The sequence below is a fragment of the Maritimibacter fusiformis genome (assembly GCF_008086115.1).
In the GTDB taxonomy this organism is placed as follows: domain Bacteria; phylum Pseudomonadota; class Alphaproteobacteria; order Rhodobacterales; family Rhodobacteraceae; genus Muriiphilus; species Muriiphilus fusiformis.
The window spans coordinates 1-56,822 of record NZ_VSIY01000015.1 but is presented as its reverse complement, the minus strand read 5'-3'; the positions used below and the strand labels follow the sequence as shown (position 1 = coordinate 56,822).

Annotated in this window: 49 protein-coding genes, 4 tRNA genes and 3 rRNA genes (1 of these 56 running past the window's edge); 39 read left to right on the top strand and 17 right to left on the bottom strand. The window is 65.2% G+C overall.

What is annotated here, in order from left to right:
- Positions 1-387: the 5' portion of a DUF1643 domain-containing protein gene (locus FVF75_RS15000; RefSeq protein WP_148379465.1), read on the bottom strand. Its footprint begins 120 nt before the window's first position; the window shows 387 of its 507 coding nt (coding positions 1-387); the start codon lies at positions 385-387; its stop codon lies off the left edge, out of view.
- Positions 388-481: 94 nt separating this feature from the next.
- Here FVF75_RS15000 and deoA point away from each other — a divergent pair, with 94 nt between their 5' ends.
- Complete coding sequence (deoA, locus tag FVF75_RS14995; RefSeq protein WP_148379463.1) at positions 482-1,786, top strand: thymidine phosphorylase; 1,305 nt, start codon at positions 482-484, stop codon at positions 1,784-1,786.
- Between the two features lie 11 nt (positions 1,787-1,797).
- On the opposite strand, the gene truB is transcribed toward deoA, so the two are convergent.
- Complete coding sequence (gene truB, locus FVF75_RS14990) at positions 1,798-2,703, bottom strand: tRNA pseudouridine(55) synthase TruB (RefSeq protein ID WP_148379461.1); 906 nt, start codon at positions 2,701-2,703, stop codon at positions 1,798-1,800.
- Positions 2,703-3,134: a 30S ribosome-binding factor RbfA gene (gene rbfA, locus FVF75_RS14985; protein ID WP_148379459.1), complete on the bottom strand. Its 432-nt coding sequence runs from the start codon at positions 3,132-3,134 to the stop codon at positions 2,703-2,705. The genes truB and rbfA overlap by 1 nt, the downstream gene beginning before the upstream one ends.
- 68 nt (positions 3,135-3,202) lie before the next feature.
- On the opposite strand from rbfA, the gene dapB reads away from it, so the two are divergent.
- On the top strand, positions 3,203-4,012 hold the full coding sequence (dapB, locus tag FVF75_RS14980) for a 4-hydroxy-tetrahydrodipicolinate reductase (RefSeq protein WP_148379457.1): 810 nt from the start codon (positions 3,203-3,205) through the stop codon (positions 4,010-4,012).
- Between the two features lie 128 nt (positions 4,013-4,140).
- On the opposite strand, the gene FVF75_RS14975 is transcribed toward dapB, so the two are convergent.
- Complete coding sequence (locus FVF75_RS14975) at positions 4,141-4,320, bottom strand: DUF1674 domain-containing protein (protein WP_148379455.1); 180 nt, start codon at positions 4,318-4,320, stop codon at positions 4,141-4,143.
- 67 nt (positions 4,321-4,387) lie between these two features.
- Between FVF75_RS14975 and FVF75_RS14970 the strand changes: the two genes are divergently transcribed.
- The 11 genes from FVF75_RS14970 (at position 4,388) to FVF75_RS14920 (ending at position 17,533) form a co-directional block, all read left to right on the top strand.
- Entirely contained in the window at positions 4,388-5,659 is a 1,272-nt protein-coding gene (locus tag FVF75_RS14970) for an RsmB/NOP family class I SAM-dependent RNA methyltransferase (RefSeq protein ID WP_148379453.1), read from the top strand.
- Between the two features lie 195 nt (positions 5,660-5,854).
- The gene (locus FVF75_RS14965) at positions 5,855-7,564 is read left to right on the top strand and encodes a heparinase II/III family protein (protein WP_148379452.1); all 1,710 of its coding nucleotides are present in this window, start codon (positions 5,855-5,857) and stop codon (positions 7,562-7,564) included.
- A 14-nt stretch (positions 7,565-7,578) separates the two neighbouring features.
- A complete protein-coding gene (gene purH / locus FVF75_RS14960) occupies positions 7,579-9,180 on the top strand; it encodes a bifunctional phosphoribosylaminoimidazolecarboxamide formyltransferase/IMP cyclohydrolase (protein WP_187393089.1) in 1,602 nt (533 codons plus the stop codon).
- Between the two features lie 3 nt (positions 9,181-9,183).
- Complete coding sequence (gene lspA, locus FVF75_RS14955; protein ID WP_148379450.1) at positions 9,184-9,666, top strand: signal peptidase II; 483 nt, start codon at positions 9,184-9,186, stop codon at positions 9,664-9,666.
- Positions 9,667-9,720: 54 nt separating this feature from the next.
- On the top strand, positions 9,721-10,257 hold the full coding sequence (locus FVF75_RS14950) for a DUF3035 domain-containing protein (RefSeq protein WP_148379449.1): 537 nt from the start codon (positions 9,721-9,723) through the stop codon (positions 10,255-10,257).
- 88 nt (positions 10,258-10,345) lie between these two features.
- Complete coding sequence (locus FVF75_RS14945) at positions 10,346-11,689, top strand: M16 family metallopeptidase (protein ID WP_148379447.1); 1,344 nt, start codon at positions 10,346-10,348, stop codon at positions 11,687-11,689.
- On the top strand, positions 11,686-12,993 hold the full coding sequence (locus tag FVF75_RS14940) for a M16 family metallopeptidase (protein WP_148379444.1): 1,308 nt from the start codon (positions 11,686-11,688) through the stop codon (positions 12,991-12,993). Before FVF75_RS14945 ends, FVF75_RS14940 begins: the two co-directional genes overlap by 4 nt.
- A gap of 140 nt (positions 12,994-13,133) precedes the next feature.
- A complete protein-coding gene (mutL, locus tag FVF75_RS14935) occupies positions 13,134-14,951 on the top strand; it encodes a DNA mismatch repair endonuclease MutL (RefSeq protein WP_148379442.1) in 1,818 nt (605 codons plus the stop codon).
- Positions 14,948-16,186, top strand: coding sequence for a DNA recombination protein RmuC (locus tag FVF75_RS14930; RefSeq protein WP_148379440.1), 1,239 nt, complete (start codon positions 14,948-14,950; stop codon positions 16,184-16,186). The genes mutL and FVF75_RS14930 overlap by 4 nt, the downstream gene beginning before the upstream one ends.
- Positions 16,187-16,250: 64 nt before the next feature.
- Positions 16,251-16,646 (top strand): DUF3775 domain-containing protein, encoded by a 396-nt coding sequence (locus FVF75_RS14925; RefSeq protein WP_148379438.1) that lies wholly within the window; start codon positions 16,251-16,253, stop codon positions 16,644-16,646.
- 242 nt (positions 16,647-16,888) lie between these two features.
- Positions 16,889-17,533, top strand: a complete 645-nt coding sequence (locus FVF75_RS14920) for a DUF4386 family protein (RefSeq protein ID WP_148379435.1) — start codon at positions 16,889-16,891, stop codon at positions 17,531-17,533.
- Positions 17,534-17,539: 6 nt separating this feature from the next.
- On the opposite strand, the gene FVF75_RS14915 is transcribed toward FVF75_RS14920, so the two are convergent.
- Genes FVF75_RS14915 through FVF75_RS14905 form a run of 3 tightly spaced genes read right to left on the bottom strand, consistent with a single transcriptional unit; the run spans position 17,540 to position 20,407 of the window.
- The gene (locus tag FVF75_RS14915; RefSeq protein WP_148379433.1) at positions 17,540-18,682 is read right to left on the bottom strand and encodes a saccharopine dehydrogenase C-terminal domain-containing protein; all 1,143 of its coding nucleotides are present in this window, start codon (positions 18,680-18,682) and stop codon (positions 17,540-17,542) included.
- A gap of 2 nt (positions 18,683-18,684) precedes the next feature.
- Positions 18,685-19,740, bottom strand: a complete 1,056-nt coding sequence (locus FVF75_RS14910; RefSeq protein WP_148379431.1) for a saccharopine dehydrogenase — start codon at positions 19,738-19,740, stop codon at positions 18,685-18,687.
- Between the two features lie 7 nt (positions 19,741-19,747).
- A complete protein-coding gene (locus FVF75_RS14905; RefSeq protein WP_148379429.1) occupies positions 19,748-20,407 on the bottom strand; it encodes a histidine phosphatase family protein in 660 nt (219 codons plus the stop codon).
- 128 nt (positions 20,408-20,535) lie between these two features.
- Between FVF75_RS14905 and FVF75_RS14900 the strand changes: the two genes are divergently transcribed.
- Positions 20,536-21,465, top strand: coding sequence for an HNH endonuclease (locus tag FVF75_RS14900; RefSeq protein ID WP_148379427.1), 930 nt, complete (start codon positions 20,536-20,538; stop codon positions 21,463-21,465).
- A gap of 39 nt (positions 21,466-21,504) precedes the next feature.
- Here the strand turns inward: FVF75_RS14900 and FVF75_RS14895 are convergent, their stop codons facing one another.
- Together FVF75_RS14895 and FVF75_RS14890 are read right to left on the bottom strand one after the other, a co-directional pair.
- The gene (locus FVF75_RS14895) at positions 21,505-22,206 is read right to left on the bottom strand and encodes a response regulator transcription factor (RefSeq protein WP_148379426.1); all 702 of its coding nucleotides are present in this window, start codon (positions 22,204-22,206) and stop codon (positions 21,505-21,507) included.
- Positions 22,203-24,137 carry a PAS-domain containing protein gene (locus FVF75_RS14890; RefSeq protein ID WP_246138105.1) on the bottom strand — a complete coding sequence of 645 codons (1,935 nt, stop codon included), beginning with the start codon at positions 24,135-24,137 and terminating at the stop codon, positions 22,203-22,205. The genes FVF75_RS14895 and FVF75_RS14890 overlap by 4 nt, the downstream gene beginning before the upstream one ends.
- Before the next feature lie 212 nt (positions 24,138-24,349).
- Between FVF75_RS14890 and FVF75_RS14885 the strand changes: the two genes are divergently transcribed.
- The 6 genes from FVF75_RS14885 (at position 24,350) to FVF75_RS14860 (ending at position 31,669) form a co-directional block, all read left to right on the top strand.
- Positions 24,350-26,326, top strand: a complete 1,977-nt coding sequence (locus FVF75_RS14885) for an AMP-binding protein (RefSeq protein WP_148379423.1) — start codon at positions 24,350-24,352, stop codon at positions 26,324-26,326.
- A complete protein-coding gene (locus tag FVF75_RS14880; protein WP_148379421.1) occupies positions 26,323-27,144 on the top strand; it encodes an ABC transporter ATP-binding protein in 822 nt (273 codons plus the stop codon). Before FVF75_RS14885 ends, FVF75_RS14880 begins: the two co-directional genes overlap by 4 nt.
- Before the next feature lie 53 nt (positions 27,145-27,197).
- Positions 27,198-28,193 (top strand): branched-chain amino acid ABC transporter permease, encoded by a 996-nt coding sequence (locus FVF75_RS14875; RefSeq protein ID WP_148379419.1) that lies wholly within the window; start codon positions 27,198-27,200, stop codon positions 28,191-28,193.
- Between the two features lie 70 nt (positions 28,194-28,263).
- Positions 28,264-29,361, top strand: coding sequence for a branched-chain amino acid ABC transporter permease (locus FVF75_RS14870; RefSeq protein ID WP_148379417.1), 1,098 nt, complete (start codon positions 28,264-28,266; stop codon positions 29,359-29,361).
- A gap of 67 nt (positions 29,362-29,428) precedes the next feature.
- Positions 29,429-30,715 carry an ABC transporter substrate-binding protein gene (locus FVF75_RS14865; protein WP_148379415.1) on the top strand — a complete coding sequence of 429 codons (1,287 nt, stop codon included), beginning with the start codon at positions 29,429-29,431 and terminating at the stop codon, positions 30,713-30,715.
- 126 nt (positions 30,716-30,841) lie between these two features.
- Positions 30,842-31,669: an ABC transporter ATP-binding protein gene (locus FVF75_RS14860; RefSeq protein WP_148379413.1), complete on the top strand. Its 828-nt coding sequence runs from the start codon at positions 30,842-30,844 to the stop codon at positions 31,667-31,669.
- A gap of 44 nt (positions 31,670-31,713) precedes the next feature.
- Here FVF75_RS14860 and FVF75_RS14855 read toward each other — a convergent pair whose 3' ends face one another.
- Entirely contained in the window at positions 31,714-32,520 is an 807-nt protein-coding gene (locus FVF75_RS14855; protein WP_148379411.1) for a hypothetical protein, read from the bottom strand.
- A gap of 139 nt (positions 32,521-32,659) precedes the next feature.
- On the opposite strand from FVF75_RS14855, the gene FVF75_RS14850 reads away from it, so the two are divergent.
- Complete coding sequence (locus FVF75_RS14850; RefSeq protein ID WP_148379409.1) at positions 32,660-33,880, top strand: phenylacetate--CoA ligase family protein; 1,221 nt, start codon at positions 32,660-32,662, stop codon at positions 33,878-33,880.
- Positions 33,881-33,900: 20 nt separating this feature from the next.
- Entirely contained in the window at positions 33,901-35,556 is a 1,656-nt protein-coding gene (locus tag FVF75_RS14845; protein WP_148379407.1) for a peptidoglycan-binding domain-containing protein, read from the top strand.
- A 78-nt stretch (positions 35,557-35,634) separates the two neighbouring features.
- Here FVF75_RS14845 and ykgO read toward each other — a convergent pair whose 3' ends face one another.
- Entirely contained in the window at positions 35,635-35,760 is a 126-nt protein-coding gene (gene ykgO, locus FVF75_RS14840; RefSeq protein WP_005850168.1) for a type B 50S ribosomal protein L36, read from the bottom strand.
- Positions 35,761-35,828: 68 nt separating this feature from the next.
- Positions 35,829-35,903: transfer RNA gene (locus FVF75_RS14835), tRNA-Val, on the bottom strand.
- A 157-nt stretch (positions 35,904-36,060) separates the two neighbouring features.
- On the opposite strand from FVF75_RS14835, the gene FVF75_RS14830 reads away from it, so the two are divergent.
- Positions 36,061-36,924, top strand: coding sequence for an N-formylglutamate amidohydrolase (locus FVF75_RS14830; protein WP_148379403.1), 864 nt, complete (start codon positions 36,061-36,063; stop codon positions 36,922-36,924).
- A 3-nt stretch (positions 36,925-36,927) separates the two neighbouring features.
- On the opposite strand, the gene FVF75_RS14825 is transcribed toward FVF75_RS14830, so the two are convergent.
- The gene (locus tag FVF75_RS14825) at positions 36,928-38,181 is read right to left on the bottom strand and encodes a DNA polymerase IV (RefSeq protein ID WP_148379401.1); all 1,254 of its coding nucleotides are present in this window, start codon (positions 38,179-38,181) and stop codon (positions 36,928-36,930) included.
- Between the two features lie 115 nt (positions 38,182-38,296).
- Here FVF75_RS14825 and FVF75_RS14820 point away from each other — a divergent pair, with 115 nt between their 5' ends.
- Together FVF75_RS14820 and FVF75_RS14815 are read left to right on the top strand one after the other, a co-directional pair.
- The gene (locus tag FVF75_RS14820) at positions 38,297-39,193 is read left to right on the top strand and encodes an SPFH domain-containing protein (protein ID WP_246138104.1); all 897 of its coding nucleotides are present in this window, start codon (positions 38,297-38,299) and stop codon (positions 39,191-39,193) included.
- Positions 39,190-39,459 carry an NfeD family protein gene (locus FVF75_RS14815; protein ID WP_148379397.1) on the top strand — a complete coding sequence of 90 codons (270 nt, stop codon included), beginning with the start codon at positions 39,190-39,192 and terminating at the stop codon, positions 39,457-39,459. Before FVF75_RS14820 ends, FVF75_RS14815 begins: the two co-directional genes overlap by 4 nt.
- Positions 39,460-39,505: 46 nt before the next feature.
- Here the strand turns inward: FVF75_RS14815 and pyrF are convergent, their stop codons facing one another.
- Both pyrF and FVF75_RS14805 read right to left on the bottom strand, forming a co-directional pair.
- Complete coding sequence (gene pyrF, locus FVF75_RS14810) at positions 39,506-40,195, bottom strand: orotidine-5'-phosphate decarboxylase (protein WP_148379395.1); 690 nt, start codon at positions 40,193-40,195, stop codon at positions 39,506-39,508.
- Positions 40,196-40,286: 91 nt separating this feature from the next.
- Positions 40,287-40,550: a hypothetical protein gene (locus FVF75_RS14805; protein WP_148379393.1), complete on the bottom strand. Its 264-nt coding sequence runs from the start codon at positions 40,548-40,550 to the stop codon at positions 40,287-40,289.
- A gap of 154 nt (positions 40,551-40,704) precedes the next feature.
- On the opposite strand from FVF75_RS14805, the gene clpB reads away from it, so the two are divergent.
- Positions 40,705-43,320 (top strand): ATP-dependent chaperone ClpB, encoded by a 2,616-nt coding sequence (gene clpB / locus FVF75_RS14800; RefSeq protein ID WP_148379391.1) that lies wholly within the window; start codon positions 40,705-40,707, stop codon positions 43,318-43,320.
- 77 nt (positions 43,321-43,397) lie between these two features.
- On the opposite strand, the gene FVF75_RS14795 is transcribed toward clpB, so the two are convergent.
- The gene (locus tag FVF75_RS14795; protein WP_148379389.1) at positions 43,398-43,652 is read right to left on the bottom strand and encodes an EF-hand domain-containing protein; all 255 of its coding nucleotides are present in this window, start codon (positions 43,650-43,652) and stop codon (positions 43,398-43,400) included.
- Between the two features lie 349 nt (positions 43,653-44,001).
- On the opposite strand from FVF75_RS14795, the gene FVF75_RS14790 reads away from it, so the two are divergent.
- The 12 genes from FVF75_RS14790 to FVF75_RS14735 all read left to right on the top strand — a co-directional run bounded on the left by FVF75_RS14790 (position 44,002) and on the right by FVF75_RS14735 (position 55,361).
- Positions 44,002-44,757 carry an FkbM family methyltransferase gene (locus FVF75_RS14790; protein ID WP_148379388.1) on the top strand — a complete coding sequence of 252 codons (756 nt, stop codon included), beginning with the start codon at positions 44,002-44,004 and terminating at the stop codon, positions 44,755-44,757.
- A 35-nt stretch (positions 44,758-44,792) separates the two neighbouring features.
- Positions 44,793-46,286, top strand: a complete 1,494-nt coding sequence (locus FVF75_RS14785) for an FMN-binding glutamate synthase family protein (RefSeq protein WP_148379386.1) — start codon at positions 44,793-44,795, stop codon at positions 46,284-46,286.
- A gap of 131 nt (positions 46,287-46,417) precedes the next feature.
- Positions 46,418-47,317: a protein-methionine-sulfoxide reductase catalytic subunit MsrP gene (msrP, locus tag FVF75_RS14780; RefSeq protein WP_148379384.1), complete on the top strand. Its 900-nt coding sequence runs from the start codon at positions 46,418-46,420 to the stop codon at positions 47,315-47,317.
- A gap of 7 nt (positions 47,318-47,324) precedes the next feature.
- Positions 47,325-47,543, top strand: coding sequence for a GDCCVxC domain-containing (seleno)protein (locus FVF75_RS14775; protein WP_148379382.1), 219 nt, complete (start codon positions 47,325-47,327; stop codon positions 47,541-47,543).
- Positions 47,540-48,166, top strand: coding sequence for a protein-methionine-sulfoxide reductase heme-binding subunit MsrQ (gene msrQ, locus FVF75_RS14770; RefSeq protein WP_148379380.1), 627 nt, complete (start codon positions 47,540-47,542; stop codon positions 48,164-48,166). The genes FVF75_RS14775 and msrQ overlap by 4 nt, the downstream gene beginning before the upstream one ends.
- Before the next feature lie 714 nt (positions 48,167-48,880).
- A 16S ribosomal RNA gene (locus tag FVF75_RS14765) occupies positions 48,881-50,349 on the top strand.
- A 140-nt stretch (positions 50,350-50,489) separates the two neighbouring features.
- Positions 50,490-50,566: transfer RNA gene (locus FVF75_RS14760), tRNA-Ile, on the top strand.
- A 131-nt stretch (positions 50,567-50,697) separates the two neighbouring features.
- Positions 50,698-50,773 (top strand) — tRNA-Ala (locus tag FVF75_RS14755).
- Between the two features lie 330 nt (positions 50,774-51,103).
- A 23S ribosomal RNA gene (locus FVF75_RS14750) occupies positions 51,104-53,938 on the top strand.
- Between the two features lie 81 nt (positions 53,939-54,019).
- Positions 54,020-54,134: ribosomal RNA gene (gene rrf, locus FVF75_RS14745) — 5S ribosomal RNA — on the top strand.
- The 16S, 23S and 5S rRNA genes sit together here with 2 tRNA genes alongside, the layout of an rRNA operon.
- Positions 54,135-54,304: 170 nt before the next feature.
- Positions 54,305-55,186, top strand: coding sequence for a glycosyltransferase (locus FVF75_RS14740; protein WP_148379378.1), 882 nt, complete (start codon positions 54,305-54,307; stop codon positions 55,184-55,186).
- A 98-nt stretch (positions 55,187-55,284) separates the two neighbouring features.
- A tRNA-Met gene (locus FVF75_RS14735) sits at positions 55,285-55,361 on the top strand.
- A 61-nt stretch (positions 55,362-55,422) separates the two neighbouring features.
- Here the strand turns inward: FVF75_RS14735 and FVF75_RS14730 are convergent.
- Positions 55,423-56,475 (bottom strand): McrC family protein, encoded by a 1,053-nt coding sequence (locus FVF75_RS14730; protein WP_222861234.1) that lies wholly within the window; start codon positions 56,473-56,475, stop codon positions 55,423-55,425.
- A gap of 2 nt (positions 56,476-56,477) precedes the next feature.
- Here FVF75_RS14730 and FVF75_RS14725 point away from each other — a divergent pair.
- A partial coding sequence (locus FVF75_RS14725) for an IS110 family transposase (RefSeq protein ID WP_148379376.1) occupies positions 56,478-56,822 on the top strand: 345 nt, incomplete at its 3' end.

The following is a 56,822-nucleotide window of genomic DNA, read 5'->3' as shown; positions in this document are numbered from 1 at the left end:
CGCTGGCCCGCGCCCCAGATGCGCCCCATGCGTGCCCCAGGCGCAGATGATCCGGTCGGCCCAGGGCGCACTTTCCAGGATCGCCGCGTCGTTTCCGGGCCCCACCGGGTCCGCCGCCGCCCGCATCCGGCGCGGATCGGTGTCGCGCCAGGCAAAGATGTTGGCCACCCGGAACGCCCCGAAGCCCAGCGCCCGCGCCCGCCGCTCGCAGCGTTCCACGGTCGGATCGTTCTGCACCTCGGTCGCGGTCGAGGGGTTCAGCATCACGAACAGCGCCCGCCGCCCGCCCGCATCCCAGGTCCGCGTCAGTAGGTAGCGGTAACGCTCGCAATCGGAATAGACCGCCACCGAGGGCGCGTCGTCCTTGATATGCTCACGGATGATCATGCGCGGGTTGTGGCCGCAACCGCCCGGATTGGCAAGTCGCGGCGCTTGCGGTTCTTGCCCGTTCGGTCAAACTGCTCCCAACCGAGGAGGGCCAATGCTGATTTCCGAAATCATCCGCGCCAAGCGCGACGGCGACACCCTGAACGCCGACCAGATCGCCGCCATGGTCGAAGGCATCTCCACGGGCGCTGCCAGCGAAGGCCAGGTGGCCGCCTTCGCCATGGCGGTGTTTTTCCGCGGCATGGACCACGCCGAAGCCGCCGCGCTGACCCTGGCGATGCGCGATTCGGGCGATGTCTTTGCCTGGGACCTGCCCGGCCCGGTGATCGACAAGCACTCGACCGGCGGCGTCGGCGACAACGTGTCCCTGATGCTCGCGCCCATCGTCGCGGCCTCTGGCGGCTATGTCCCGATGATCTCGGGCCGGGGGCTGGGCCACACCGGCGGCACGCTCGACAAGATGGACACGATCCCGGGCTATGTCAGCCAGCCCAGCAACACCCTGTTTCGCCGCGTCGTGGCCGAGACCGGCTGCGCCATCATCGGCCAGACCGCGGCCCTCGCCCCGGCGGACAAGCGGTTCTACGGCATCCGCGACGTGACCGCGACGGTCGAGAGCGTGCCGCTGATCACCGCCTCGATCCTGTCCAAGAAGCTTGCCGCCGGGCTGGGCGGGCTGGTGATGGACGTGAAATGCGGCAACGGCGCCTTCATGGACGACCTCGCCCGCGCGGTGGAACTGGCCGAGAGCCTGACCGGCGTGGCGCGCGAGGCCGGGCTGGCCTGCAACGCGCTGATCACCGACATGAACCAGCCGCTGGCCAGTGCGGCGGGCAATGCGGTCGAGGTCGCCAACGCGGTCGATTTCCTGACCGGCGCGCACCGCGATGCCCGGCTTGAGGCGGTCACCCTTGCGCTGGCGGGCGAGATGCTGGCGCTGGCCGGGCTGGCCCCTGACCGCGCCGCCGGGCTGAAACAGGCCACCAAGGCCCTGGAGTCCGGCGCCGCCGTCGAGGTCTTTGGCCGCATGGTCACGGCGCTGGGAGGCCCGGCCGATTTCGTCGAGGCACATGCAAGCCACCTGGCCCGCGCGCACCTGACCCGCCCGGTGCCCGCGCCCGAGGCCGGGCATGTCGCCGCCATCCAGACCCGCCAGATCGGCCTTGCCGTGGTCGAGCTTGGCGGCGGGCGGCGGGTCGCCAGCGATGCGGTCAATCCCGCGGTCGGGCTGACCGGGCTGGTCGATCTGGGGGTCGAGGTGGCAAAGGGCGATCCGCTCTGCCTGATCCACGCCGACAGCGACGAAGCGGCGGACGCGGCCCAGGCGCGGGTGCTTGCGGCCTATTCGATCGGCGCCGCGCAATCCGTGCCGGACCCGGTGATCCAGATCATCGCCTGAGCCGCGCCGACCTACTGGTTGAACACCCGGCTGGGATGCAATTCGCCGGCGCGGTAGATGCCCACCGCCACCGCCTTGCCCTCGTGCGACGCCCAGGCCTCGTCGCCATATTCCGCGTCCGAGGTGATCACCATGCCGGGGTTGCCATGGCGCAACTTGGCCGCGCCTTCGGCAGTGCAGCGAAGTTCCGGCAGATCGTCCAGCCCGTCCTCGAGCGGGCGCAAGAGATCGTCGATCTCAGGCGTGCGCGCCAACTCCTCGATCCGCTCCATGCTCACGCCATCCTCGGCGTCGAACGGTCCCGACCAGATCCGGCGCAACTCCGCGACATGGCCGAAACAGCCCAGCGCCTCGCCCAGGTCACGGGCAATCGCGCGCACGTAGCCGCCCTTGCCGCAGGTCATTTCCAGCACGACATGATCGGGATCGGGCCGCGCGACCATCACCAGCTCCTCGACCCACAGCGGGCGCGCGGCGATCTCGAAATCCTCGTCGTCGCGGGCCAGCTCGTAGGCGCGCTCGCCGTCGATCTTGACCGCCGAGAACTTCGGCGGCACCTGCATGATGTCGCCGGTGAAGGCGCCCAGCGCCGCCACGATCTCACCGTCCGTTGGCCGCGCGTCCGAGGTCGCGGTGATCTCGCCCTCGGTGTCGTCGGTGTTGGTCGCCTGCCCCAGCCGCACCGTGAAGCGATAGGCCTTGAGCGCATCGGTGATGTAGGGAACCGTCTTGGTCGCCTCGCCCAGCGCCACCGCCAGCACCCCGGTCGCCTCGGGGTCGAGCGTGCCGGCGTGCCCGGCCTTTTTCGCCTCGAACGCCCAGCGCACCTTGTTCACCACGGCGTTGGAGGTGATGCCCTTGGGCTTGTCCACCACCAGCCAGCCGTGAACGTCACGGCCCTTCTTGCGTCGCGCCATTACTCGTCCCCATCACCATCGGGGCCGCCTGCGCCGTCACCCTCGATGTCGCGCCGCACCCGTTCGTCGGCAAACAGCCGCCGGGTCTCGTCAAGCTGGTCGAAGGTCTGGTCGATGACAAAGCGCAGGTCGGGCGTGGTCTTGAGCTTGGTCACCTTGCCGACCGCGCGGCGCAACTCGCCCTTGTTGCGGGCCAGCGCCTTGATCGCCGCCTCGGGGTTCTTGCCGCCCAGCGGCAGAACGTGGACGGTGGCGATGCTCAGGTCCGCTGTGGTGCGCACCTCGCCCACGGTGATCGACATGCGGTTGAGGTCGGGGTCATGGATCTGCCCCCGCATCAGCACATCCGACAGGGTGCGCCGGATCAACTCGCCGACGCGAAGCTGGCGCTGCGACGGGCCTTCGGAGGTATGAGAACGGTTCTTTGCCATGGCGGCCATGTATGCCCGATTGCCCCAGCAGGCAACAGGGCTTAGGACGGAGAAAACAGGAGATGACGATGAGCGACACACCGGGGATCGTGGTGAATGGCGCATCGGGCCGGATGGGCCGGATGCTGGTCGGCCTGGTGGCCGAAAGCCCGGCGGCAAGACTGGTCGGCGCATTGGAGCATCCGGGGCACGACTGGATCGGGCAGGACATCGGCGAGGCCATGGGCAGGCCCGAGCTGGGCGTGCGCGTCAGCGACGATCCGCTCGAGGCGATGGCCAAGGCCCAGGCGGTGATCGACTTCACCACCCCCGCTGCCACCACGGCGCTGGCCGACCTCGCCGCCCAGGCCCGCGCGGTGCACGTGATCGGCACCACCGGGCTGACGGACGAGGACATCGCGCATATCGATACCGCCGCGCGCCATGCCATCATCGTGCGCGCCGGCAACATGAGCCTTGGCGTCAACCTCTTGGTGCAACTGACGAAAAAGGTCGCCGCCGCGCTGGACGACGCCTTCGACATCGAGATCGTCGAGGCCCACCACAAGCACAAGGTCGACGCCCCCTCTGGCACCGCCATGATGCTGGGCGAAGCCGCCGCCGAAGGCCGTGGCGTGGCGCTGGCCCGGGTCGCGGACCGGGGCCGCGACGGCATCACCGGCGAGCGCACCGATGGTCACATCGGCTTTTCCGCGATCCGGGGCGGCGACATCGTGGGCGAACATGACGTGATCTTCGCGGGCCAGGGCGAACGCATCGTCCTGCGCCACCTCGCCACCGACCGCGCGATCTTTGCCCGCGGCGCGCTCAAGGCCGCGCTCTGGGGGATCGGGCGCAAACCGGGGCATTACGACATGATGGACGTGCTCGGCCTCTGACCGACCGTCCCTTCATCTTGGTCCAAATACTCCGGGGGGAGTTCGGTTTGCCTGCAAACCGGACGATGGGGGCAGCGCCCCCAGCAATCAATCCTGCGCGCCGCAGGCGCACCGCTTGGCAACGCCGGTCAGAAATCGACCGCGATGCCCTTCTTTTCCCAATCACCAAAGCGCACGGGCTCCGGCCCGTCGCGTCCGCCCAGTTCGGTCGGCATCGCCTTATCCTTGGCCGCCTTGCGCCGCTCCTCGGCCTCGGCCAGCGCGCGCCTGGCTTCGGGGGGCAGGTCCGGGTTGATCTTGTCGCTCATGGCAGGTTTCCTTGTGCTCTGGCGATGATATAGGCCGCCGTGGCGGCAATGGCAAAGGACAGGGCGCATGGCGGGCGACGCAACGAGACCGCGCAAGGTGGCGGTCGACCTGATGGGCGACGTGATCGAGGATCGCCGGCTTTTGTCCGAAGCACTGCCGCGCCGGGTCGACCGCCTGGCGCCCGAGGACCGCGCGCGCGCCCAGAGGCTGGCGGTGATGGCGCTCAGGGTGGCGGACCGGGCCGACCGGATGCTCGGCCCGCACCTGACCCGGCGCCCGTCCCCCCGGGTGATGAACATCCTGCGCCTTGGCACCGCCGAGATCTGCGAGGCGGGCGAGGCCGCGCATGGCGTGGTCAATTCGGCGGTCGAGATCGCGCGCGCCGACAAGAAGACCGCCGGGCTGGCCGGGCTGGTCAACGCGGTTCTGCGCAAGGTGGCAGAGGACGCCGGCAAGTGGCCCGGCCTGCCGGTGCCGCGCCTGCCGAAATGGCTGCGCAAGCCGCTGGTGGACGATTACGGCAAGGCGGCGGTCGAGGCGATGGAGGCCGCGCATTACGCCGGTGCGCCGCTCGACCTGACCGCCAAGGGCGATCCGGCGGCGCTGGCCGCGGCGGTCGGGGGGGAACTGCTGCCGACCGGCTCGGTCCGGCTGGCGGCGGGCGCGCAGGTCACGGCGCTGCCGGGGTTTCAGGCCGGCGACTGGTGGGTGCAGGACGCCGCCGCGGCGCTGCCGGCGCAGGTTCTCGGGGCCGGGCCGGGCGAGGCGGTGCTCGATCTTTGCGCCGCGCCGGGCGGCAAGACCATGCAACTGGCCGCCGCCGGGGCGGATGTCACCGCCGTCGATATTTCCGAGGGCCGGATGGCGCGGCTGGCGGAAAACCTGGCCCGCGCCGGGCTGGCCGCCGACACCGTCACCGCCGATGCGCTGACCTTCGAGGGCGGGCCCTATGATGCCATCCTGCTCGACGCGCCGTGCAGCGCCACCGGCACCATCCGCCGCCACCCGGACCTGCCGCACGCCAAGGACGGCAGCGAGTTTCCGGGGCTGTTTGCGCTGCAGGAAAAGCTGATCGACCACGCGCTTGGCCTGTTGCGGCCCGGCGGGCGGCTGGTGTTCTGCACCTGCAGCCTGCTGATCGACGAGGGCGAGGAACAACTGCGCGACGCGCTGGCCCGCCATCCCGGCCTTGCCGTCGACCGCGCCGCGCTGGCGCGTCCGGGCATCGAGCCCGGGTGGATCGGGCCGGAGGGCGGGCTGCGGCTGCGCCCGGATTACTGGGCCGACCGGGGCGGCATGGACGGCTTTTTCATCGCCTGCCTCGTCAAGCCCGCCTGACGCGAAGGGTCGGGGCGAGACCTTGCCGGTTTCCCGACCGGGGCCATTCACGACCAGCTTTAGGCCATGACTCGCCCCGGCCACCGCGGTAGGATGCGCGCCAAGACCCCGACAAGGGACAAGGTCACAGCCAATTCGAGCCGAGGCAGCCCCGTGCCACGACATGATCCATGGTCCGCGCGCCGAACGCGCTGGATGAACCGCTGGCACGCGCGCCGGGCGGCGCGGGCGCGTCCGCCGACCGGCTTTGTCTCGCAGCCCGAACCCCGCACCATCGGAAGCTATGCCAAGGGCCGGCAACTGGTGGCCGGCAACATCCTTCTGGCCGGACACCTGGTGCAGGCGCCCGATCGGATGATCTGGGACGTGGCCCCGCCCACGTCGGCCTTTTCCGAGGCGCTGCACGGGTTTGGCTGGATGGATGACCTGGCCGCCCTGGGCGACCGCGCCGCGCGCGAGCGGGCACAGACCTGGACGGCAGGCTGGATCGAGCGTTATGGCCGCGGCACCGGGCCGGGCTGGACGCCGGACCTGACCGGCCGGCGGCTGATCCGCTGGATCAACCATGCGCTGTTCGTGATGTCGGGGCAGGACGCCGACGCATCGCAGGCGTTCTTTCGTTCGCTGGGTCAGCAGACCATCTTTCTGTCGCGGCGCTGGCCGGTGGCCTCGCCCGGCCTGCCCCGGTTCGAGGCGCTGACCGGGCTGATCTATGCCGGGTTGTCCTTGACCGGGATGGAGCATCACGTCGCCCCGGCGATGCAGGGTTTGTCGCGCGAATGCCGCCAGCAGATCGACGCCGAGGGTGGTATCCCGACCCGCAACCCCGAGGAACTGCTCGAGGTCTTCACGCTCTTGAACTGGGCCTCGCTGGCGCTGGCCGAGAGCGGGCGAATGGCTCAGGCCGAACACCTGGCCGCGATCGAGCGGATCGCGCCCACGCTGCGCGCGCTGCGCCATGCCGATGGCGGGCTGGCGCGGTTTCACGGCGGCGGGCGCGGGGCCGAGGGGCGGCTGGACCAGGCGCTGGCAACCTCGCGCGTCAGGGCCGGCACCAGCGCCGGGCTGGCGATGGGCTATGCCAGGCTGTCGGGCGGGCGCACCACGCTGATCATGGACGCCTCGCGCCCGCCGACGGGTGCGGCCTCGGCCAATGCCCATGCCTCGACGCTGGCGATCGAGGTGACATCGGGGCGCCGGCCGCTGATCGTCAGTTGCGGGTCGGGGGCCGAGTTCGGCGAGGACTGGCACAAGGCCGGGCGCGCGACGCCATCGCATTCGGTCATGGGGATCGACGGCCATTCCTCGTCCCGCCTTGGCGCCCCCCGGCGCACCGGCGCGGGCGAGCGGGCGCTGCTGGTGCGCACACCCGGCACGGTGCATGCCCAGGAACTGGTGGCCGAGGGCATGGTGGGGATCGTCGCAGGCCATGACGGCTATGTCCCCAGTCACGGGCTGGGCTACATGCGCCGGATCGAGATGCGCACGGACGGGCGCATGATCACCGGCGAGGAAACGCTGGCGGCGGTGTCGGACGATGAACAGCAACTGTTCGACCGGGCGCTGGCTGCGACCGGGCTGAACGGGTTGCGCTATGCCATCCGGTTTCATCTTCACCCCGATGTCGACGCGGCGCTGGACCTTGGCGGCACCGCGGTGTCGATGGCGCTGAGAAGCGGCGAGATCTGGGTGTTCCGCTATCGCGGCCTGGCCGATCTGAGCGTCGAGGCGGGGATCTACCTGGAAAAAGGCCGGCTCAAGCCGCGTGCGGCGAAACAGGTGGTTCTATCCGGCGCCGCGATGGATTATGCGACCCGCATCGGCTGGTCGCTGGCCAAGGCGCAGGACACGCCCATCGGGCTGCGCGACCTGGTGCGCGACGGGCCGGCCGGGCTGCCAGACTGATCAAGGGACACATGATGACCGACACTTCCCACACCCATATGCCGGTGCGCCGCGCGCTGATTTCCGTTTCCGACAAGACCGGGCTGACCGATCTGGGCCGCGCGCTGGTGCAGCGCGGGGTCGAGATCCTGTCGACCGGCGGCTCGGCCAAGGCGCTGCGCGAGGCCGGTGTGGCGGTGACCGACGTGGCCGAGGTGACGGGCTTTCCCGAGATGATGGATGGTCGGGTCAAGACGCTGCACCCGATGGTGCATGGCGGGCTTCTGGCGCTGCGCGACAATCCCGACCATTTGGCGGCGATGGAGGCGCACGGCATCGGCCCGATCGACCTCTTGGTCGTCAACCTCTACCCGTTCGAGGCGGCGCTGGCGCGTGGGGCGGATTATGACGAGATGATCGAGAACATCGACATCGGCGGCCCGGCGATGATTCGCGCCGCGGCCAAGAACCATGCTTTCGTCACCACCGTGGTGGATGTCGAGGACTATGAGAAACTGCTGGGCGACATGGACCAGCATGATGGCGCGACCTGTCCGAAGTTCCGCCGCAAGCTGGCCCAGATCGCCTATGCCCGCACCGGCGCCTATGACGCGGCGGTGTCGACCTGGCTGGCGGGCGCCATCGGCGTCGAGACGCCGCGCCGCCGCGTCGTGGCCGGGCAGTTGGCGCAAGGCCTGCGTTACGGCGAGAACCCGCATCAGAAGGCGGCGTTCTACACCGACGGCTCGGCCCGGCCCGGGGTCGCGACGGCGGTGCAGCATCAGGGCAAGGAACTGAGCTACAACAACATCAACGACACCGATGCGGCGTTCGAGCTGTTGGCGGAGTTCGCGCCCGAGGACGGCCCGGCGGTGGCGATCATCAAGCACGCCAACCCCTGCGGCGTGGCGCGGGGCGAAACGCTGCTGGAGGCCTACCGGAAGGCGTTCGACTGCGACCGCACCAGCGCGTTCGGCGGCATCGTGGCGCTGAACATGCCGCTGGATGAAGAGACCGCGCGGGCGATTGTGGAAATCTTCACCGAAGTGGTCATTGCGCCGGGGGCGTCGGACGGGGCCAAGGCGGTTTTCGCGGCGAAAAAGAACCTGCGGCTTCTGACCACCGAAGGTCTGCCCGACGCGCGCGCGGGCGGGGCGACGATCCGGCAGGTCGCGGGCGGATACCTGTTTCAGGACAAGGACAACGGCTATGTCGATCGCGACGATCTGAAGGTCGTGACGAAGAAAGCGCCGAGCGAGGCGCAGATGCGTGACCTGATGTTCGCCTGGAAAGTGGCCAAGCACGTGAAGTCCAATGCCATCGTCTACGTAAAGGACGCCGCCACCGTGGGCGTGGGCGCCGGGCAGATGAGCCGGGTCGATTCGGCCAACATCGCCGCGATCAAGGCGGGGCGGATGGCGAAGGAGCTTGGGCTGGCCGACAGCCCGGCGGTCGGCTCGGCGGTGGCGTCGGATGCGTTCTTTCCGTTTCCCGACGGGCTGATGGAGGCGGCCGCGGCGGGCGCGACCTGCGTGATCCAGCCCGGCGGCTCGATGCGCGACGACGAGGTCATCGCGGCCGCCGACGAGGCCGGGCTTGCCATGGTCTTCACCCGCATGCGGCACTTCAGGCACTAGGGCATGCGCATCCTGGCCATAACCGCGGCGGTGATCTTCGCGCTGGATCAGCTTTTGAAACTGGTGGTGGTGCAGGTCATGGACCTGGCCAACCGGGGCGAGATCGACGTTCTGCCGCCGTTTCTCAACCTGCGCATGGCGTGGAACCGGGGGGTGAACTTCGGGCTGCTGTCATCGAATGCCGACGTGACCCGCTGGGCGCTGATCTTCGTCGCGCTGGTGATCACCTTCTGGGTCATCTGGTGGGTCCGGCGCGAGACGATGCGGCCCATCGCGCTGGTCTCGGCGGGGCTGCTGGTGGGCGGTGCGCTGGGCAACGTGATCGACCGGATCATCTATGGCGCGGTGGCGGATTTTCTGAACATGTCATGCTGCGGCTGGCGCAATCCGTGGTCGTTCAACCTGGCCGATGTGGCGATCTTTGCGGGGGCCATCGGGCTGGCTTTGTTTTCCGGTGCGGGCAAAAGCGGTGACAAGACCCCGTGACGCGCCGAATCTTATGAGTTAAAGAGAATGCGAACCTGGGTGAAGGAGGCGTCGATGCGAGGCGTTCGCGGCAGATTGATCCTGGCTGTTGTCGGCCTGGCGGCGCTGACCGCCTGTGATAGCTCGGATGAACCGGAGCTGATGAACATCCGCACCGATACCCCGGATGAGTTCTCGATTCTTCCGACCAAGCCGCTCGAGGCGCCCGAGACCTATGCGGCGCTGCCCACCCCCACGCCGGGCGCGGGCAATCTGGTCGATCCCAACCCGCGCGGCGACGCGGTGGCGGCGCTGGGCGGCAACCCCGAGAGGCTGGAACGCGGCAACATCAACCCGGGCGAACAGACGCTGATCGCCTATGCCACCCGTTACGGCGTGCCGGGCGACATTCGTTCGGTGCTGGCCGCCGAAGACCTCGAATGGCGCAAGGCCAACAATGGCCGGCTGCTGGAGCGGCTGTTCAACGTCAACGTCTATTATTCGAGCTACAAGCCGATGTCGCTGGACCAGCACATGGAGCTTGAACGGCTGCGCGCCAAGGGCATCTGGACCCCGACCGCGCCGCCCGACCCGGAAGTGAAGGTCGAGTAACCCCAATCTCCACGATCACAAGCCCGCGCGCGCGCCTTGCCCTGCCCGCGCAAAGGGTTAGCTTTGCCCGGATCACGGAGGTTTTTCCATGCGCCTGATACTGATGCCGCTCGTCCTCGTGGCGGGCCTGCTGACCACACCCGCACAGGCGGCGGGCGAGGTCACGGATTACACGCTGGACAACGGCATGGAGGTGGTGGTGATCGAGGATCATCGCGCGCCGGTCGTGGTCCACATGGTCTGGTATCGCACCGGATCGGCGGACGAGCCGCCGCGCAAGTCGGGCATCGCGCATTTCCTCGAACACCTGATGTTCAAGGGCACCGACAACATGGAACCGGGCGAGCTCAGCCGCGTGGTCGAGGCCAATGGCGGATCGGACAACGCCTTCACCTCGTCCGACTACACCGCCTATTACCAGCGCGTCGCCGCCGACCGGCTGGGCCTGATGATGCGCATGGAGGCCGACCGGATGCGCGACCTGGTGCTGTCCGAGGAGGACGTGGCCACCGAGCGCGACGTGATCCTCGAGGAACGCGCCACCCGCACCGACAGCGAACCGGCGGCGCTGTTTCGCGAGGAATTGCGCGCCGCCCTCTATCGCAACCACCCCTATGGCACGCCCAACATCGGCTGGCGCCACGAGATCGCGGCGCTGGACCGCGACGACGCGCTGGCGTTCTATCGCCGCTACTACGCGCCCAACAACGCGGTGCTGGTGGTGGCGGGCGATGTCGAACCCGAGGCGGTGCTTGCGCTGGCCCGCGAACACTACGGCCCGCTGGTCCCGACCGAGGGGCTCGAGGCACGGGTGCGCCCGCAGGAACCGCCCTCGCGCGCGCCGCTGCGGCTGACCTATGCCGATCCGCGCGTCGCCCAGCCCTACCTGATTCGCAGCTACCTGGCGCCGGAGCGTGACAGCGGCGATCAGGAAAAGGCCGCCGCCCTGGTCTATCTGGCCGAGGTGCTGGGCGGGTCGGGCGCGACCTCGGTGCTGGGCCGGGCGCTGGAGTACGACAGCCAGATCGCGGTGCATACCAGCGCCGGTTACGGCGCGACCTCGCTGGACACGACCAGCTTCGGGCTGGTGGTTGTGCCGGCCGACGGGGTGAGCCTGGATGAGGCCGAGGCGGCGATGGACGCGACACTGGCCGAGTTCATGGAGACCGGCGTCGATCCCGAGCAGTTCGCGCGAATCCAGATGCAGATCCGGGCCTCCGAGATCTACGCGCTGGACGACGTGGGCGATATTGCGGACCGCTATGGGCGGGCGCTGACCTCGGGGCTGAACGTGGCCGATGTCGAGGCATGGCCCGAGGTGTTGCAGGCGGTGACGCCCGAGGACGTGATGGCGGTTGCCGCCGAAGTGCTGGACGAACGGCGGTCGGTGACCGGCTGGCTGGTGACCGAGGACGGAGAGGGCGCGCAATGAAACACCTGTTGCTGGTGCTGTTCTGCCTGATCGCCCTGCCGGCGCGGGCCGAGGTCGAGATACAGGAAATCACCTCGCCCGGCGGCATCGACGCCTGGCTGGTCGAGGAGCATTCGATCCCCTTCGTGGCGCTGGAGCTGCGGTTTCGCGGCGGCGCATCGCTCGATGCGCCCGGCAAGCGCGGCGCGATCAACCTGATGACCGGGCTGCTCGAGGAAGGCGCGGGCGAGATGGACGCGCGCGCCTTTGCCGAGGCGCGCGAGGCGCTGGCGGCAAGCTACCGCTTCAACGTGGGCGATGACAGCCTGTCGGTCTCGGCGCGGTTTCTGACCGAGAACCGGGACGCGGCGGTGGACCTGTTGCGGCTGGCGCTGGTCGAGCCGCGGTTCGATGCCGACGCGGTCGAGCGGGTGCGCGCCCAGGTCATGTCCAGCCTGAAAAGCCGCGAAACCGACCCGGACGCGATTGCCTCGGACACCTTCAACCGGCTGGCCTATGGCGATCATCCCTACGGCTCGTACTACGCCGGCACCCTGGACAGCGTCGCGGCGCTGACCCGCGACGACGTGGTTGCGGCCAAGGCGCGGGTGCTGGCGCGCGACCGGGTCTATGTCGCCGCGGTGGGCGATATCGACGCCGAGGCGCTGGGCGCGCTGATCGACGAGGTGCTGGGCGGTCTGCCCGACACCGGCGCACCGATGCCGCAGGACACGAGCTTCGCCGCCACGCCGGGGGTGACGGTGGTGGAATTCGGCAGCCCGCAATCGGTGGCGATGTTCGGCCATGACGGCATCGGCATCGACGACCCGGATTTCTTCGCCGCCTTCATCCTCAACACCATTTTCGGCGGCAGCGGCTTCAACAGCCGGCTGATGGACGAGGTGCGCGAAAAACGCGGGCTGACCTATGGCATCCGCACCTACCTGATCGACGGGGATCATGCCAAGGCGATGCTGGGCATGGTCTCGACGGTCAATCCGCGCATGGCCGAGACCATTGCGGTGGTGCGGGACGAATGGGCCAGGATCGCGCGGGACGGGATCACGGCGGAGGAACTGGCAAAGGCCAAGACCTACCTGACCGGCGCCTATCCGCTGCGCTTTGACGGCAATGCGCCGATCGCGCGGATACTGGTGGGGATGCAGATGGACGGCTATCCGACCAGCTATGTCGCCACCCGAAACGACCGCATCGAGGCGGTGACGCTGGACGAGGCCAACCGGGTGGCGGCGCGGATCTATCGGCCCGACGAGTTGCGCTTTGTCGTGGTCGGGCAGCCCGAAGGGGTCGAGGCGACCGAGTGAGGCATCGACCGGGCGTTGCCCGGCCGACCCGCGCCGCGCTGACACGCGGCTGACTTTTTTGCCTCCGGCGGAGGTATTTCAACCAGCAAGAAGCAGGTGTATCTGGCAGAATCGCCCGCTGACGTGCTAGGTCTTGTGGCATGTCCGAGCCTGCCCCCCAGATAAGCGCCACGCGCCCAGTGATTCGCCAGTTGGACGAGGGCGCGATCAACCGCATCGCGGCGGGCGAGGTGGTCGAGCGCCCGGCCTCGGCGGTCAAGGAACTGGTCGAGAATGCGCTGGATGCGGGTGCGCGGCGGATCGAGGTGGCGCATGCCGATGGCGGCAAGACGCTGATCCGGGTAAGCGACGACGGGGTCGGCATGACGCCCGACGATCTGCCGCTGGCGCTGGCGCGGCATGCGACCTCGAAGATCGACGGGTCGGACCTTCTGGACATCCACAGTTTCGGGTTTCGCGGCGAGGCGCTGGCCTCTCTGGGCGCGGTCGGGCGGCTGACCATCACATCGCGGGCGGAGGGCCATGAGGCGGCCAGCGTCCGGGTGGCCGGTGGCGCGCCGGGGCCGGTCAGGCCCGCGGCCCTCACCGGCGGAACCGTGGTCGAGTTGCGCGACCTGTTCTTTGCCACCCCGGCGCGGCTGAAGTTCCTGCGCACCGACCGGGCCGAGGCGCAGGCCATCGGCGACGTGGTCAAACGGCTGGCGATGGCCGAGCCGCATGTGGGTTTAACGCTGCGCGATCTGTCCGGCGGCGGCGAGGGGCGGGTGACGTTCCGCGTGAGCCCCGAGACCGGCGATCTGTTCGACGCGCTCTATGGCCGTCTGGGGCAGGTGATGGGGCGCGACTTTGCCGACAATGCGCTGGCGATCGACGCCGAGCGCGAGGGGTTGCGGCTGACCGGCTATGCCGCGCTGCCGACCTATTCGCGCGGTGCTGCGGTGGCGCAGTTCCTGTTCGTCAATGGCCGCCCGGTGCGCGACCGGCTGCTGATCGGGGCGCTGCGGGCGGCCTATGCCGATTTCCTCGGCCGCGACCGGCATCCGGCGGCGGCGCTGTTCATCGCCTGCGATCCGCACCTGGTCGATGTGAACGTGCATCCGGCGAAATCCGAGGTGCGGTTTCGTGATCCGGGGCTGGCGCGCGGGCTGATCGTCTCGGCGCTGCGTCATGCGTTGGCGGGGGCGGGGCACCGGGCGTCCTCGACGGTGGCGGGGGCGACCCTGGGCGCGATGCGGGCCGAGGCGGTGGGGCCGCGCGTCTACCAGATGGACCGGCCTTCGCCGGGCGCGATCACGGCGGCGCGCGCGGCCCAGGCGCCGGGATTCGCCGAGCCGTCGGCGCGGTTCGAGCCGGTGGCGGACGAGGTGCCGCTGGCCGGTCTGCCGCTGGGGGCGGCGCGCGCGCAGGTGCATGAGAACTACATCATCGCCCAGACCGAGGACGGCATGGTGATCGTCGACGGCCACGCCGCGCATGAGCGGCTGAACTACGAAAAACTCAAGCGTCAGATGGCGGACAACGGCGTCATGGCGCAGGCGCTCCTGATTCCCGAGATCGTGGAGTTGACCGAGGCCGAGGCGCGGTTGCTGCTGGCCATGGCGGACGACCTGGCGCGGCTGGGGCTGGGGATCGAGCCGTTCGGCGGCGGTGCCATCGCGGTGCGCGAGACGCCCGCGATCCTCGGGCCGGTCAATGCCGAGGCGATGATCCGTGACATCCTCGACGAGTTGGCCGATCTGGGTGACACGAACAGCGTGCAGGCGCGGATCGAGGCGGTGCTGAGCCGCGTCGCCTGCCATGGCTCGATCCGCTCGGGGCGGCGGATGCGGGCCGAGGAGATGAACGCGCTGCTTCGTGAGATGGAGGCGACGCCACATTCGGGCCAGTGCAATCACGGGCGGCCGACCTATGTGGAGTTGAAGCTGGCGGATATCGAGAGGCTGTTCGGGCGCACATGATCCAGATCGGGGACCAGAGCTATTCGCTGGACGATCCGGCGGTTCTTGCCGCGCTGATCGGCGGGCTATTGGTGCTGGCGCTGTTCGTGCTGCTCATCGTCGTGGTGCGCCGGGCCGGGCAGTCGGCGCGGCTGGCCGAGCGGCTGGCAAGCCAGATGGGCGGGCTGGGGCAGGCGGTGCAACTCCTGGGGCAGGGGCAGGAGCAGTTGACCGGCGGCCTTCGCAACGTGTCGGACTCGCAGGCCAACGGGCAGGCGCAGGTGTTGCAGGCGATGGAGACGCGGCTGGCGGAAGTGCAGCGCCAGATGCAGGAACGCCTGCACGACAACGCGATGAAATCGGCGCGCTCGCTGTCCGAGATGCAGGAGCGGATGAACGAGACACTGACCGGCAGCGCGGTCAAGACGACGCAATCGCTGACCCTGTTGCAGGAACGGCTGGCGACCATCGACAAGGCGCAGGAGAACATCACCCGGCTGTCGGGCGACGTGCTGAGCCTGCAGGACATCCTGTCGAACAAGCAGACGCGCGGGGCGTTCGGGGAAATCCAGCTCAACGACATCGTGTCGAAGGCTTTGCCGAGCGACAGCTATACGCTGCAGGCGACGCTTTCGAACGGCAAGCGGGCCGACTGCCTGATCCACCTGCCCAACCCGCCGGGGCCGATCGTGGTCGATTCGAAGTTTCCGCTGGAAGCCTACGAGGCGCTGCGCCGGGCCGGGACCAAGCCCGAGGTGGCCGAGGCCGCGCGGCAGTTGAAGCTGGCGGTGCGCCATCATATCCGCGCGATTTCGGAGCGTTACATCATCGAGGGCGAAACCGCGGACGGGGCGATCATGTTCCTGCCGTCCGAGGCGGTCTATGCCGAGTTGCACGCGAACCACCCCGAGATCGTGCGCGAAGGCTTTGCCGCGCGGGTCTGGATCGTGTCGCCGACCACCTGCATGGCGACGCTGAACACGATGCGGGCGATCCTGAAAGATGCCCGGATGCGCGAACAGGCGGGCGCGATCCGCAAGACACTGCGCCTTTTGCACCGCGACGTGGAACTGGTGGCGGAGCGGGTCGACAAGCTCAACAGCCACTTCGGGCAGGCGCGCGACGACCTCGAAGGCATCACCATCGCCGCCGAGCGGGCCGGCAAGCGGGCGGCACGGCTGGACAATTTCGATTTCGAGGAACTGGCCCCCGAGGAGAGCGCCGAAACAAGCGTCATGCCGCTGGCGAAGCCCTGAGCGGGCTTGTCCGGCGCGACCGGGTGGCGTTATATCCGGGGAACGGTTGAACAAAGGACGCGACATGCTCGAAATCAGCCCCTCGAAGGTGGCCCGGATCATTATTCGCGCCCGCGAACTCGACGCCAAGACGGCCCGCTGGGACACCCCGTCCGACGACGCGGACGCCGAATCGATCCTGGAATCGCGGGCCTCGGACGCGACCGAGGACGAATTGCGCAGCTATATCTCCGACCTCAACGAGGACGAACAGGCCAGCCTGGTGGCGATCATGTGGATCGGGCGCGAGACCTTTTCCGCCGACGATCTGCAAGAGGCGATCGAGACCGCCAAATCCGAAGCCTCGGCCCCGACCGCGGATTACCTGCTGGGTATCCCGCTGCTGTCCGATTACCTGCAATCGGGGCTGGAAGAGCTTGGCCACGACAGCGACGAGTTGATCGACGCCCACCTGAAATAGGGGCGGCGCGGGCCTTGCCTGCGCCAGCGGCTGGCCGATCATCGAAGATTCGCCGAACAGAAAGCGATGACCATGACCACGCGAATGCTGGTGCCCTTCGTGATCATCTGGGTGTCGACGCCCATGTGAAACAGGGGCGGGCCTTGCCGAAGCGACCCGCGCCGGGCGCCTTTTTTGTTGACTCAAGTGACTGGCCGACAGAGAAAGTGCGCATTTTTTTTGCAACCAGACAGGAACGCGCAATGTCTTCCCTTCAAAAAGCGGGCGGTATTTCCGCCATCCTTGCCGCTGGCACCTATCTGTTCGGGTTCGTGCTGTTGTTCACGCTTCTGGCCCCGGCCGGATATGGTTCCGATGACATCGACGCGATGGGCGCGGTGGCGTTCATCGACCTGAACATGGGTCTGATGACGCTCTGGAATCTCGTGATCTATGTCCTGAACGCCTTCGTTCTGGCGGTGCTGGTTCTGGCGCTGGCCGAACGGCTGCGGCCCGCGCCGGTGGCGCTGGTCTCGGGCGCGTTCGGGTTGATGTGGGCGGTCCTGGTGCTGGGCGCGGGAATGATCGCGAACGTGGCGCTCGTGGCGGTGCAGCAGAGCTACGCCGTCGACCCGCAGGCGGCCGCGACGATGTGGACCACCCTGACGGCGGTCGAGAACGGTCTTGGCGGTGGCAACGAGATCGCTGGCGGAGTCTGGGTGCTGGTGACCAGCCTGGCGGCGTGGTGGCTTGGCGTGTTGCCCAAGGCGCTGAACGCGCTGGGCCTTCTGATCGGCGTTTCCGGCCTGATCACCGTCATCCCGGCGCTTGCCGCGGCCGGGGCGGTCTTTGGCCTTGGCTTCATCGTCTGGTTCCTCTGGGTGGGCGTGGCGCTGCTGCGGGGCTGACGCCCATCAGCCCAAGTGGTCGACGACCTGCAGGTGCTGCGCCTGGGTGTCGACGCCCTTCATCCACTTGTCCACCAGCGCGGGATCGGAGGGGGCGGCTGAGACGCCGGGTTTGATGCGGCGGTCCAGCACCGAGGTGATCGCCTGCGCCACGGTGGTCGAGACCAGCCGGGCCATGGCGCTGCCGCGATCGTCCCCGACAGCGTCGAGCGTATAGGTCTTGTGATAGACCGGGGTGCCGTCGCGTTCGGCCTTGAGCGCGACGCAGAGCACCACGCGGTCAGGCTCGCCCGGCCCATAGGCGTGGTCGGCCCAGAACTGGTCGGACATCTGCTTGAGCCGCGCGTCGCCCTCGGGGCCGGTGAGGGTCTCGATCTCGTCGAACACGTCCGCCCAGGCCTCGGCCCAGCCGTTCAGGCGCAGGGTGCCGCGCACGAAATCGCGCACCGGCCAGGCGGGGTCAAAGCCGTAGTCTTGCATGAAGGGCAGCGAATCGCGGTTCGGGTAGACCTCGAAGCTTTCGGGTGTCGGCAGGGGTGCTGCGTAGCTGCGGATCGCGTCCCAGGGCCGGTCGACCTCGAGCACCGAGAACGCCCGGATCGAGCGTGACGGCGACCTCAGCGCCTTCAAGACGCCCAGCGGCGACCACGAGAACTTGTAGCGAAAGGCGTTGGTGTGTTTCGGCACGCCGCCGCAATAGGAAGTGAAACTGATCGCGTTTTTCGGGTCGAACGCGCGAGATTTGCGATAGTCCGCCACCAGCCAATGCGCCATCAGGTGGTCGATGCCGGGGTCCAGCCCGACCTCGTTCACCAGCGCCACACCCGCCGCTTTTGCGCGTTCGTCCAGCGCGCGCATCTCGGGGGCGATGTAGCTGGACGAGACGAAATGCGCGCCCTTGTCGATGGCCAGTTCGGCCAGCCGCACATGCCAGTCGGCGGGCAGCATCGACACCACCACGTCGCCGGGGGCCACGGCCTCGGCCAGCGCATCAGGGTCGAAGGCGCGGATATCGTCGGTCAGGTGGCCCACGGCCTCGCGCGCCTTGTCGACGGTGCGGTTCCAGACCACCACCTCTTGTCCGTCCTCGATCAGCCTGGACAGGCCGGGGATGGCCGACAGGCCGGTTCCGCACCAATGGATCGTCATGGTCAAACTCCCTTGATCTGGTCGTCGAATATGGCTTTGGCCCGGCCCCAGACACCGGCACCGGGCCGGTCGAGGGTCAGGAGAGATGGCAGCAATTGCGCCGCGTAATCCTCGGAGCTTTCCACCGGCAGCAGCGAGGGCAGGTTGTCGATGGCCATCACGTCAAGCGGCGGGTCGTCATGCACCCGGACAACCGGCGCCTGCCAGGTGGTCGCGGTGTCATATACCGGCACCGGGTTGTAGTCGCTGTCGGGGTCGCAGGCGATGTCGCCGATGACGGACAGGGCGCGCGGCTGGGTCAGCGCGGCGGGCGGCACGAAGACCGGCGTGCCGGGGCGCGCGAAGATGCAGTTGAGAAAGATGTCATGGGCCAGGATCTCGGGGAACGGGCCGCCATGCGCGGTTTCCTCCATGTCCCAGCGGGTGGTCACCAGCCCCAGTTCGGCGCAGAGGTCTGCCGCCCCGGTGCCGACCCGCCCCAGCGCGCCGATCACCATGACGTGGGGGTTCGGCCGGGCGGTGGCGGCAAGCTCGGCGCGCAGCTCTTCGATCAGCGCGGCCTTGTCGGGGTAGGTGGCAACCGGGTGGCACAGCCCGCCCCCCGCCTGCGCCGCCCAGGTCTTGACCGACACCGCCGCCCCCGCGAACCCGGCCCAGTAGCCAAAGGCGGCGACGCGGCGGCCATCCTCGTCGGTCAGGTATTCGAGGTCGTAAAGCACCCCACCCCCGGCCTTGAAGCGCGCCAGCAGGCGGCGGCCGGAATGCTGGCCCTTGAAGGCATGGCCGAACATGATGTGACGGTGGCTGAGGGGCGTGTCGTCGTCGGGCAACTCCTTGAGCCCGAAGATGATCGCGTCATCGGGTGCCTCGGGCCATGAATTCTCCGCCACGATCTCGCATCCCGCAGCGCAGTAGGCGTCGATCGGGAGGGCGCGAAACCGGCTCTGCTCGACGCTGACGCGAAAGCCCCTGGCGATGAGCGCCCGCGCGCCTTCGGGCGTCAGCCCGGCGCGTTCCTCGTTCAGCCGCTGTTCGGCGCGAAGCCAGAGATGGGTCATGCCACCCTCATATATAGGTCTGCGCGTGCCGCCGATCGGGCCGCTCGAGGTGCGGCACGGCGTTGAATTGCGTCAGCGCCAGGCCGGAGCCGACGATCTGCATGCGGTGCACCGAGGTGTTGAGAATGGCCAGCACCAGCCGCGCCAGCGCCCCGGTCTCAAGCCCCATCGCCACCCGCATCGCCATGCCGATCAGCCCGCCCGATGTCACCACCAGCGCATCGCCCTTGCCGGCCGCGATCTCGTGCAGCACGTCGTCCACCCGCGACTGAAAGTCGTGATAGCTCTCGGCCGCGCCCTCGATCCGGCCGTCCTGCCAGGCGGTGAAAACCAGCGGCAGGTGGTCGATGAAGCCGTCGCGGTCGGTGGGCATCGGCAGGCCGAACTGTTCGTGCATCCGGTTGGACAGGTCGAAATAGGTGATCTCGTTCAGCCGCTCGTCGATCACCGGCTCGGCATGAAGCTGCGCCCCCATCGCCTGCGCGGTCTCGCGGTGACGGATCAGGCTGCCGGTATAGACCCGCGAATAGCGCGTATCGGTGTCGCCGAGATACTGCCCCAGCCAGTCAGACTGCTGGTGGCCAAGCGGCGACAGGCTGTCATAGCCGACCTCGTCGGTCGCCCCGCTGTTGGCCTGCCCGTGCCGGATGAGTGTGATCTGTGCCATCGGCCCCCCTTCGCTGCCCTTGGCTACCGCGCAGGGGCGGCGGGGGGAAGGGGGGAGGGGGGATGCCAACTTGATCTTAGGTGCAAAAACTGTGGCGCAGCCGGGTGATCTGGTTCTAACAATACGCCATGTCCAAAGCCGTATTCATCCAGAATCCTGACTCGATATACGATGATCGCCCGGGTGAAGCTTACCACTTCCCAAGGCGTTATCTGGGTATGGTTCGTGAAACGATTGGCGATTGGGTGGTATTCTACGAAGGGCGCAGAGGACTATTCGGCTACACTGGCGTTCAGAAAGTGGAGCGCGTGGAGCCTGATCCCAAGCGGTCTGATCACTACTACGCAATCCTTGATCGCCAATCAGCGTGGTCGTTTGAGACGATCGTCCCACGGGCGAGTCCGTCGGGTCAGGCCTATGAGACTTCGCTGCGCGGTTTGGACGGAAGACCGATTTCAGGTGGTGCGGCCGTTTCGGCCGTGCGGCGTCTGACCGATACAGAGTTCGCAGCGATCGTTCAGTATGGCCTCACCGAGATTGATGGGCCCGATGCGCTGCCGCGATCACCTGAAGACGTTGCAAGTGCTGCCAACAAGTTCTCCGACGAACAGACCCCATTCGACGCAATTGACCTCAACTTCTCCCGCACTGACGTATTGGCAAGTCGGAAATATCGTGATCCGTCCTTTCAACGACAGGTCAAGGCTGCCTATGGCTCGCGCTGTGCGATCTCCGGCCTGGATCTCAGAAACGGGGGTGGGCGCCCAGAAGTCCAAGCGGCGCATATCCGTCCGGTCGCTCATGGTGGACCGGATCTCATCCAGAATGGGCTAGCTCTATCCGGCACGCTGCACTGGATGTTTGACCGGGGGCTTGTCTCGGTGGCGGAGGATTTGAGTATCCTCGTTTCCCACAACAAGGTGCCGCCGGAAACTGCGGCGCGGTTAATCGTGCCGGGTCAACGATTGCTGCTGCCGGAAAATCCACGACATCGTCCGCATCCCGAGTTCTTGAGATTCCACCGCGAAACGATCTACGGGCAAATCAACTATAAGTAATGCAAGTGATGGCGCGCTGACATCACCGCCCCTACCCCCTCACCCCCACCTTACATCGCCCAGGAAAATATACCCCGCACCATAGATCGTCTTGATCAGGCGCGGGTTTTTCGGGTCTTCGCGCAGTTTGGTGCGCAGGCGCGAGATGCGCACGTCCATCGCGCGGTCGAAGCTTTCACCGGCGGCGCCGCCCAGCGTCTCCTGCATCTGGGCGCGCGAGATCAGGCGTTTGGGGGCTTCGAGGAACAGCCGCAGCACCTCGCCCTCGGCATGGGAAAAGGCGGTCTCCCCGCCGGCCTCGTCCTCGAGCAGGTAGCGGTCGAAATGCGCCGTCCAGCCGGCGAAATGCGCGGTGTTCGAGGCCGTGCCGGTGGCGCGGGGCTGGCGCAGGCGGGCGCGGACACGGGCCACGACCTCGGCCGGTTCGAACGGCTTGATGATGTAGTCGTCGGCGCCGAGTTCCAGCCCCGTCACCCGGTCCTGCACCTGGGCGCGGCCCGAGATGATGATGATCGAGGCGCCGGATTCCAGCGCCAGCCGGTGCACCAGCGTCAGCCCGTCGCGGTCGGGCAGGCCAAGGTCGACCAGGCAGACATCGGGCGACATCGACTTCAGCGCCGCCTCGAACTCGGTCGCGCGCGCGAACCCGTAGGTGCGAAAACCCGCGTCGCTCAGCGCGTCGGTCAGCATCCGGCGGATCTCGGGTTCGTCATCGAGGATGGCGACGATCGGCTGGCTCATGCGGGCACCTCATGGGTGAGGAAAGTGGCGAGAAAGGCGGCAAGCTCGGCGGCGTCGAAGGGTTTGGACAGGACCGGCACGGGTGCGCCCGCGCGCTTGGGATCGGTCCGCGGCAAGGACGACATCAGGCACATCGGCGCGGTCAGGCCCGACGCGCGCAGCCGGGCCACCAGCGCGTCGCCGGTTTCGGCACCCTCGAGCATGATGTCCGACAGCACCAGCCCGATGCCGTCGATCCGGGCCAGGTCGGCGGCCTCTTCGGCCGAGGTGGCCTCGATCACCTGGTGGCCAAGGTCGGTCAGCATGCCGCGCACGGATTCGCGGATGGTGTCCTCGTCCTCGACCAGGAGCACCAGGCGCGGCGGCGGCGCGGGCTTGTCGGCGCGGCGCAGCGGCAGGCGCATGGTCACGATGGCGCCGTTGTCGCCGTTGCCCAGCCTCACCTTGCCGCCGGCCATCTTGGCATGGTCATAAACCATCGCGAGGCCCAGCCCGGAACCCTCGCCGCCCTTGGTGGTGAAGAACGGGTCCAGCGCATGTTCGAGCGCGTTGTCGTCGAACCCCGGCCCGGTGTCCGAGACGGTGAAATCCAGCCAGGTCTCGCCCGCGGTGCGCACGGTCAGGGTGATCTCGCCCGGCGCTGATCCGATGGCGTCCTTGGCGTTCAGGATCAGGTTGAGCAGCGCATCCTGCACCGAGCCCGCGTCCAGCAGCACCGGCGTGCCGACACCCGTAACCCGGGTCGAAAGGTGGATGGTCTCGGGCAGGGTCGGGCCGGCCAGCGCCTCGGTGTCGGCGATCAGCCCGGCCACCTCGACCGGTTCGAGCCGCATGTCGCGCCCGCCCGAGATCGAGGCGATCCGGTCCAGAAGCGCGCCGCCACGCCGCGCCGCGCCGATGGTGGCGCGGGCAAGTTCGCCCGCAGGTGCGGGCAGCGCCATGTTGTCGAGCCGCGATTGCAGGCCCAGGATGATGGTCAGCAGGTTGGCGAAGTCATGCGCCAGCCCCGAGGTCAGTTGCGCCGCAAGCTCGCGTTTGCGGGTCTGCATCACGGCGGCGCGGGCCTGTGCCTCTTCGGTGATGTCCATCGACAGCACGTAGGTACCGCGCACCTTGCCATTCCCCGCGATATCGGGGGTAAAGGCGGCGCGGATGCGCTTGCCGGTGCCTTCGTGGTTGAACTCGGTGACATTGGCCTCGCCGCGAAAGGCGCGCTCGAGGCTGGGGCGGATCAGTCCGAACGCCTCGTCGCCCAGTGCCTCGCGCACGCCAAGCCCGATCACGTTCGAGGGCCGCCCCGGCAGCACGGTCGCAAGCCGCAGGTTGGAATAGGTATAGCGCCCGTCCAGCCCGATGCGGGCGATATGGGCCGGCATCATCTCGGCGGTCAGGCGGATGCGGGCCTCGGCCTCGGTCAGCTGGCGCTTGGTCTCTTCGAGGTTGGCGTTGGCCGAGGCCAGCGCGCGGTTGGTGCGGGCCAGTTCCTCGGCATGGGCCAGAAGCTGGTCGGACAATTCCTCGGAGCGGGCGCGCAGCAGATCCTCCTGCCGCTTGATCGAGGTGATGTCGGTATAGACCGCGACCCAGCCGCCCTGCGGCAGCGGGCTGCCCTCGACCGAGATGATGCGGCCATTGGCGCGCGACCGCTCGAGGTAATGCGGCTCGAAGGTGCGGGCCTGTTCGACACGGTCGCGGATGAAGCCCTCGGGGTCGGCGACATCGCCGTATTCGCCGTGCGTCACCAGATAGCGCACGGTATCCTCGAAATGCGTGCCCGGCGTCACCATCCAGTCGGGAAAGCCGAACATCTCCTTGAACATCCGGTTCGACACCACCAGCCGCAGGTCGCGGTCATAGATCGACAGCGCCTGTGCGATCAGGTTCAACCCGGCCTGGGTGAAGTCGGCAATGTCGGTGTGGTCCGGCGTCACGTGCAGCCTCCGTTCCTTCCTTCGCTAGCACCAAGGCGCGCGCGCGGAAAGACCCAGGGTGACGCGGGCGGGACGCTGGTAACATTTCGTTAGATTCTGGAAAAACTGAGGAAACCTTTGACCGAAACAAAGGCACCCTGTCACGGTAGGCACACCGGGGAATCGAAAAACGGCCGAAGATGCCGCGGACGCCGGTGCAGGGAGGATAAAACTTGGTTCAGGATCAAACCGCGGCCGGCGCGTTTGACTCCATTCCGGCGCTGCTGGCCCGGAATGTGAAGCTGCACGGCACGCGACCCGCATACCGCGAAAAGGAATTCGGCATCTGGCAGTCCTGGACCTGGGCCGAGACGTCCGAGGAAATCACGCACCTGGCGCTGGGCCTGCTGGCGCTGGGGATCGAGAGGGGCGATACCGTCGCGGTGATCGGGCGCAACCGCCCGGCGCATTACTGGGCCATCGTCGCAGCCCAGATGTGCGGTGCGATCCCGGTGCCGCTCTATCAGGATTCGGTGACTGAAGAGATGGCCTTCGTGCTGGACCATTGCGGCGCGCGCTTTGTCATCTGCGGCGACCAGGAGCAGGTCGACAAGGTGATCGACGCGCAGGAAACCATCAAGCACATCGAGCACGTGATCTATTACGACAAGCGCGGCATGCGCAAATACGACCACGCGCATCTGAACTGGTATCACGACATCCAGGAGGAAGGCCGCGTCGCGCATCAGCGGCTGGAGCCGGAACTGAACGCGCGTATCGCCGAGCTGAACTACGACACGACCTGCGTGATGCTCTATACCTCGGGCACCACCGGCAAGCCCAAGGGCGTGATCCTGTCGAACCGCAACATCATCGAGAGCGCGAAGAACTCGTCGGAATTCGACAACCTCAGCGCGGGCGAGGATGTGCTGGCCTATCTGCCGATGGCCTGGGTGGGGGATTTCATCTTTTCCATCGGGCAGGCCTACTGGACCGGGTTCTGCGTGAACTGCCCCGAGAGCGCCGATACCATGATGACCGATCTGCGCGAGATCGGCCCGACCTATTTCTTTGCCCCGCCGCGGGTGTTCGAAGGCCAGTTGACCAACGTGATGATCCGCATGGAAGATGCCGGACGCGTCAAGAAACGCATGTTCGACTACTTCATGGAACATGCCCGCAAGGTCGGCCCCGCGATCCTCGACGGCAAGCCGGTGAGCGGCTGGGACCGGCTGAAATACAGGCTGGGCGATCTGCTGGTCTATGGCCCCTTGAAGAACACGCTGGGCTTCAGCCGGGTGCGCGTGGGCTATACCGCGGGCGAGGCGATCGGGCCGGAGATCTTCGAATTCTACCGCTCGCTGGGCATCAACCTGAAACAGCTCTACGGCCAGACCGAGGCGACGGTGTTCATCACCCAGCAACCCGATGGCGAAGTGCGTGCCGATACCGTCGGCGTGCCCAGCCCCGGCGTCGAGATCCGGATCGACGACAAGGGCGAGGTGTTCTACCGCTCGCCCGGCGTGTTCGTGGAGTATTTCAAGAACCCCGAAAGCACCGCCTCGACCAAGGATGCCGAGGGCTGGGTGGCGACGGGCGACGCCGGGTTCATCGAACCCGAGACCGGGCATCTGCGCATCATCGACCGGGCCAAGGACGTGAGCAAGATGGCCGACGGTTCGATGTTCGCGCCCAAGTTCGTCGAGAACAAGCTCAAGTTCTATCCCAACATCCTCGAGGCCGTGGTGCTGGGCGCCGGGCGCGACAAGTGCACCGCGATGATCAACATCGACCTCAGCGCCGTCGGCAACTGGGCCGAGCGCAACAACATCTCGTATGCCTCCTACCAGGAGCTTGCCGGGCATCCCAAGGTGCTGGACATGGTGCAGGCCCATGTCGAGGAGGCCAACCGCTCGATCGCAGAGGACACCATGCTGTCGCGCTGCCAGGTGCATCGCTTCCTGATCCTGCACAAGGAACTGGACGCCGACGACGGCGAGATGACCCGCACCCGCAAGGTGCGCCGCAACATCGTGGAACAGAAATTCGCCGACCTGATCGACGCGCTCTATTCCGACAAGTCCGAGCAATACACCGAAACCGAAGTCACCTACGAGGACGGGCGCAAGGGCAAGATCAAGGCCACCCTGCAAATCCGCGATGCCGCGGTTGTGGACACGGCAAGCGCGAAGGGGATGGCGGCGCAATGAGCCTCGATACAACCGACAGCTACGTTACCGAAGACGGCCGCACCATCGGCGGGGTGGTGATGGAGATGAAGAACATCACGCTGCGTTTCGGCGGTGTGGTGGCGATCAAGGATATCAGCTTCGACATCCGCGAGGGCGAGATCCGGGCCATCATCGGGCCGAACGGCGCGGGGAAATCTTCGATGCTGAACGTGATTTCCGGCTTTTATCACCCGCAGGAGGGCGAGGTCTGGTTTCATGGCAGGAAACGCCCCTCGATGAAGCCCTATCAGGTGGCCGCGCAGGGCATCGCGCGGACCTTCCAGAACATCGCGCTGTTCGACGGGATGAGCGTGCTCGACAACATCATGACCGGGCGGCTGACGATGATGAAGTCGAACATGCTGCAACAGGCGATCTGGTTCGGCCGGGCCGAACGCGAGGAAAACCAGCACCGCGAACAGGTCGAGAAGGTGATCGACTTTCTCGAGATCCAGGCGATCCGCAAGACCCCGGTGGGGCGGCTGCCCTACGGTCTGAAAAAGCGGGTCGAACTGGCCCGCGCGCTGGCCGCCGAGCCGAAGCTCTTGCTGCTCGACGAGCCGATGGCGGGGATGAACGTCGAGGAGAAAGAGGACATGAGCCGCTTCATCCTCGACGTGAACGACGAGTTCGGCACCACCATCGCGCTGATCGAGCATGACATGGGCGTGGTCATGGACCTGTCCGACCGGGTGGTGGTGATGGATTACGGCAAGAAGATCGGCGACGGCACGCCCGACGAGGTGCGCAACAACCAGGACGTGATCGACGCTTATCTGGGGGTGGCGCATGACTGATTTCGACAGCCTTCGCGGCCCGGGCATGACCCGCACATCAACAGGGGGCACGCATGCCTGACCAGCTTCTTTACGCGTTGGAAGTGACGCTCAACGGCCTCATGGCCGGGGTGCTCTATTCGCTCGTGGCGCTGGGCTTCGTGCTCATCTTCAAGGCGTCGGGCATCTTCAACTATGCCCAAGGCGTGATGGCGCTGTTCGCGGCGCTGACGCTGGTGGGCATCCAGGAAGGGCAGGTGCCCTTTTCCCACCTGATCAACGCGATCTTCGGCACCGAGATTCACCATTTCGGCTGGACCGTTCCGGCCATCCTGGCAATCATGCTGACCGCGGCGGTGATGGTGGTGTTTGCCTGGGCGGTGGAACGCTTTGTGCTCAAGCACCTGGTGAACCAGCCCGACATCATCCTGTTCATGGCGACCATCGGCCTGGCCTATTTCATGGAAGGCGTGGGCGACCTGATGTGGGGCGCCGACATCAAGAAGCTCGACGTGGGGCTGCCGCAGGGCGGGTCGATCTGGCTGGAGGAAAACACGGCCTGGCTGGGCGGGGATGGCTTTTACGGCTTCTTCATCGACCGGCTCGATATCGTGGCCACCGTGGTCGCGGCGATCCTGGTGATCTCGCTGACGCTGTTCAGCCAGTATTCCAAGCAGGGCCGGGCGCTGCGCGCCGTGGCCGACGACCACCAGGCGGCGCTGTCGGTGGGCATCAGCCTGCGTTTCATCTGGGTGCTGGTCTGGTCGATTGCGGGCTTCGTCGCGCTGGTCGCGGGCATCATGTGGGGCACCAAGTCGGGCGTGCAGTTCTCGCTGTCGCTGATCGCACTCAAGGCGCTGCCGGTCCTGATGCTGGGCGGCTTCACCTCGATCCCCGGCGCGATCGTCGGCGGGCTGATCATCGGGGTGGGCGAGAAGCTGTTCGAGTTCTTCATCGGCCCGATGGTCGGCGGCGCCACCGAAAACTGGTTCGCCTACGTTCTGGCGCTTTTGTTCCTCGTGTTCCGGCCGCAGGGCCTGTTCGGCGAGAAGATCATCGAGAGGGTGTGACCATGGCGAGTGTGTTCGCGCGGGCCATGCCCGGCCGAGTGACTGAAACAGGTGCAGGGGAGAGCGCCCGATGATCTATCGCGAAGCCGGCGATTTCAAGACGTCCTACCGCAAGGACAGCCAGACCTTCCCGCTCAAGTTCGACCGGGTCGCGTATTTCGTGCTGCTGGCGGTGGCCTTCCTGGTCATTCCGTTCATCATCAACGACTACTGGGCCAACGCGGTGCTGGTGCCGTTCCTGATCTATGCCATCGCCGCCCTCGGGCTGAACATCCTGACCGGATACGCCGGCCAGGTCAGCCTGGGCACCGGCGGTTTCATGGCGGTGGGCGCCTATTCCTGCTACAAGCTGATGACCGGCATCGACATCTTCGGGGTCGAGTTTCCGCCGCTCAACATCTTCCTTTCCGTGATCGTCTCGGGCGGCATCACCGCCGTGGTCGGCGTGCTGTTCGGCCTGCCCAGCCTGCGCATCAAGGGCTTCTACCTCGCCGTGGCGACGCTGGCGGCGCAGTTCTTTCTGGTCTGGCTGTTCAACAAGTGGGGCTGGGCCTACAATCACTCGGCTTCGGGCCAGATCAACGCGCCGGAACGCTCGGTGTTCGGTATCATCGTCACCGGGCCTGAAACGGCGGCCTGGGCGAAATACCTGTTCTGCCTGGTCTTCGTCTTCTTCGTCGCCTGGATCGCGCGCAACCTGACGCGCGGGGCGGCGGGCCGCAAGTGGATGGCGATCCGCGACATGGACATCGCCGCCGAGATCATCGGGGTCAACCCGCTCCTGGCCAAGCTGTCGGCCTTCGCGGTGTCGTCGTTCTTCGTGGGGATCGCGGGGGCCTTGTTCTTCTCGGTCTATCTCGGCGCGGTCGAGGTCGGCGAGGCGTTCGGCATCCAGAAATCGTTCCTGGTGCTGTTCATGGTGATCATCGGCGGGCTTGGCTCGATCTTCGGCAGCTTCGCAGGTGCGGCCTTCATGGTGCTGTTGCCGGTTCTGTTGAAAAACGTGCTGGTCGGCGCGCTGGGCTGGCCGACCGACCTGGCGGCGCATCTGGAACTGGTGATCGTCGGCGGGCTGATCATCGCGTTCCTGGTGGTCGAGCCGCACGGCATCGCGCAGCTTTGGCGGCTGGCCAAGGAAAAACTGAGGCTTTGGCCCTTCCCGCACTAGGGGTGGTCCAGGACAACCGCGCCCCGCGTCGGGACGCACAGAATTTGCAATCTAGGGAGGAAAGCAAATGAGACTGAAGAAACTCGCAGCGGTCACGGCCGCGGCCATCACGATGGCAAGCCCGGTCATGGCGGAACTGGTGTTTCCGTCGCTGAGCTACCGCACCGGGCCTTTTGCCGCTGGCGGCGTGCCCTTCGCGGACGGTTATGCCGATTACTTCACGCTGCTCAACGAGCGTGACGGCGGCATCGGCGGCGAACTGACCCGCGTGCCGGAATGCGAAACCGCCTACAACACCGAGAAGGGTGTGGAATGCTACGAGGCGACCAAGGGCGACGGCGCGCTGATCTATCAACCGCTGTCGACCGGGATCACCTATCAGCTGATTCCCAAGGTCTCGGCGGACGGCATTCCGATGCACACGATGGGCTATGGCCGCACCTCGGCGGCGAACGGCAAGGTGTTCGAATGGATCTTCAACTATCCGGGCAACTACTGGGACTCGGCCTCGATCATGGTCAAGCACGCGCTGGACATGGAAGGCGGCAGCCTCGAGGGCAAGTCGATCGCGCTGCTCTATCACAACTCGGCCTACGGCAAGGAGCCGATCCGCACGCTTGAGGAACTGGCCGAAAAGCACGGCTACAACCTTACCCTGATCCCGGTCGACAGCCCCGGTCAGGAGCAGAAATCGCAGTGGTTGCAGATCCGCCGTGAAAAGCCCGACTACGTGTTCTTCTGGGGCTGGGGCGTGATGAACCAGGTCGCGATCCAGGAAGCCGCCAACATCCGCTATCCGATGGATCACTTCATCGGCGTGTGGTGGTCGGGTGCCGAGCCGGACGTGCTGCCGGCGGGTGACGGGGCCGATGGCTACAAGTCGACCAACTTCACCGGCACGGGCACCGATTACCCGATCTTCGACGACCTTCAGACCTACGTGGTCGACAAGGGTCTCGCGGCCGGCGATGGCCAGTCGCTGGGACAGGTCCAGTATAACCGCGGCATGTATGCGGCGATGCTGGCGGCCGAAGCGGTGCGCAAGGCGCAGGAAATCCACGGCGTGTCCGCGATCAACGCGGCCCAGATGCGCGACGGGATGGAAGCCCTCGAGGTGACCGCGGCGCGGATGGAAGAGCTGGGGATGCCGAACTTCGGCCCCGAGGTGAACGTGACCTGCGAGAACCACGGCGGGCCGGGCATGGGCCTGATCCAGCAGTGGGATGCGAGCGCCCAGAAATGGGTGGCGATCACCGACTACATCCAGTCCGATCGTGAAGTCATCAACGAGCTGATCATGGAAGACAGCGCCGCCTATGCCGCCGAAAACGGCATCGAAGAGCGCTGCAACTGATCGACCGGCGCGCGCCCTGACGAGGGGCGCGCGCTGACCAACACCGGGCGCGGCGGCCAGCCCGCCGCGCCGCACCGAACACAAAATCCCCGGGACAGGCCCGGGACGCGACAGGAAAGACGCGCCATGCTGGACGCCGGACAGACCGAGACCGAGGCCCTGCTCGAGGTCAACAACATCGAGGTGATCTACAATCACGTGATCCTGGTGTTGAAGGGCGTCAGCCTGAACGTGCCCAAGGGCGGCATCACCGCGCTTCTGGGCGGCAACGGCGCGGGCAAGACCACGACACTCAAGGCAATCTCCAACCTGCTGCATTCCGAGCGCGGCGAGGTCACCAAGGGGTCGATCCTCTATCGCGGCGAAAAGGTGCAGGGGCTGTCGCCTTCGGACCTGGTGCAAAAGGGCGCCATCCAGGTGATGGAAGGCCGCCACTGTTTCGAGCACCTGACGGTCGAGGAAAACCTGATGACCGGTGCCTATACCCGCCGCGCCAGCCGGGGCGACATCGACGCCGATCTGAACATGGTCTACGACTATTTCCCCCGCCTCAAGGAACGCCGCAAGAGCCAGGCGGGCTATACCTCGGGCGGCGAACAGCAGATGGTGGCGATCGGGCGCGCGCTGATGAGCCGGCCCGAGACGATCCTACTGGACGAGCCGTCAATGGGGCTGGCGCCGCAACTGGTGGAACAGATCTTCGAGATCGTGAAAAGCCTGAACGAGGAAGAGGGCTATACCTTCCTTCTGGCCGAACAGAACACCAACGTGGCGCTGCGCTTTGCGCATTACGGCTATATCCTGGAAAGCGGACGGGTGGTGATGGACGGTCCTGCGGCCGATCTGCGGGAAAACCCGGACGTCAAGGAATTCTATCTCGGCATGTCCGAGGAGGGGCGCAAGAGCTTTCGCGACGTGCGCAGCTATCGCCGCCGGAAACGCTGGCTGGCCTGATGCCCGACGTTCATCGGACACCACGGGATGCGGGCCAGGGGCGGCTACGCAATCTCCCTGCGCAACTCGTCGATCCGGGCGAGCGCCTCGTCACGGGTGTTGCGGATGTTGGGGCGGAACGCCTGGCTTTCGGCGCGCATCCGTATGGTCTTTTCGGTCACCGAACCGGGCGCGTAGCGCACCGAGCCCAGCGACCAGGCGATGTTCACCGCCTTGCCGCGCCGCGCCCAGGCGACCCAGGCCTCTTCGTGGATGCGGCTGTTCTCGTAGTTGACGAGAAAGAACCACTTGCGCCCGGTCTTGCGGATCTCGGCCTCGATCAGGTCGTAGACGTGGTTGACCTCGGCCGAGTTTCGGAAGGTCAGGTTGGCGAAATTCACGTCCATGATCTCGCGGTCGGCGTCGAACGCCAGGCGCCCGGAAAAGTCGATGTCGACCGGCAGCGGCGCCCGCTTCTCGCGCCGCTGCGAGGGCAGTTCGGCGATCCGCGCCAGCGCCCCCGCGCGATCGGCGAAAAGGTTGGGATTGAACGCCTCGGTCTCGGCGTCATGCTCGATCTGGCGGCGGGTTTCCTCGCTCACGTCATAGCGCACGGAGCCTTGCGAATGCGCCAGGTTCACCGCCTTGCCGCGCAGCGAATGCGCCACCCAGGCCGGGGTGTCGATGCGGAAACCGGAATAGTTGACCAGGAAGAACCAAAGCTCTTCGCCGGTCGCCTCGATCCGGGCCTCGACCATGTCGTAGAAGGCATTCACATCCGCCGAGGTTTCGAACCGGACGCCGGACAAGTCGACCTCCATGATCTGTCGCTCGGTGTCAAACGAGACGCAATCGTCAAAATTCCGGGTCATGGCGATCCTCTGGCATTGTCCTTTGGGGTCGTTCGGGACGGTCTTAGCGGAAAAACCCTGCCCGGTATACGCCGGTATGCAAAGAGCGCGCCGGGGGCGGTTATTTGCCGCAACCGCGCTGTCAACGAAAGCTGTGCCCATGTCTGATTACTATGATGTCCTGGAAACCCGCTCTGCCGATGAACGCGCCGCGGCGCTGGCCGAGGCGCTGCCGCGCCAGATCGCGCGGGCCAAGGGGCTGGCGGGCTATGCTGCGGCGCTGGCGGATGTGGACCCTGCAGCGGTCACCGGCCCGGGCGCGCTGGCCGCGCTGCCGGTCCTGCGCAAGTCCGACCTTGTGCGCGCCCAGGCCAAGGCCGCGCCGCTGGGCGGATACGGCGCGCTTAAGACCGCCGGGTTCGCGCATATCTTCCAGTCCCCCGGCCCGATCTACGAGCCGGGCGGCGTCGGTCACGACTGGTGGCGGATCGGGCGGTTCCTGCACGCCGCGGGCGTGGGCAAGGGCGACATCATCCAGAACTGCTTTGGCTATCACCTGACGCCCGCCGGCATGATCTTCGAGAACGGCGCGCGCGCGGTCGGGGCGACGGTGATCCCGGCGGGCACCGGCCAGACCGAACTGCAGGTGCGCGCCGCCGCCGACATCGGCACCACCGCCTATGCCGGCACGCCGGATTTCCTCAAGATCATCCTCGACCGGGCCGACGCCGATGGCGTCAAGCTGAAGATCACCAAGGCCACGGTCGGGGGCGGGGCGCTGTTTCCGTCGCTGCGCCAGGAATACGCCGATCGCGGCATCGCCTGCTATCAGAACTACGCCACCGCCGATCTGGGCAACGTCGCCTACGAGACCCCGGCGCTGGAGGGGCTGGTGGTCGACGAGGGGGTGATCGTCGAGATCGTGCGCCCCGGCACCGGCGACCCTGTGGCGCCGGGCGAGGTTGGCGAAATCGTGGTGACGACGCTCAACCCCGACTATCCGCTGATCCGGTTTGCCACCGGCGACATGTCGGCGGTGATGGAGGGGGTCAGCCCCTGCGGGCGCACCAACATGCGCATCAAGGGCTGGATGGGCCGCGCCGACCAGACCGCCAAGATCAAGGGCATGTTCGTGCGGCCCGAACAGGTCGCCGATTTCGTCGCCAAACACGCCGAGATCCTGCGCGCCCGGGTGATCGCCAGCCGCGAGGGCGAAAGCGACGTGATGACCGTTCAGGTTGAGACCGAGGGCGGCAAGGCCGAGGATTATGGGCGGAGTGTCGCCGAAACCCTCAAGATGAAGGGTCGTATCGAGATCGTGTCTCCCGGTAGCTTGCCGAATGACGGTAAGGTAATAGACGATACACGCAGCTACGACTGACGAACGCGAGGAGGATACCCATGCGCGACGTTCTGAAAAGCGTGGCGCTGGGGGTGATCCTCCTGGTGCCGCAGATGGCATCGGCCGAAGATGCGGCGCTGATCGTGGTCGGAAGCGACTATCGCCGGCTGCCGGATGTGGCCGGAGCGGCGCAGGCCGCGACGCTGGCCCAGGCGCTTGAGGATGCAGGCTTTCGGGTCACGTCCTCGCTCGACCAGGCCGCCGAGGACGTGTGGGAGGCGGTAGACGATTTCCGCCGCGACGCGCGCCGGGCGGACCGGGTGTTCGTGCTGCTGTCGGGCCACATGGTCTCGACCTCGCGCGACAGTTTCCTTCTGACCCGGCACGCCACGCGCCCCTCCGATATGTCGGTGGGGGCGGTGGGCGTGCCGATGGGGCCGATCCTCGACCTGCTGGCCGAACATCCGGGGCAGGCGATCATGATGCTGGCCCCGTCCGGCGACGAGATCGAGGGCGAGGGGCTGGTGCCCGGCGCCGACCCGGAGGCGCCGCAGGGGGTCACGCTGGTCAGCGGGCCGGTTGACGGGCTGGTGCGGGTGGCCAAGGAGGTGCTGCTGGTGCCGGGGGCCGCGCCCGCAAGCGCGCTCAGCCGGCCGCCGCGCGGCGTCACCGTGTCGGGCTTTGTCTCGGACGCGCTGCCGTTCCTGCCGGCCGACGGCGGAGGCGTGGTGGTGGTTCAGCCCCCCGCCGATCCGCCCGCCACCCCGGACCGCGAGGCGGCGTTCTGGCAGGTGGTCACCGGCATGGACACCGCCGCGGCCTATGAAAGCTACCTCGACCGCTACCCGCGCGGGCGCTATGCCGAGGATGCCCGCGACGCCATCGCCGCGATCGAGGGCGATGCGTCGGCCCAGAGCCGCGCCGCCGAGGAGGCGCTGAATCTAGGCCGCGACGGACGCCGCAACGTGCAGCGCAACCTGTCGCTGCTGGGTTATGATCCGCGCGGCATCGACGGCATTTTCGGCCCCGGCTCGCGCGCCGCGATCACCGCCTGGCAACGCGCCAAGGGCTATCCGGCGACCGGGTTCCTGACCCGCGAGCAGCTGTCCGCGCTCAATATCGCCGCCGAGGCGCGTGCCGCCCAGCTCGAGGCCGAGGCCGAGGCGCGGCGGGTCGAGCGGGAACGGCTCGACCGGGCCTATTGGCGCGACACCGGGCGCGGCGGCACCGAGGCGGGGCTGCGCGCCTACCTGGAACGCTACCCGGACGGGCTGTTCTCCGACGTGGCGCGCGCCCAACTTGACGATATCGAAGAGGCCAAGCGCGCCGACAGCGCCGCCGAAGAGGGTGCGTTCTGGGACAAGGTCAGGGCCGAGAACACCGCCGCCGCCTATCGCGAATACCTCAATCGCTATCCGAACGGCGCCTTCGTCGAAGCCGCGCTTGCGGCGCTGGACGCGATCGAGGACGAGGCCAACCGTGCCGACGAAATCGCCGCCGCCAAGGCCGAGGAACGCGGCGTCGCGGGCAACCCGGTGACGGCGCTGCTGGTGGAAACGCGGCTGGCGACGCTGGGCTTCAACGTGGGCCGGGTCGATGGCAGTTTCGACGATCAGGCAAGGAAAGCCATCCGCCAGTTCCAACGCTCGCGCGACCTGCCGGTCACCGGCTATGTGACCCGCGACACCATGGTGCGGCTGCTGGCGGCGAATTGATCGGGGCCCGTCGCCCCCAAAAACCGAAAGGCCGCCGGGTTGCCCCGACGGCCTTTCAAATCCGGTTCTGACCGAAGCTCAGCCCTGACGGGCCTTAAAGCGGCGCTGCGTCTTGTTGATGACGTAGACGCGGCCCTTGCGGCGCACGACGCGACAGTCGCGGTGCCGGTTCTTCAGCGAACGGAGCGAGTTGCGGACTTTCATGGCCCTTCTCCTCATGTCGCGGCGCCGGGAGCGCCTGGAAAACATATTGCCCGTGTCCGGGCGGTGAATGGTGGGCGATACTGGGATCGAACCAGTGACCCCTTCGATGTCAACGAAGTGCTCTACCGCTGAGCTAATCACCCATAGTCGCCTGCCCGGGCCGGAACCCAAACAAACAGACGCGGGACCCCCCGCGCCGGTTCGCAGGTCTATAGAAGGAGTCGGGAAGGCATGCAAGGGGCTTTTGGCAGCTGGCGAATCCGCCCTATAGTGGTCGCAACGAAGACACGAGGTCATGCAATGGCGCACCCCGCCTACGAGGTTCACGAGCCGGTTCGGCGCACGTCCGGCGCGGTGTTCGCGTCGCCGCATTCGGGCCGCGACTATGGTCGGGAGTTCCTGCGCCGCACGGTGCTGGACGCGACCGCGATCCGCTCGTCCGAGGATGCGTTCGTCGATCTTCTGTTCGCCGATGCCCCGGCGCACGGCGCCCCCCTGATCACCGCCCGCGCGCCGCGCGCCTTCGTCGATCTGAACCGGGGCGCGGAGGAACTCGACCCCGCCCTGATCCGCGGCCTGCCGCGCCGCGGGCATAATCCGCGGGTGTCTTCGGGGCTGGGTGTGATCCCGCGCGTTGTTGCGGGTGGGCGCGAGATCTACAACGGCAAGATCAGCCACGCCGAGGCGCTGGCGCGGCTGGATGCGCACTGGTTTCCCTATCATGCGCGGATGCAGGCGCTGATCGACGAAAGCCACGCGCTGTTCGGCGAGGCGCTGCTGATCGACTGCCACTCGATGCCGCGCGAGGCGATCGACAGCCTGTGCCGGAACACGGTCGAAAAGCCCGAGATCGTGCTGGGCGACAGGTTCGGGGCGTCGGCGGCGGGCGAGATCGTCGACGGGATCGAGGCAGCGTTCCGCGAGGCGGGCTTCAAGGTCGCGCGCAACATGCCGTTCGCCGGGGCCTTCACCGCGCAGAACTATGGCCGTCCGTCGCGCCGCCAGCATGTGGTGCAGATCGAGATCGACCGCAGCCTCTACATGGACGAGGCCCGCGTGCGCCCCGGCGCCGACTTCGAGACGGTGCGCGCGCGGCTGTCCGGGGTGATCGCGGCGATTGCCGGCATCGCGCGGCCCGGGGAATTGCCGCTGGCGGCGGAATAGGGCCTAACGCATCGCGCGGCCCTTGAGGATCGCATCCTTGCCGAAGCGGGCGCGGATCGCGTCGGTGGCGCGCTCGGAGGCGAGGCGTTTGGCGGCATCAGGGTCGAGCAGGTCCGCCGAGAGGTCGGCGCCTGCGTCGCTTGTGAGGTCCGACAGCCCGACCCCGATCAGCCGGAATGGCCCTTCGCCCGCCGCCCGGTCGAACAGCGCGCGCGCGGTGCGGTAGATACGGTCGGCCGATTGCGTGGTGTCGGGCAGGCTGATGCGTCGGGTCAGGCTGCGAAAATCGGCGCGTTTCAGTTTCAGGGTCACGATCCGCCCAGCGATGCCCTTTGCCTTGGCCCGATCCGAAACCTTTTCCGACAGTCGCCACAGATGGCCGTCGAGCAGGTCGGGATCGGCGGTATCCTCGAAAAACGTGGTCTCGTTGGAGATCGACTTGACCGGGTGATGCGCCGAGACGCGGCGGTGATCCTCGCCGCGCGCGAGATGCCAAAGCCGCTCGCCCATCGCGCCGAACCGGGCGGTCAGGTCGGTCTTGTCCCAACGCAGAAGGTCGGTGAAGGTGCGGATGCCCGCGCGCTCGAGGCTGGCCCGCATCGCGGCCCCGACGCCCCAGATCAGCCCGACCGGCTTGTCACGAAGGAACTCCGCCGTCTCGGCCTTGCCGATCACCGAAAAGCCGCGCGGCTTGTCGAGGTCGGAGGCGACCTTGGCGAGGAACTTGTTATGGCTCAGCCCTATCGAACCCGTGAGGCCAAGCTCGTCCTCCATCCGCTTGAGCAGCCCCGCCAGCATCACCGCGGGCGGGCGCCCGTGCAGCCGCGCGGTGCCGGTCATGTCGAGAAACGCCTCGTCCAACGACAGCGGTTCGACCGAGGGCGTGAGGTCGTCCATCAGCGCGCGGATCTGTTTCGAGACGGCGGCGTAATGCGCACCCCTTGGGGCGATCACCACCGCGTCGGGGCAGAGCTTGAGCGCCTGGAACATCGGCATCGCCGAATGCACGCCGCGAATGCGCGCGACATAGCACGCGGTCGACACCACGCCGCGCCGCCCGCCGCCGACAATCACCGGCCGGGTGGCGAGCGTGGGGTCGTCGCGTTTCTCGACCGAGGCATAGAAGGCGTCGCAATCCATGTGCGCGATGGTCAGATCAAAGAGCTCCGGGTGCGCGACGATGCGCGGGCTGCGGCAGGCGGGGCAGCGGGCGCCAGCGTCGAACGTGGCCAGACAGGAGCGGCACAGGGCGGGCATGCGGCGAGTATAGAGGCGCCGGGGGCGTTGTGACAGGGGCGAGGTGGCGCTTGCCGCACCTGGCGCAAGCGGTCATAGTGACGCCGATTTCAGTATCCCTTGCATGGAGACTTTGGTGAATTCCCAGGACTTTCTGAGCGAGTTTCTCGGCTCGAACATCGTGCTGCTGTTGCTGGCGGCGTTCCTTATCATCTCGGTCTTTCTGGGCGTGCGGATCGTGCCGCAGAGCGAGAAATACGTGGTCGAGCGTTTCGGCCGTCTGCAGGCGGTGCTTGGCCCGGGGATCAACTTCATCATCCCGTTCCTCGACCGGGTGCGCCACAAGGTGTCGATTCTCGAACGCCAACTGCCCAACGCCAGCCAGGACGCGATCACCCGCGACAACGTGCTGGTGCAGATCGACACCTCGGTGTTCTACCGCATTCTCGAGCCGGAAAAGACCGTCTATCGCATCCGCGACGTGGACGCGGCCATCGCCACCACGGTGGCCGGGATCGTGCGCGCCGAGATCGGCAAGATGGACCTGGACGAGGTGCAGTCCAACCGCTCGGCGCTGATGGCCCAGATCAAGGAAAGCGTCGAAGAGGCGGTGGATGCCTGGGGGATCGAGGTCACGCGGGCCGAATTGCTGGATGTGAACCTCGACCAGGCGACCCGCGACGCGATGCTGCAGCAGCTCAACGCCGAGCGCGAGCGCCGGGCGCAGGTGACACGAGCCGAGGGCGAAAAGCGCGCGGTCGAACTGAACGCCGACGCCGAGCTATATGCCGCCGAACAGAGCGCCAAGGCGCGACGCATCCAGGCCGATGCCGAGGCCTACGCCACCCAGGTGGTGGCGATGGCGATCGCCGAGAACGGGCTTGAGGCGGCGCAATACCAGGTGGCGCTGAAACAGGTCGAGGCGCTGGCCAAGGTCGGTGCGGGCGAGGGCAAGCAGACGGTGATCCTGCCGGCCCACGCGGTCGATGCCTTCGCCGATGCCTTCACGCTGCTCAAGGGCCGGGCGAAATGATCTGGGAGATCTGGTGGGCCTGGCTGGCCTTCGGGCTGGGGCTTGCGATTCTCGAGGTGTTCACCTCGGGCTTCATCTTTCTGGGCTTCGCCATCGGGGCCGTGGCGCTGGGCATCGTGCTGGCCTTCGGCGTGGTGTTCACGCTGGCCTGGGCGCTGGTGGTGTTCGCGGTGATTTCGGTCATCGCCTGGGTGGCGCTCAGGCAGGTGTTCGGCGTGCGCAAGGGGCAGTTCAAGACCTTCGAACGCGACATCAACGAGGATTGAGGGTCGCGGCGCAGGGGCGCCGCGCGCTGTTTTGGCGGGACAGCAATCAGGGCAGGTCCGCGAGGATCGCCTGCGTTGCGCTGCGCGGCGCGGGCGCGCGGGTGATCGGGCGGCCGACCACGATGTGATCGGCCCCGGCGCGGATCGCGGCGCCCGGGGTGGCGATGCGCTTCTGGTCGCCCTTGTCGGCGCCTTCGGGGCGCACGCCGGGGGTGACGATGAGCTTGCCTTGTGCCTCGGGCAGCGCACGGATGGTGGCGGCTTCGTGCGGCGAGGCGATGACGCCATCGGCGCCTGCCGCCAGCGCCCGGCGGGCGCGTTCGGTGGTCAGGTCGGCGAGATCGCCGGGGCGGATCAGCATGGTATCCAGATCGGCACGGTCGAGCGAGGTCAGGATGGTGACGGCAAGGATTTTCAGGTCCGACCCGCCCTTGCCTTCGCCCGCGGCGCGCACCACGTGGGGGTCGCCGTGGACGGTCAGGAAATCCAGCCCATAACCCGCCAGCCCGCGCACCGCCGCCTCGATCGTGGCGCTGATGTCGAACAGCTTGAGGTCGAGGAAGATGCGCTTGTCCATCTCGTCGATCAGCTCGCGCGCCAGCGCCAGCCCGCCGCCCGTCAGCATCCCCAGTCCGATCTTGTAGAACTGGCAGGCATCGCCGATCTGCTGGGCCATCGCCAGCCCGTCGAGCGCATTGGGCAGATCGAGCGCGACGATCAGGCGGTTGTCGGTCATCGGGAGCCTCCGGTTTGCTGATCGGTGTTTCGGCGGCACGCGGGCGGCTGTCAAGGCTCGCGGCACTCGATTGGGCCGGTCCGGCGCGGCCTCAGGCCGACAGTCGCAGCACGATCCGGCGTTCGCCGCGGCGAAAGCCGGGCATCCGGCGGGCCTGACGCAGGGCGTCCGCGATCAAATCCTCGGTGACAAGGCTGGCGGGGTCATCGGCGCGGCGGGGCGAGTGGCACAGGAAGTGCACGAGCACCGGCCCGGCGTCGGATGCGGACTGCATGTCGAACGAGACATGCGCCTGGTGACGGGCGGCGTCCGGGTCGAACCTTGGGTCGGTGATCTCAATTCGGGTGACATTCATCGCGTGCCTCCGGCTGCCGCCATTCGGGTCGGGGAATCATCTGTTGCAGACTTGTCACGAAATGGTTTCGACCCCATTTACATCGCGAGGCCCGGAGGGGGTGTGCCGCGGCGCGGGCATCCGGCAAGGCGGGCGCTTGAAGAAGGAGAGAAAGATGAACTTGGAGAAGTTCACCGAGAGGTCGCGCGGTTTCATTCAGGCCGCCCAGACCATCGCGATGCGAGAAAATCACCAGCGACTCGCGCCCGAGCACCTGCTCAAGGCCCTGATGGACGACGAGGAAGGCATGGCCGCCAACCTGATCCGCAAGGCCGGCGGCGAGCCGAAACGCGTGGCCGAGGCCGCCGATATCGCCCTGGCCAAGATCGCCAAGGTGACGGGCGATGGCACCCAGGTCTATCTGGACAATGCCACCGGCCGGGTTCTGGACGAGGCCGAGAAGCTGGCGAAAAAGGCCGGCGACAGCTTTGTGCCGGTCGAGCGGTTGCTGACCGCGCTGGCGCTGGTCAAGTCGGCGGCGAAAGACGCGCTGGATGCCGGGGCGGTCAATGCCCAGAACCTCAATGCCGCAATCAACGATGTGCGCCAGGGGCGCACGGCGGACAGCGCGAGCGCCGAGGACAGCTATGAGGCGTTGAAGAAATACGCCCGCGACCTGACCGAGGCCGCCCGCGAAGGCAAGATCGACCCGATCATCGGGCGCGACGAGGAGATTCGCCGCGCCATGCAGGTGCTGAGCCGCCGGACCAAGAACAACCCGGTCCTGATCGGCGAACCCGGCACCGGTAAAACGGCGATTGCCGAGGGTCTGGCGCTGCGCATCGTCAACGGCGACGTGCCCGAAAGCCTCAAGGACAAGAAGCTGCTCGCGCTCGACATGGGCGCGCTGATCGCCGGGGCGAAATACCGCGGTGAATTCGAGGAGCGGCTGAAGGCGGTCCTGAACGAGGTCACCGACGCGGCCGGCGAGATCATCCTGTTCATCGACGAGATGCACACGCTGGTCGGCGCGGGCAAGTCCGAAGGCGCGATGGACGCGGCCAACCTGATCAAGCCGGCGCTGGCGCGGGGCGAATTGCACTGCGTGGGCGCCACGACGCTGGATGAATACCGCAAGTATGTCGAGAAGGACGCGGCCCTCGCCCGACGGTTCCAGCCGGTGCTGGTCGAAGAGCCGACGGTGGAAGACACCATCTCGATCCTGCGCGGCATCAAGGAGAAGTATGAGCTTCACCACGGCGTGCGGATCAGTGACGCGGCGCTGGTGGCGGCGGCAACGCTGAGCCACCGCTACATCACCGACCGGTTCCTGCCCGACAAGGCGATCGACCTGATGGACGAGGCCGCCAGCCGGCTGCGCATGGAAGTCGACAGCAAGCCCGAGGAGCTTGACCAGCTCGACCGCCAGATCCTGCAGATGCAGATCGAGGCCGAGGCGCTGAAGAAGGAAGACGACGACGCCTCGAAAAAGCGGCTGGCCAAGCTGGTCGAGGAACTGAGCGAATTGCAGGAGCAATCCGCCAACCTGACCGCCAAGTGGCAGGCCGAGCGCGACAAGCTGGAAGGTGCGCGCGGGCTGAAGGAACAGCTTGACCGGGCGCGGGCCGAACTGGACGGCGCCAAGCGTGAGGGCAACCTCGCGCGGGCCGGTGAGCTGAGCTATGGCATCATCCCGGAGTTGGAGCGCAAGCTGGCCGAGGCCGAGGCGCGCGACGACGACGTGATGGTCGAAGAGGCCGTGCGGCCCGAACAGATCGCGGCGGTGGTCGAACGCTGGACGGGTATCCCGACCTCGAAGATGCTCGAAGGCGAACGCGACAAGCTACTTCGGATGGAAGAGGGCCTGCACAAGCGGGTGATCGGCCAGAATCAGGCGGTGACGGCGGTGGCCAGCGCGGTGCGCCGGGCGCGCGCTGGGTTGCACGACGAAAACCGCCCGCTGGGCAGCTTCCTGTTCCTCGGCCCGACCGGGGTGGGCAAGACCGAGCTGACCAAGGCGGTGGCCGAGTTCCTGTTCGACGACGACAACGCGATGGTGCGCATCGACATGTCCGAGTTCATGGAGAAACACTCGGTCGCCCGCCTGATCGGGGCGCCGCCGGGCTATGTCGGCTATGACGAGGGCGGGGTGCTGACCGAAGCGGTCCGCCGCAGGCCCTATCAGGTGGTTCTGTTCGACGAGGTGGAAAAGGCCCACCCGGACGTGTTCAACGTGCTGCTCCAGGTGCTCGACGACGGGGTGTTGACCGATGGTCAGGGCCACCGGGTCGACTTCAAGCAGACGTTGATCGTGCTGACCTCGAACCTCGGGTCGCAGGCGCTGAGCCAGTTGCCCGAGACCGCTGACAGCGGGGCTGCCAAGCGCGACGTGATGGACGCGGTGCGGGCGCACTTCCGGCCCGAGTTCCTGAACCGTCTGGACGAGATCGTGATCTTCGACCGGCTCAGCCGCGATGACATGGACGGGATCGTCGACATCCAGCTTGGCCGTCTGGCCAAGCGGCTGGCGAAGCGGGGCATCTCGCTGTCGCTGGATCAGAGCGCCAAGACCTGGCTGGCCGATCAGGGCTATGACCCGGTCTATGGCGCGCGCCCGCTCAAGCGGGTGATCCAGAAGGCGCTGCAGGACCCGCTGGCCGAGCGGCTGCTGGCGGGCGAGATCGAGGACGGCGCGACGGTGCCGGTCCATGCCGGCGACGGCGGGCTGATCATCGGTGACAAGCGCGGCGCCTCGGACAAGCCGACGCCGGACGATGCTGTGATCCACTGATCCACGCCATCCGGCCAATACAATGACCCCCGCCGTGGCGACACGGCGGGGGTTTTTGCCGGGGAAGCGCGGTTCTGTCAGCTTTCGGAGTCTTCCTCCTCGGCCATCGGGATCAAGCCGGCCTCGCGTGCCGCGGCCAGTTCCTCTTCGTCGAGCAGCCCGTCGCCATTGGCGTCGGCCTCGGTGAAGTCTGCCTCGGTCACGTCCGGGTAGGTGGCCTGAAGTTCGACCAGGGAAACGAAACCGTCCTCGTTCGCGTCGAGCATCTCTTGCGCCATGAGGGGCGAGGTGCCGGCGACAATGATCCCAAGGGCGAGTGCTGTGCGTTTCATGGATATCCTCCGTCAGGTTTCCAGTGTTCAGGTTTCGCGCCGGTCTTGATGGCGCGGCGCTACATCCGCACGAATTTCGGCGGCGGTCTCGGGGCATGGTGCAAGGCGGGCCAAATGCGCGAAACGGCGCGAAAAGGCAGGGGCGAGCCGGGCGGGTTTCTGCACGTCAAAGGCGAGTTTCCGCCTTGTGGCGGAAAGGCTCCGGCGCGGTGGCTCGTATCCGGCGAACCCGCGCCGATGACCCGCGCGGCGGCTCCGGGCTTTTCACTTGCACCGCCAGGGGGCGCGGGCCAAAGTCACCACCAACGACGGGACAACCCGCAGGGCCGGGCAGCAAAGGGATAAGGCGATGGTTCCCAGGGTGGAACGGCTGTTGAAACGGCTCAGGCTGGGCAGACCGGTTGTGGCCGAGAACGTCACGCTGATTCACACCAGGGTGGACGACCAGCCCGTCACCTTCTGCGTGAACATGGAAAACGACCCGATCCAGCGCAATCACCGGCGCGGTACATTTTATGAGTTGAAGGAACTGCGCGAGTTGCAGTCGGTGTTTCCCGCAGGCGGCACCTTTGTCGATATCGGGGCCAACGTGGGCAACCACACGCTGTTCGCCGCGCTGTTTCTCAAGGCGGGCCGGGTGATCCCGTTCGAGCCGAACCCCAGGGCCTACGGGCTGCTGGTGGAAAACGTGCTGCTGAACGGTCTGGGCGAGGTGGTCGATCTGTCCCGGCTGGGCGTCGGGCTGTCGGACAGGACCGAGGGCGGGTTTGCCATGCAGAAGAAAAAGCGCAACCTCGGCTCGGCCCGGATGTTGCCGGGCGAGGGCGATATCGCGGTGTTTCCCGCCGATGACTTGCTGTCGGACGAGACCCCGGCGATGATCAAGATCGATGTCGAGGGCATGGAGCTGTCGGTGCTGGGCGGGCTGGACAAGACCATTGACACCCATCGGCCGGTTCTGCTGGTCGAGGTCGACAATGAAAACGAGGACGGGTTCTTTGCCTGGGCCGAGGCGGCGGGTTACGTCGCGCAATCGACGGTGCAACGCTACCGGCTCAACAAGAATCACCTGATGGTGCCGAAAGAGACGGTGCCACAGGACTGAGCCGCGGCGCAGGCGGGACCGCCGAAGGAGGAATGATGGGCACGACTGTCTGGCTGTTCGAGGTTCTGGCGCTGATCCTGCTTGTCGCGCTCGGGTTCCTGATCGTGATGGTCGTGGTGTTCTTCTTCGTCGACCGGATACAGACCGCCGATGCGGTGCGCCGCAACTATCCGGTGATCGGGCGCTTTCGCCATCTGTTCACCACGTTGGGCGAATTCTTCCGGCAGTATTTCTTTGCCATGGACCGCGAGGAGATGCCGTTCAACCGCGCCCAGCGCGACTGGATCTATCGCGCCGCTGCGAACAAGGACAATACCGTCGCCTTCGGCTCGACCCGCAACCTGACGATCCCCGGCACCACGATCTTCATGAACGCGGCGTTTCCGCCGCTGGGCTATCAATATGCCAAGACCGAGCCGGTCGAGATCGGCCCGACCGCGCGCGAGCCTTACCTGGCACCGTCGTTCTTCAACATTTCGGGCATGAGTTTTGGCGCGCTGTCGCGCCCGGCGGTGCGCGCGCTGAGCCTCGGGGCAAAGCAGGCGGGGGTCTGGCTGAACACTGGCGAGGGGGGGCTTGCGCCCTATCACCTCGAGGGCGGTTGCGACATCGTCTATCAGATCGGCACCGCGAAATACGGGGTGCGCAACGAGGAAGGCCACCTGTCGGACGAAAAGCTGCGCGAAGTGGCCGCGCGGCCCGAGGTCAGGATGTTCGAGTTGAAACTGGCGCAGGGTGCCAAGCCCGGCAAGGGCGGCATCCTGCCCGGCGCCAAGGTCGACGAAGAGATCGCGCGCATCCGGGGCATCCCGGTGGGCAAGGAAAGCGAAAGCCCGAACCGGCACGAGGAGATCGACGACTGGGGCGATCTTCTGGACGTGATCGCCCATATCCGCGAGGTCACCGGCAAGCCGGTGGGCTTCAAGACGGTGATCGGGCGGGTCGATCCCTTTGCCGAACTGTTCGACCTGATCGTGCAGCGCGGCCCCGACAGCGCGCCCGATTTCATCGCCATCGACGGCGGCGAGGGCGGCACCGGGGCGGCGCCGATGCCGCTGATCGACCTGGTGGGCATGCCGATCCGCGAGGCGCTGCCGCGCATCGTCGACCTGCGCGACCAGCGCGGGCTGACCGACCGCATCCGCATCATCGCCTCGGCCAAGCTGGTCAATCCGCCCGACGTGGCCTGGGCGATCTGCGCCGGGGCCGATTTCGTCGTATCGGCGCGCGGCTTCATGTTCTCGCTGGGCTGCATCCAGGCACTCAAGTGCAACAAGAACACCTGTCCGACCGGCGTCACCACCCACGACCCGCGCCTGCAAAAGGGGTTGGTGCCCGAGGTGCAGGCGGTCAAGGTGGCGCATTTCGCGCGCAACATGATCCACGAGGTCGAGATCATCGCCCATTCGGTCGGCGTGGCCGAACCGCGCCAGATGCGCCGCCGGCATGTGCGCATCGTGCAGACCGATGGCCGCTCGGTGCCGATGAACGAGCTTTACCCGAGTTACACCACCCATGCGCTGACCTAGGCTGGCCTGTCGCGCGCCAACGGTCGTGGCCCCCGCGTTACATCCGTCAACGCCATCGTGAAGCGTCTTGTTTTGGCAAGACGGCGTGCGGGGAATATCTGGGGAATGAACACGCGAGGAAAGGCTATTTGATGCGCTTCAAGACCAAACTGACCTGGGCCGATGTGACGCCGGAAGCGGCCTATCTCAACCGCCGCCAGATCATGACCGGGGCCGCCGGGCTGGCGCTGGGCTCGATTGCCGGGCCGGCATTTGCTGCGCCTGAGCTTGGTGAGCCGAACAGCTTTGAGGACATCACCAGCTACAACAACTATTACGAGTTCGGCACCGGCAAGGAAGACCCGGCGCGCTATGCCGGCAAGCTGACGACCGACCCCTGGGCGGTGCAGATCGACGGACTGGTCGAGCGGCCCGGCAACTACGACCTGGCCGATGTGCTCAAGGGCATGGATATCGAGGAACGCATCTACCGGCTGCGCTGTGTCGAGGCCTGGTCGATGGTGATCCCGTGGAACGGGTTCGAGTTGCGGGCGCTTCTGGAAAAGGTCGGCGTGCAACCCTCGGCCAAATACGTCGCCTTCGAAACCGTCGCCCGGCGCGAGGAGATGCCCGGCCTTTATTCGCCGGTGCTCGACTGGCCCTATGTCGAAGGGCTGCGGCTCGATGAGGCGATGCACCCGCTGACGCTGATCGCGACCGGGCTTTATGGCCGCGAGCTTCCGAACCAGAACGGCGCGCCGCTGCGTCTGGTGGTGCCGTGGAAATATGGCTTCAAGTCGATCAAGTCGATCGTGCGCATCACGCTGACCGACAAGGAGCCGCCGACAAGCTGGAACAAGGCCAACGCCCGCGAATACGGATTCTATTCGAACGTGAACCCCGAGGTGGACCACCCGCGCTGGAGCCAGGCGACCGAACGAGTGATCGGCGGCGGGCTGTTTTCGGCAAAACAGCCGACCGAGATGTTCAACGGCTATGGCGACGAGGTCGCGGCGCTTTATGCCGGCATGGATCTCAAGAAGAACTACTGAGGCGGACATGGTCACGCTGACATCGATCCTCACCTGCCCGGACTGCGGCCATCAAAGCGCCGAGGTGATGCCCGAGGACAGCTGCCAGTGGTTTTTCGACTGCCCCGGCTGCGGCGCGGTGCTGCGGCCCAAGCCGGGCGATTGTTGCGTGTTCTGTTCCTACGGCACCGTGCCTTGCCCGCCGGTGCAGCAGGGCACCGGCTGCGGCGCGGCCCCCGCGCCATGACCGCCGCCCAGACGATCAACGGCGCGCTGCGCAAGCTGCCGATCTGGCCGATCTACCTGATCGGGGCGCTGCCGCCGGTCTGGTATTTCTACCTGGGCCTCACCGGCGGGCTGGGGGTCGAGCCGATCAAGGAGTTCGAGCACCGCCTCGGCATCCTCGGGCTGCAAATGCTGATCGCGGTGCTGGCGGTGACGCCGCTGCGCAATCTCACCAAGGTCTCGCTGATCCGGTTCCGCCGCGCGATGGGGTTGCTGACCTTCTACTATATAGCGGCGCATCTGGCGGTCTGGCTGTTTCTCGACGTGCAGATCGCGGCGCAGATCTGGGCCGATATCGTCAAGCGCCCCTATATCACCATCGGCATGGTCGGATTCGTGCTGATGATTCCCCTGGCGATCACCTCGAACAACCTGTCGGTCCGCAAGCTCGGCGCGCGCTGGCGCAAGCTGCACAAGCTGGTCTATCCGATCGCGCTGCTAGGCGCCGTGCATTTCGTGATGCTGCGCAAGGGCTGGCAGATCGAGCCGTTGCTGTATCTGGCGGGAATCGCCCTGCTGCTGGCGCTGCGCCTGCCGATTCTCAGGCGAGTCGGCTGGCCGATGCGCCCGGCACGGCAGGGCTGACGCCGGAATCACCCCGGATTCGGCCCCCCTTGCACCGATGACTCGTCCGACTCGGCGGAATCGATCCGGACCGGCAACGGATTCACGCGGAGATTCGACGGGCGGGCCGGGGAATCCGGCGGGATTCACCCCCTGCGACCGCCCGAGTCTGTGGATAACGGCGGATTCCCGGCTCATCACGACGGTCGGGCGCGAATTTTTCTGTCGCAAAGCGGGGGCGTTTCGGACTTTTTGTTCTCCAACCCCCTCTTTTTGCAGGTAAAATAGGAAAACAGCAAAAAATTGCACGTTTCTCAAAAAAAGCGCTTGCGCCCTCCGGCCCCCAGCCTTAGATACCCCTCACCGACGCGGCGGACACGCAGCGACGGGGCGCCGGACGGGCCACACGGTCAGGAAGGCGGAAGAAAAAAACAGAGGTTGATCGGGCGGGCGGCGCCAAGTAAGAATGGCGCTCCGGTTTGATTTTTGTCTCTACGCTCTTTGAAATTGCTGGTATCTGAAGAGATATGTGGGCGGTTTGGTTCATACGATGGATCAACTTCTACATATCGGCTCACTAGCCCTCGGGCGATGATGTGAGTGTCAGCTTCACTGTTTGGACGGCTTTCGGTTTCTTAGGAGACTGAAGCACAACAAACAGATGACTTCCCGGTCCCTAGCCGGATCGGGAGATGTGCAGAGGTTCGAACGTCAAGGATACGCCGCAAGGCGTTTCAACTTGAGAGTTTGATCCTGGCTCAGAACGAACGCTGGCGGCAGGCCTAACACATGCAAGTCGAACGAAGCCTTCGGGCTTAGTGGCGAACGGGTGAGTAACGCGTGGGAATATGCCCTTCTCTGCGGAATAGTCTCGGGAAACTGGGGGTAATACCGCATACGCCCTTCGGGGGAAAGATTTATCGGAGAAGGATTAGCCCGCGTTGGATTAGGTAGTTGGTGGGGTAATGGCCCACCAAGCCGACGATCCATAGCTGGTTTGAGAGGATGATCAGCCACACTGGGACTGAGACACGGCCCAGACTCCTACGGGAGGCAGCAGTGGGGAATCTTAGACAATGGGGGAAACCCTGATCTAGCCATGCCGCGTGAGTGATGAAGGCCCTAGGGTCGTAAAGCTCTTTCGCCAGGGATGATAATGACAGTACCTGGTAAAGAAACCCCGGCTAACTCCGTGCCAGCAGCCGCGGTAATACGGAGGGGGTTAGCGTTGTTCGGAATTACTGGGCGTAAAGCGCGCGTAGGCGGATTAGCAAGTTAGAGGTGAAATCCCGGGGCTCAACCCCGGAACTGCCTTTAAAACTGTTAGTCTTGAGTTCGAGAGAGGTGAGTGGAATTCCGAGTGTAGAGGTGAAATTCGTAGATATTCGGAGGAACACCAGTGGCGAAGGCGGCTCACTGGCTCGATACTGACGCTGAGGTGCGAAAGTGTGGGGAGCAAACAGGATTAGATACCCTGGTAGTCCACACCGTAAACGATGAATGCCAGACGTCGGGCAGTATACTGTTCGGTGTCACACTTAACGGATTAAGCATTCCGCCTGGGGAGTACGGTCGCAAGATTAAAACTCAAAGGAATTGACGGGGGCCCGCACAAGCGGTGGAGCATGTGGTTTAATTCGAAGCAACGCGCAGAACCTTACCAACCCTTGACATCCCTGTCGCGGTTTCCAGAGATGGATTCCTTCAGTTCGGCTGGACAGGTGACAGGTGCTGCATGGCTGTCGTCAGCTCGTGTCGTGAGATGTTCGGTTAAGTCCGGCAACGAGCGCAACCCACGTCTTTAGTTGCCAGCAGGTCAAGCTGGGCACTCTAAAGAAACTGCCCGTGATAAGCGGGAGGAAGGTGTGGATGACGTCAAGTCCTCATGGCCCTTACGGGTTGGGCTACACACGTGCTACAATGGTAGTGACAATGGGTTAATCCCAAAAAGCTATCTCAGTTCGGATTGTCGTCTGCAACTCGACGGCATGAAGTCGGAATCGCTAGTAATCGCGTAACAGCATGACGCGGTGAATACGTTCCCGGGCCTTGTACACACCGCCCGTCACACCATGGGAGTTGGGTCCACCTGACGGCCGTGCGCTAACCTTTCGAGGAGGCAGCGGACCACGGTAGGCTCAGCGACTGGGGTGAAGTCGTAACAAGGTAGCCGTAGGGGAACCTGCGGCTGGATCACCTCCTTTCTAAGGATGTTCCGGCAGATCGAGCTTGCTCGTTCTCGACGAACACTTAGCAAGCCCCGGTAGTCAACCGGGGCAAACAGACGAGCCAGGCCGTCCTCATATCTCTTCAGTCCAAAAATCACAGACCTACCGGTCTGTCTGGGTCGGTAGCTCAGGTGGTTAGAGCGCACGCCTGATAAGCGTGAGGTCGGAGGTTCAAGTCCTCCTCGACCCACCAACGTCTTGTTTGCGCAGCAAACATGACGGGCGGTAGTTGATTTTCGCAGAAAATCGACGAAAGCCTCTCGGCGCTTGCTTCGCAAACGCCTGCCGGCTGTCCGCAAGTTTTGCAGGGCAAAACTCGCTCAAGGGGCGTTAGCTCAGCTGGGAGAGCACCTGCTTTGCAAGCAGGGGGTCATCGGTTCGATCCCGATACGCTCCACCATTTCACGATTTGACCGTCAAGCAGTCAGCCGACTGCTTCACCGTCCAATCGGACGAACATTGACATCGTATAGAGAGATACACATCAGTTTCATGCTGATCCGGGCAGTGCGCCCTGGTCTGCGGGTCAAACCGCGAAGCATGATACTATCCAAGTCAAGTACACTAACCCAGGCTCAGATCTGCACGGATTTGAGCCTACGATCCGCAAGGATCGGAATAGTTCCAGGCCATGTGCCTGGAGCGGGAAAGTATGCTTTTGGTTCAGAAGAATGGTCTGCACGAACCAGCGTAGACCGTGGCAAGCGCAAGCCTGTCTTTTTCTGGATCAAATCAAGCGCGAGAAGGGCGTTTGGTGGATGCCTTGGCAGTAAGAGGCGATGAAGGACGTGATACTCTGCGATATGCCGTGAGGAGCCGAGAATAGGCTTTGATCCACGGATCTCCGAATGGGGCAACCCACCTGACAGTTTGTTATAATAGTCTTCGGACGATTTATAATGAGCTGAACCAGGTATTTATGACCTGAATACATAGGGTTATAAAGGCAAACCCGGGGAACTGAAACATCTAAGTACCCGGAGGAAAGGAAATCAACAGATACTCCCCTAGTAGCGGCGAGCGAACGGGGACCAGCCGAGCCATGAATGTGACCAGAACTGGTTGGAAAACCAGGCCATAGTGGGTGACAGCCCCGTATGGGAAGCATGATTGGACGTATTAAGTAGGGCGGGACACGTGAAATCCTGTCTGAACATCGGGGGACCACCCTCGAAGGCTAAGTACTCCTTACTGACCGATAGCGAACCAGTACCGTGAGGGAAAGGTGAAAAGCACCCCGACGAGGGGAGTGAAACAGTTTCTGAAACCGGACGCCTACAAGCAGTGGGAGGCTCCTTGCGAGCTGACCGCGTACCTTTTGTATAATGGGTCATCGACTTGGTCTCACAAGCAAGCTTAAGCCGATAGGTGTAGGCGCAGCGAAAGCGAGTCTTAATAGGGCGAATGAGTTTGTGGGATCAGACCCGAAACCGAGTGATCTAGGCATGACCAGGCTGAAGGTAAGGTAACACTTACTGGAGGGCCGAACCCACACCTGTTGAAAAAGGTCGGGATGAGTTGTGCCTAGGGGTGAAAGGCCAATCAAACTCGGAGATAGCTGGTTCTCCGCGAAATCTATTTAGGTAGAGCGTCGTACGAATGCCCTCGGGGGTAGAGCACTGGATGGGTAATGGGGCCCCACAGGCTTACTGATCCTAACCAAACTCCGAATACCGAGGAGCACTATACGGCAGACACACGGCGGGTGCTAACGTCCGTCGTGGAGAGGGAAACAACCCTGACCTACAGCTAAGGCCCCTAATTCATGGCTAAGTGGGAAAGCAGGTGGGACGACCAAAACAACCAGGAGGTTGGCTTAGAAGCAGCCATCCTTTAAAGATAGCGTAACAGCTCACTGGTCTAATCTAAGTTGTCCTGCGGCGAAGATGTATCGGGGCTCAAGCCATGAGCCGAAGCTTAGGGTGTGCACTTCGGTGCACGCGGTAGCGGAGCGTAGTGTGATATAACTCCATTCCTCTTATGCGCCTTCGGGTGCAGTGGAGGATAGGAGTTTTCTGTGAAGCCGGCGCGTGAGCGATCCGGTGGAGAGATCACTAGTGAGAATGATGACATGAGTAGCGACAAACAGGGTGAGAGACCCTGTCGCCGAAAGTCCAAGGGTTCCTGCTTAAAGCTAATCTGAGCAGGGTAAGCCGACCCCTAAGGCGAGGCCGAAAGGCGTAGTCGATGGGAACCAGGTTAATATTCCTGGGCCAGGAGGATGTGACGGATCTCGAGGGTTGTTCATTCTTATCGGATTGAATGGGCTGCTTAGAGGTTCCTGGAAATAGCCCTCCATTAGATCGTACCCTAAACCGACACAGGTGGACTGGTAGAGAATACCAAGGCGCTTGAGAGAACGATGTTGAAGGAACTCGGCAAAATACCTCCGTAAGTTCGCGAGAAGGAGGCCCGGTTTCTACGCAAGTATTGACTGGGGGCACAAACCAGGGGGTGGCGACTGTTTACTAAAAACACAGGGCTCTGCGAAGTCGCAAGACGACGTATAGGGTCTGACGCCTGCCCGGTGCCGGAAGGTTAAATGGAGGGGTGCAAGCTCCGAAATGAAGCCCCGGTAAACGGCGGCCGTAACTATAACGGTCCTAAGGTAGCGAAATTCCTTGTCGGGTAAGTTCCGACCTGCACGAATGGCGTAACGACTTCCCCGCTGTCTCCAACATCGACTCAGCGAAATTGAATTGCCTGTCAAGATGCAGGCTTCCCGCGGTTAGACGGAGAGACCCCGTGCACCTTTACTACAGCTTCACACTGGCATCAGGCACAACATGTGCAGGATAGGTGGTAGGCTTTGAAGCAGGGACGCTAGTCTCTGTGGAGCCTCCCTTGAGATACCACCCTTGTTCTGCTTGATGTCTAACCGCGGTCCGTTATCCGGATCCGGGACCCTGTGTGGCGGGTAGTTTGACTGGGGCGGTCGCCTCCTAAATCGTAACGGAGGCGCGCGAAGGTTGGCTCAGAGCGGTCGGAAATCGCTCGTTGAGTGCAATGGCAGAAGCCAGCCTGACTGCGAGACTGACAAGTCGAGCAGAGTCGAAAGACGGCCATAGTGATCCGGTGGTCCCGAGTGGAAGGGCCATCGCTCAACGGATAAAAGGTACGCCGGGGATAACAGGCTGATGGTGCCCAAGAGTCCATATCGACGGCACCGTTTGGCACCTCGATGTCGGCTCATCTCATCCTGGGGCTGGAGCAGGTCCCAAGGGTACGGCTGTTCGCCGTTTAAAGAGGTACGTGAGCTGGGTTTAGAACGTCGTGAGACAGTTCGGTCCCTATCTGCCGTGGGTGTAGGATACTTGAGAGGAGTTGCCCCTAGTACGAGAGGACCGGGGTGAACGAACCACTGGTGGACCTGTTGTCGTGCCAACGGCAGTGCAGGGTAGCTATGTTCGGACAGGATAACCGCTGAAGGCATCTAAGCGGGAAGCCCCCCTCAAAACCAGGTATCCCTGAGGGCCGTGGAAGACCACCACGTCGATAGGCCGGAGATGTAAGCGCAGCAATGCGTTCAGTTGACCGGTACTAATTGCCCGATAGGCTTGATTTGATCCAGTAGAAGCCAGGCTTCTCCGGACAATCAAAAGCATACACATTAGACGTATTTGACTTGGAACGGTTTCTTTCTCGGTTTGGTGGTCACAGCACGAGTGAAACACCCGATCCCATCCCGAACTCGGCCGTTAAGCACCGTAGCGCCGATGGTACTGCGTCTTAAGACGTGGGAGAGTAGGTCACCGCCAAACCTAGTAAGAAACCGTACGTATCTCTCTTTCGATGCATTACCCCAAACTTTACCCCAATGTTCCCTGTGTCAAAATGGCAACTTCGGGGCGTTGCGTTTCCTGATACGTCTTTTCAAGATCACGTTCCGGCCGGATACTGAAAGAAAAAAGTCAGTTGAGGCACGAGCAACATGTCCCCGATAGATACACAGGTCATCGGCATTTGCCGTTGGTCGTACCCGGCCGGTGTCGGTGACTTCCGGCTGACGCCCGAGAATCTGAACGCGGCGCACGAAACGCTGTACGACGACAGCAGGATGAAACACCGTTTGTTTCTGCTTCGAAATGTCGTGCTTCCTGCGCTACGGGCGCAAACCGACCCCGATTTTACCGTGGTTTTTCTGATGGGTGATCACTTGCCCGAACCCTACCGCACCCGTGTGCTCGCGCTGCTTGCGCAGGTTCCTCAGATACGCCCTGTCTTCATGTCGGAAGGGCAATCTCAAAAGGATGTGGTTCGCCGATTGATGCTCGAAACGCGAAACCCCGATGCATCAACTGTTGCTGAGTTTCGACTAGACGACGACGATGCCATAGCGGTCGATTTCGTCGCCGAGACCCGTGCGACATTCCGTGAAATACTGCCCCTCTATAATCGCACGGGGTTGTTTGGCGTCGACTACACCCGTGGAATCGTGATGATGACGACCCGAAATAGTTGTGAGGTCAAACCAATTACCGCGAGATGGTGGGCGCCCGGAATGGTCGTGTTCATACGCCCGGACATTCCGAGATCAATACTTGATTTCCACCACATGCGCCTTTGGCACGAGATGCATACACTGATGCATGCAGACAAACCGATGTTCGTGCGTGGAATTCATCACAACAATGACAGCAGCATTGAGAAATTCGGGAAGCGAAGCGGACGCTACCCGTTCGACCGGAGTCGGACTCAATCATTTATGCAGGAGCGTTTTGGGATAGATTTCCGTAAGGTGAAACGTCACTGGAAACAGAATGCCGACATGTTTCTTGGTCAACCGGCGGCCATCTCCCTGGCAGCGGAGTGAGGTGCCAATCCCGCGGCCGCATATCTTATGAAATTCAATAAAATACCCATTCTGCGTATTGCACTCCTCTGGTGTTGTGACTACGTTCCCGTCATTGGCGCGGGGTGGAGCAGCCCGGTAGCTCGTCAGGCTCATAACCTGAAGGTCGCAGGTTCAAATCCTGCCCCCGCAACCAAAATTACTTGCGTTTCCACCTCCCGTGGAAGCACTGTGGAAGCAAGAGGGGCCGAAGTCCTTCATATCGCTTCGTAAATCGGTGTCTGCGAAGACCTTTGCTTCCAGTTCCGTTCGCTGGGGATCATCGCATCGATACCGGTCGGGATCCCGCTGGCAAAAGCGAGCTCTAGAACATCGATCGCGACAACATCCAGTACCAGCCGCTCTTCGGTGATGAGCAGGAACTCGTTGATCCTTCCTTGCGGGCAGTCCCCGGAGGCCGGGTAAACGCGCGCGAGTCGCTTGCAGCGATAGCGACTGGCGTAGGCGTTCATCTGATATGCGTCGCCGCTCGAGACGCCCGAGTTCGGTTCGGCGAGATCGAGGCGCTTCCATTTCGCATCGAGAATGGCGACGGTCTTACCTTCGCTCTGAATGGCAATGTCGGGGCGCAGCTGGAAGCCCGCCGTCGCCAGGTCCTTCACAGGGCCCTGAAGTCCGACAGAAAGGCGCCCGCCATCCTGCGCCTGACAGCGTTGCCGGATGCGCAGCCCAAGCACCCTCTCGAAGAGCTTTTCCATGTTGAACAGCAGTGCTGAACCGGTTGCGTCGCCGGTGCGAACATCCGGGTATAGGCCTGACAATAGCCAGTGGGCCCGCGAAAACACCAACTCCCACTGCCGGATGGTCCGATCAAACCGCAGGGCGCCGACGTCGCTAACCGTGACCCTCCGATCGCTCACTTCGTCGAAGCGATGGAGAAACGTCGCCACCATCGCCCGGGTCCTCGGGCTCAGCGCGAACCCGAGGAGCATGCGCAGGACCCCCTTCTGCGCTTGATTGTATGGGTTGTCGATGCTGCGCTCGTCGAAGCGACAGAGTAGATGAGAACGGTCGAAGGCGTTCGTGCGCAGGTGCTCGGTCAGCTCGAGCCGTCCGCGGATGGCATTGAAGTTCTCCGTCCTCTCCGAGTACCGGGCAATGGCCCCGCCTCGGAGCGCGGATTTCACGTGGTTGCAGAAATCCTCGATGAAGACGTCCAGGAGGTGGCTGAACTGATGCGGTGGATCCCCCCACCCGACGGCATCGAGTGTGCCATAACGGTTTCGTAGGAACCAACGCGAGGGAGGCATCCATGTCAGAGATTAGCATTTTGGCGATTGATGTTGCCAAGGGCAGTTTTCAGGTTTGCGGCGTCATGGCGGACGGCGCTGTTGCATTCAATAGGTCGGTAACGCGCCCACGGCTGTATCAGCTCTTAGCGGAGCAAGCGCATTGTGTGGTGGCGATGGAGGCCTGTGCTACGTCGCATCATTGGGGCCGTGTTGCCCAGTCAAGTGGCCATGAGGTGCGGTTGATTCCGGCCGCCTACGTGAAGCCGTTCGTGAAACGCCAGAAGAATGACCGCGCCGACGCCGAGGCGATAGCCGAAGCGGCCAGCCGTCCCAGCATGCGGTTCGTTGCAGTGAAGAGCGCTGAG

Bases quoted from the DNA above. Each gene is read 5' to 3' on its own strand.
- deoA (WP_148379463.1), top strand. From the start codon at position 482: ATGCTGATTTCCGAAATCATCCGCGCCAAGCGCGACGGCGACACCCTG.
- truB (WP_148379461.1), bottom strand. From the start codon at position 2,703: ATGGCGCGACGCAAGAAGGGCCGTGACGTTCACGGCTGGCTGGTGGTG.
- rbfA (WP_148379459.1), bottom strand. From the start codon at position 3,134: ATGGCAAAGAACCGTTCTCATACCTCCGAAGGCCCGTCGCAGCGCCAG.
- dapB (WP_148379457.1), top strand. From the start codon at position 3,203: ATGAGCGACACACCGGGGATCGTGGTGAATGGCGCATCGGGCCGGATG.
- FVF75_RS14975 (WP_148379455.1), bottom strand. From the start codon at position 4,320: ATGAGCGACAAGATCAACCCGGACCTGCCCCCCGAAGCCAGGCGCGCG.
- FVF75_RS14970 (WP_148379453.1), top strand. From the start codon at position 4,388: ATGGCGGGCGACGCAACGAGACCGCGCAAGGTGGCGGTCGACCTGATG.
- FVF75_RS14965 (WP_148379452.1), top strand. From the start codon at position 5,855: ATGAACCGCTGGCACGCGCGCCGGGCGGCGCGGGCGCGTCCGCCGACC.
- purH (WP_187393089.1), top strand. From the start codon at position 7,579: ATGACCGACACTTCCCACACCCATATGCCGGTGCGCCGCGCGCTGATT.
- lspA (WP_148379450.1), top strand. From the start codon at position 9,184: ATGCGCATCCTGGCCATAACCGCGGCGGTGATCTTCGCGCTGGATCAG.
- FVF75_RS14950 (WP_148379449.1), top strand. From the start codon at position 9,721: ATGCGAGGCGTTCGCGGCAGATTGATCCTGGCTGTTGTCGGCCTGGCG.
- FVF75_RS14945 (WP_148379447.1), top strand. From the start codon at position 10,346: ATGCGCCTGATACTGATGCCGCTCGTCCTCGTGGCGGGCCTGCTGACC.
- FVF75_RS14940 (WP_148379444.1), top strand. From the start codon at position 11,686: ATGAAACACCTGTTGCTGGTGCTGTTCTGCCTGATCGCCCTGCCGGCG.
- mutL (WP_148379442.1), top strand. From the start codon at position 13,134: ATGTCCGAGCCTGCCCCCCAGATAAGCGCCACGCGCCCAGTGATTCGC.
- FVF75_RS14930 (WP_148379440.1), top strand. From the start codon at position 14,948: ATGATCCAGATCGGGGACCAGAGCTATTCGCTGGACGATCCGGCGGTT.
- FVF75_RS14925 (WP_148379438.1), top strand. From the start codon at position 16,251: ATGCTCGAAATCAGCCCCTCGAAGGTGGCCCGGATCATTATTCGCGCC.
- FVF75_RS14920 (WP_148379435.1), top strand. From the start codon at position 16,889: ATGTCTTCCCTTCAAAAAGCGGGCGGTATTTCCGCCATCCTTGCCGCT.
- FVF75_RS14915 (WP_148379433.1), bottom strand. From the start codon at position 18,682: ATGACGATCCATTGGTGCGGAACCGGCCTGTCGGCCATCCCCGGCCTG.
- FVF75_RS14910 (WP_148379431.1), bottom strand. From the start codon at position 19,740: ATGACCCATCTCTGGCTTCGCGCCGAACAGCGGCTGAACGAGGAACGC.
- FVF75_RS14905 (WP_148379429.1), bottom strand. From the start codon at position 20,407: ATGGCACAGATCACACTCATCCGGCACGGGCAGGCCAACAGCGGGGCG.
- FVF75_RS14900 (WP_148379427.1), top strand. From the start codon at position 20,536: ATGTCCAAAGCCGTATTCATCCAGAATCCTGACTCGATATACGATGAT.
- FVF75_RS14895 (WP_148379426.1), bottom strand. From the start codon at position 22,206: ATGAGCCAGCCGATCGTCGCCATCCTCGATGACGAACCCGAGATCCGC.
- FVF75_RS14880 (WP_148379421.1), top strand. From the start codon at position 26,323: ATGAGCCTCGATACAACCGACAGCTACGTTACCGAAGACGGCCGCACC.
- FVF75_RS14875 (WP_148379419.1), top strand. From the start codon at position 27,198: ATGCCTGACCAGCTTCTTTACGCGTTGGAAGTGACGCTCAACGGCCTC.
- FVF75_RS14870 (WP_148379417.1), top strand. From the start codon at position 28,264: ATGATCTATCGCGAAGCCGGCGATTTCAAGACGTCCTACCGCAAGGAC.
- FVF75_RS14865 (WP_148379415.1), top strand. From the start codon at position 29,429: ATGAGACTGAAGAAACTCGCAGCGGTCACGGCCGCGGCCATCACGATG.
- FVF75_RS14860 (WP_148379413.1), top strand. From the start codon at position 30,842: ATGCTGGACGCCGGACAGACCGAGACCGAGGCCCTGCTCGAGGTCAAC.
- FVF75_RS14855 (WP_148379411.1), bottom strand. From the start codon at position 32,520: ATGACCCGGAATTTTGACGATTGCGTCTCGTTTGACACCGAGCGACAG.
- FVF75_RS14850 (WP_148379409.1), top strand. From the start codon at position 32,660: ATGTCTGATTACTATGATGTCCTGGAAACCCGCTCTGCCGATGAACGC.
- FVF75_RS14845 (WP_148379407.1), top strand. From the start codon at position 33,901: ATGCGCGACGTTCTGAAAAGCGTGGCGCTGGGGGTGATCCTCCTGGTG.
- ykgO (WP_005850168.1), bottom strand. From the start codon at position 35,760: ATGAAAGTCCGCAACTCGCTCCGTTCGCTGAAGAACCGGCACCGCGAC.
- FVF75_RS14830 (WP_148379403.1), top strand. From the start codon at position 36,061: ATGGCGCACCCCGCCTACGAGGTTCACGAGCCGGTTCGGCGCACGTCC.
- FVF75_RS14825 (WP_148379401.1), bottom strand. From the start codon at position 38,181: ATGCCCGCCCTGTGCCGCTCCTGTCTGGCCACGTTCGACGCTGGCGCC.
- FVF75_RS14815 (WP_148379397.1), top strand. From the start codon at position 39,190: ATGATCTGGGAGATCTGGTGGGCCTGGCTGGCCTTCGGGCTGGGGCTT.
- pyrF (WP_148379395.1), bottom strand. From the start codon at position 40,195: ATGACCGACAACCGCCTGATCGTCGCGCTCGATCTGCCCAATGCGCTC.
- FVF75_RS14805 (WP_148379393.1), bottom strand. From the start codon at position 40,550: ATGAATGTCACCCGAATTGAGATCACCGACCCAAGGTTCGACCCGGAC.
- clpB (WP_148379391.1), top strand. From the start codon at position 40,705: ATGAACTTGGAGAAGTTCACCGAGAGGTCGCGCGGTTTCATTCAGGCC.
- FVF75_RS14795 (WP_148379389.1), bottom strand. From the start codon at position 43,652: ATGAAACGCACAGCACTCGCCCTTGGGATCATTGTCGCCGGCACCTCG.
- FVF75_RS14790 (WP_148379388.1), top strand. From the start codon at position 44,002: ATGGTTCCCAGGGTGGAACGGCTGTTGAAACGGCTCAGGCTGGGCAGA.
- FVF75_RS14785 (WP_148379386.1), top strand. From the start codon at position 44,793: ATGGGCACGACTGTCTGGCTGTTCGAGGTTCTGGCGCTGATCCTGCTT.
- msrP (WP_148379384.1), top strand. From the start codon at position 46,418: ATGCGCTTCAAGACCAAACTGACCTGGGCCGATGTGACGCCGGAAGCG.
- FVF75_RS14775 (WP_148379382.1), top strand. From the start codon at position 47,325: ATGGTCACGCTGACATCGATCCTCACCTGCCCGGACTGCGGCCATCAA.
- msrQ (WP_148379380.1), top strand. From the start codon at position 47,540: ATGACCGCCGCCCAGACGATCAACGGCGCGCTGCGCAAGCTGCCGATC.
- FVF75_RS14740 (WP_148379378.1), top strand. From the start codon at position 54,305: ATGTCCCCGATAGATACACAGGTCATCGGCATTTGCCGTTGGTCGTAC.
- FVF75_RS14730 (WP_222861234.1), bottom strand. From the start codon at position 56,475: ATGCCTCCCTCGCGTTGGTTCCTACGAAACCGTTATGGCACACTCGAT.